At 46.9% G+C, this 57,671-nt stretch carries 52 protein-coding genes (1 of these 52 running past the window's edge); 4 read left to right on the top strand and 48 right to left on the bottom strand.

What is annotated here, in order from left to right:
* From VK958_RS12375 to epsL, 8 genes are all read right to left on the bottom strand, one after another.
* Window positions 1–961: the 5' portion of an O-antigen ligase family protein gene (locus tag VK958_RS12375; protein WP_325241784.1), read on the bottom strand. 296 nt of this gene lie to the left of the window's left edge; the window shows 961 of its 1,257 coding nt (coding positions 1–961); the start codon lies at window positions 959–961; its stop codon lies off the left edge, out of view.
* Between the two features lie 201 nt (window positions 962–1,162).
* Window positions 1,163–2,014 carry a glycosyltransferase family A protein gene (locus tag VK958_RS12370; RefSeq protein ID WP_325241782.1) on the bottom strand — a complete coding sequence of 284 codons (852 nt, stop codon included), beginning with the start codon at window positions 2,012–2,014 and terminating at the stop codon, window positions 1,163–1,165.
* 45 nt (window positions 2,015–2,059) lie between these two features.
* On the bottom strand, window positions 2,060–2,779 hold the full coding sequence (locus VK958_RS12365) for an exosortase C-terminal domain/associated protein EpsI (RefSeq protein ID WP_325241780.1): 720 nt from the start codon (window positions 2,777–2,779) through the stop codon (window positions 2,060–2,062).
* 13 nt (window positions 2,780–2,792) lie between these two features.
* Complete coding sequence (gene xrtB / locus VK958_RS12360) at window positions 2,793–3,689, bottom strand: exosortase B (protein WP_325241778.1); 897 nt, start codon at window positions 3,687–3,689, stop codon at window positions 2,793–2,795.
* A complete protein-coding gene (gene epsG / locus VK958_RS12355; protein ID WP_325241776.1) occupies window positions 3,690–4,559 on the bottom strand; it encodes a chain length determinant protein tyrosine kinase EpsG in 870 nt (289 codons plus the stop codon).
* Between the two features lie 42 nt (window positions 4,560–4,601).
* Window positions 4,602–5,951, bottom strand: a complete 1,350-nt coding sequence (epsF, locus tag VK958_RS12350) for a chain length determinant protein EpsF (RefSeq protein WP_325241774.1) — start codon at window positions 5,949–5,951, stop codon at window positions 4,602–4,604.
* 15 nt (window positions 5,952–5,966) lie between these two features.
* On the bottom strand, window positions 5,967–6,995 hold the full coding sequence (locus VK958_RS12345; RefSeq protein WP_325241772.1) for an SLBB domain-containing protein: 1,029 nt from the start codon (window positions 6,993–6,995) through the stop codon (window positions 5,967–5,969).
* Between the two features lie 396 nt (window positions 6,996–7,391).
* Window positions 7,392–8,591: an XrtB/PEP-CTERM-associated polysaccharide biosynthesis outer membrane protein EpsL gene (gene epsL / locus VK958_RS12340; protein ID WP_325241770.1), complete on the bottom strand. Its 1,200-nt coding sequence runs from the start codon at window positions 8,589–8,591 to the stop codon at window positions 7,392–7,394.
* A gap of 254 nt (window positions 8,592–8,845) precedes the next feature.
* Between epsL and VK958_RS12335 the strand changes: the two genes are divergently transcribed.
* Window positions 8,846–10,252: an undecaprenyl-phosphate glucose phosphotransferase gene (locus VK958_RS12335; RefSeq protein WP_325241768.1), complete on the top strand. Its 1,407-nt coding sequence runs from the start codon at window positions 8,846–8,848 to the stop codon at window positions 10,250–10,252.
* A 44-nt stretch (window positions 10,253–10,296) separates the two neighbouring features.
* Here VK958_RS12335 and miaA read toward each other — a convergent pair whose 3' ends face one another.
* The 8 genes from miaA to VK958_RS12295 all read right to left on the bottom strand — a co-directional run bounded on the left by miaA (window position 10,297) and on the right by VK958_RS12295 (window position 17,761).
* Window positions 10,297–11,253, bottom strand: coding sequence for a tRNA (adenosine(37)-N6)-dimethylallyltransferase MiaA (gene miaA, locus VK958_RS12330; protein ID WP_325241766.1), 957 nt, complete (start codon window positions 11,251–11,253; stop codon window positions 10,297–10,299).
* A gap of 51 nt (window positions 11,254–11,304) precedes the next feature.
* Window positions 11,305–11,679: a 4a-hydroxytetrahydrobiopterin dehydratase gene (locus VK958_RS12325; RefSeq protein WP_325241764.1), complete on the bottom strand. Its 375-nt coding sequence runs from the start codon at window positions 11,677–11,679 to the stop codon at window positions 11,305–11,307.
* 107 nt (window positions 11,680–11,786) lie between these two features.
* Complete coding sequence (locus VK958_RS12320; RefSeq protein WP_325241762.1) at window positions 11,787–12,626, bottom strand: triphosphoribosyl-dephospho-CoA synthase; 840 nt, start codon at window positions 12,624–12,626, stop codon at window positions 11,787–11,789.
* Window positions 12,627–12,657: 31 nt separating this feature from the next.
* On the bottom strand, window positions 12,658–13,554 hold the full coding sequence (locus VK958_RS12315; protein WP_325241760.1) for an ATP-grasp domain-containing protein: 897 nt from the start codon (window positions 13,552–13,554) through the stop codon (window positions 12,658–12,660).
* Between the two features lie 140 nt (window positions 13,555–13,694).
* Window positions 13,695–14,669 carry a methenyltetrahydromethanopterin cyclohydrolase gene (gene mch / locus VK958_RS12310; RefSeq protein ID WP_325241758.1) on the bottom strand — a complete coding sequence of 325 codons (975 nt, stop codon included), beginning with the start codon at window positions 14,667–14,669 and terminating at the stop codon, window positions 13,695–13,697.
* Complete coding sequence (locus VK958_RS12305) at window positions 14,635–15,693, bottom strand: ATP-grasp domain-containing protein (RefSeq protein WP_325241756.1); 1,059 nt, start codon at window positions 15,691–15,693, stop codon at window positions 14,635–14,637. The genes mch and VK958_RS12305 overlap by 35 nt, the downstream gene beginning before the upstream one ends.
* Window positions 15,694–15,746: 53 nt before the next feature.
* Window positions 15,747–16,640, bottom strand: a complete 894-nt coding sequence (locus VK958_RS12300) for an NAD(P)-dependent methylenetetrahydromethanopterin dehydrogenase (RefSeq protein ID WP_325241754.1) — start codon at window positions 16,638–16,640, stop codon at window positions 15,747–15,749.
* Window positions 16,641–16,786: 146 nt separating this feature from the next.
* Entirely contained in the window at window positions 16,787–17,761 is a 975-nt protein-coding gene (locus tag VK958_RS12295) for a beta-ribofuranosylaminobenzene 5'-phosphate synthase family protein (protein WP_325241752.1), read from the bottom strand.
* 218 nt (window positions 17,762–17,979) lie between these two features.
* Here VK958_RS12295 and ppsA point away from each other — a divergent pair, with 218 nt between their 5' ends.
* Both ppsA and VK958_RS12285 read left to right on the top strand, forming a co-directional pair.
* A complete protein-coding gene (ppsA, locus tag VK958_RS12290; RefSeq protein WP_325241750.1) occupies window positions 17,980–20,352 on the top strand; it encodes a phosphoenolpyruvate synthase in 2,373 nt (790 codons plus the stop codon).
* A 29-nt stretch (window positions 20,353–20,381) separates the two neighbouring features.
* Window positions 20,382–21,185 (top strand): pyruvate, water dikinase regulatory protein, encoded by an 804-nt coding sequence (locus VK958_RS12285; RefSeq protein WP_325241748.1) that lies wholly within the window; start codon window positions 20,382–20,384, stop codon window positions 21,183–21,185.
* Between the two features lie 60 nt (window positions 21,186–21,245).
* On the opposite strand, the gene VK958_RS12280 is transcribed toward VK958_RS12285, so the two are convergent.
* From VK958_RS12280 to leuC, 29 genes are all read right to left on the bottom strand, one after another.
* Window positions 21,246–21,941: a hypothetical protein gene (locus VK958_RS12280; protein ID WP_325241747.1), complete on the bottom strand. Its 696-nt coding sequence runs from the start codon at window positions 21,939–21,941 to the stop codon at window positions 21,246–21,248.
* A gap of 138 nt (window positions 21,942–22,079) precedes the next feature.
* A complete protein-coding gene (locus VK958_RS12275; RefSeq protein ID WP_325241894.1) occupies window positions 22,080–23,285 on the bottom strand; it encodes a multidrug effflux MFS transporter in 1,206 nt (401 codons plus the stop codon).
* An 84-nt stretch (window positions 23,286–23,369) separates the two neighbouring features.
* The gene (gene pqqE / locus VK958_RS12270; RefSeq protein WP_325241745.1) at window positions 23,370–24,551 is read right to left on the bottom strand and encodes a pyrroloquinoline quinone biosynthesis protein PqqE; all 1,182 of its coding nucleotides are present in this window, start codon (window positions 24,549–24,551) and stop codon (window positions 23,370–23,372) included.
* Window positions 24,552–24,568: 17 nt separating this feature from the next.
* On the bottom strand, window positions 24,569–24,853 hold the full coding sequence (gene pqqD / locus VK958_RS12265; RefSeq protein WP_325241743.1) for a pyrroloquinoline quinone biosynthesis peptide chaperone PqqD: 285 nt from the start codon (window positions 24,851–24,853) through the stop codon (window positions 24,569–24,571).
* Window positions 24,854–24,888: 35 nt separating this feature from the next.
* A complete protein-coding gene (gene pqqC / locus VK958_RS12260; RefSeq protein WP_325241741.1) occupies window positions 24,889–25,653 on the bottom strand; it encodes a pyrroloquinoline-quinone synthase PqqC in 765 nt (254 codons plus the stop codon).
* A 9-nt stretch (window positions 25,654–25,662) separates the two neighbouring features.
* The gene (pqqB, locus tag VK958_RS12255; protein ID WP_325241739.1) at window positions 25,663–26,604 is read right to left on the bottom strand and encodes a pyrroloquinoline quinone biosynthesis protein PqqB; all 942 of its coding nucleotides are present in this window, start codon (window positions 26,602–26,604) and stop codon (window positions 25,663–25,665) included.
* Window positions 26,605–26,872: 268 nt separating this feature from the next.
* A complete protein-coding gene (locus tag VK958_RS12250) occupies window positions 26,873–27,955 on the bottom strand; it encodes a 3-deoxy-7-phosphoheptulonate synthase (RefSeq protein ID WP_325241737.1) in 1,083 nt (360 codons plus the stop codon).
* Window positions 27,952–29,073 (bottom strand): histidinol-phosphate transaminase, encoded by a 1,122-nt coding sequence (hisC, locus tag VK958_RS12245; protein WP_325241735.1) that lies wholly within the window; start codon window positions 29,071–29,073, stop codon window positions 27,952–27,954. Before hisC ends, VK958_RS12250 begins: the two co-directional genes overlap by 4 nt.
* Before the next feature lie 12 nt (window positions 29,074–29,085).
* Window positions 29,086–30,168, bottom strand: a complete 1,083-nt coding sequence (gene pheA / locus VK958_RS12240; protein ID WP_325241733.1) for a prephenate dehydratase — start codon at window positions 30,166–30,168, stop codon at window positions 29,086–29,088.
* Window positions 30,169–30,191: 23 nt separating this feature from the next.
* Window positions 30,192–31,271 (bottom strand): 3-phosphoserine/phosphohydroxythreonine transaminase, encoded by a 1,080-nt coding sequence (gene serC, locus VK958_RS12235; RefSeq protein ID WP_325241731.1) that lies wholly within the window; start codon window positions 31,269–31,271, stop codon window positions 30,192–30,194.
* 8 nt (window positions 31,272–31,279) lie between these two features.
* Window positions 31,280–33,850, bottom strand: a complete 2,571-nt coding sequence (gene gyrA, locus VK958_RS12230; RefSeq protein WP_325241729.1) for a DNA gyrase subunit A — start codon at window positions 33,848–33,850, stop codon at window positions 31,280–31,282.
* Between the two features lie 242 nt (window positions 33,851–34,092).
* Window positions 34,093–35,283, bottom strand: a complete 1,191-nt coding sequence (locus VK958_RS12225) for an O-succinylhomoserine sulfhydrylase (protein ID WP_325241727.1) — start codon at window positions 35,281–35,283, stop codon at window positions 34,093–34,095.
* A gap of 227 nt (window positions 35,284–35,510) precedes the next feature.
* Window positions 35,511–37,046 (bottom strand): amidophosphoribosyltransferase, encoded by a 1,536-nt coding sequence (gene purF, locus VK958_RS12220; RefSeq protein WP_325241725.1) that lies wholly within the window; start codon window positions 37,044–37,046, stop codon window positions 35,511–35,513.
* Window positions 37,047–37,077: 31 nt separating this feature from the next.
* Window positions 37,078–37,596 (bottom strand): CvpA family protein, encoded by a 519-nt coding sequence (locus VK958_RS12215; RefSeq protein WP_325241723.1) that lies wholly within the window; start codon window positions 37,594–37,596, stop codon window positions 37,078–37,080.
* Window positions 37,597–37,604: 8 nt separating this feature from the next.
* Window positions 37,605–38,291 carry an SPOR domain-containing protein gene (locus VK958_RS12210; RefSeq protein WP_325241721.1) on the bottom strand — a complete coding sequence of 229 codons (687 nt, stop codon included), beginning with the start codon at window positions 38,289–38,291 and terminating at the stop codon, window positions 37,605–37,607.
* A 53-nt stretch (window positions 38,292–38,344) separates the two neighbouring features.
* Entirely contained in the window at window positions 38,345–39,646 is a 1,302-nt protein-coding gene (gene folC, locus VK958_RS12205) for a bifunctional tetrahydrofolate synthase/dihydrofolate synthase (RefSeq protein ID WP_325241719.1), read from the bottom strand.
* Complete coding sequence (accD, locus tag VK958_RS12200; protein ID WP_325241717.1) at window positions 39,646–40,509, bottom strand: acetyl-CoA carboxylase, carboxyltransferase subunit beta; 864 nt, start codon at window positions 40,507–40,509, stop codon at window positions 39,646–39,648. The genes folC and accD overlap by 1 nt, the downstream gene beginning before the upstream one ends.
* Before the next feature lie 30 nt (window positions 40,510–40,539).
* Complete coding sequence (trpA, locus tag VK958_RS12195; RefSeq protein WP_325241715.1) at window positions 40,540–41,340, bottom strand: tryptophan synthase subunit alpha; 801 nt, start codon at window positions 41,338–41,340, stop codon at window positions 40,540–40,542.
* A 66-nt stretch (window positions 41,341–41,406) separates the two neighbouring features.
* Window positions 41,407–42,609, bottom strand: a complete 1,203-nt coding sequence (gene trpB, locus VK958_RS12190; protein WP_325241713.1) for a tryptophan synthase subunit beta — start codon at window positions 42,607–42,609, stop codon at window positions 41,407–41,409.
* A 50-nt stretch (window positions 42,610–42,659) separates the two neighbouring features.
* A complete protein-coding gene (locus tag VK958_RS12185; protein WP_325241711.1) occupies window positions 42,660–43,298 on the bottom strand; it encodes a phosphoribosylanthranilate isomerase in 639 nt (212 codons plus the stop codon).
* Window positions 43,299–43,315: 17 nt separating this feature from the next.
* The gene (gene truA / locus VK958_RS12180; RefSeq protein WP_325241709.1) at window positions 43,316–44,089 is read right to left on the bottom strand and encodes a tRNA pseudouridine(38-40) synthase TruA; all 774 of its coding nucleotides are present in this window, start codon (window positions 44,087–44,089) and stop codon (window positions 43,316–43,318) included.
* A gap of 144 nt (window positions 44,090–44,233) precedes the next feature.
* Entirely contained in the window at window positions 44,234–47,113 is a 2,880-nt protein-coding gene (locus VK958_RS12175; protein ID WP_325241707.1) for a FimV/HubP family polar landmark protein, read from the bottom strand.
* 275 nt (window positions 47,114–47,388) lie between these two features.
* Entirely contained in the window at window positions 47,389–48,501 is a 1,113-nt protein-coding gene (asd, locus tag VK958_RS12170) for an aspartate-semialdehyde dehydrogenase (protein WP_325241705.1), read from the bottom strand.
* Between the two features lie 41 nt (window positions 48,502–48,542).
* Window positions 48,543–48,665: an entericidin A/B family lipoprotein gene (locus tag VK958_RS12165; RefSeq protein ID WP_325241703.1), complete on the bottom strand. Its 123-nt coding sequence runs from the start codon at window positions 48,663–48,665 to the stop codon at window positions 48,543–48,545.
* 19 nt (window positions 48,666–48,684) lie between these two features.
* Window positions 48,685–49,179, bottom strand: a complete 495-nt coding sequence (locus tag VK958_RS12160; RefSeq protein ID WP_325241701.1) for a YajQ family cyclic di-GMP-binding protein — start codon at window positions 49,177–49,179, stop codon at window positions 48,685–48,687.
* A 122-nt stretch (window positions 49,180–49,301) separates the two neighbouring features.
* Window positions 49,302–49,613, bottom strand: a complete 312-nt coding sequence (gene ppnP / locus VK958_RS12155) for a pyrimidine/purine nucleoside phosphorylase (RefSeq protein ID WP_325241699.1) — start codon at window positions 49,611–49,613, stop codon at window positions 49,302–49,304.
* 104 nt (window positions 49,614–49,717) lie between these two features.
* Window positions 49,718–50,788 carry a 3-isopropylmalate dehydrogenase gene (gene leuB, locus VK958_RS12150; RefSeq protein WP_325241697.1) on the bottom strand — a complete coding sequence of 357 codons (1,071 nt, stop codon included), beginning with the start codon at window positions 50,786–50,788 and terminating at the stop codon, window positions 49,718–49,720.
* Window positions 50,789–50,911: 123 nt separating this feature from the next.
* A complete protein-coding gene (leuD, locus tag VK958_RS12145) occupies window positions 50,912–51,550 on the bottom strand; it encodes a 3-isopropylmalate dehydratase small subunit (protein ID WP_325241695.1) in 639 nt (212 codons plus the stop codon).
* A gap of 13 nt (window positions 51,551–51,563) precedes the next feature.
* Window positions 51,564–52,970 carry a 3-isopropylmalate dehydratase large subunit gene (gene leuC, locus VK958_RS12140; protein WP_325241693.1) on the bottom strand — a complete coding sequence of 469 codons (1,407 nt, stop codon included), beginning with the start codon at window positions 52,968–52,970 and terminating at the stop codon, window positions 51,564–51,566.
* 133 nt (window positions 52,971–53,103) lie between these two features.
* On the opposite strand from leuC, the gene VK958_RS12135 reads away from it, so the two are divergent.
* A complete protein-coding gene (locus VK958_RS12135; RefSeq protein WP_325241691.1) occupies window positions 53,104–53,895 on the top strand; it encodes a helix-turn-helix transcriptional regulator in 792 nt (263 codons plus the stop codon).
* On the opposite strand, the gene cimA is transcribed toward VK958_RS12135, so the two are convergent.
* The 3 genes from cimA to argF form a co-directional block, all read right to left on the bottom strand.
* On the bottom strand, window positions 53,875–55,476 hold the full coding sequence (gene cimA, locus VK958_RS12130) for a citramalate synthase (RefSeq protein ID WP_325241689.1): 1,602 nt from the start codon (window positions 55,474–55,476) through the stop codon (window positions 53,875–53,877). The two genes, VK958_RS12135 and cimA, sit on opposite strands and share 21 nt — an antisense overlap.
* Window positions 55,477–55,512: 36 nt before the next feature.
* Window positions 55,513–56,736, bottom strand: coding sequence for an argininosuccinate synthase (locus VK958_RS12125; RefSeq protein ID WP_325241687.1), 1,224 nt, complete (start codon window positions 56,734–56,736; stop codon window positions 55,513–55,515).
* A gap of 170 nt (window positions 56,737–56,906) precedes the next feature.
* On the bottom strand, window positions 56,907–57,671 hold a 765-nt coding region (argF, locus tag VK958_RS12120; protein WP_325241685.1), incomplete at its 5' end, for an ornithine carbamoyltransferase.

The raw sequence follows: 57,671 nt of genomic DNA, 5'->3' as shown, positions 1-57,671 counted from the left end.
CTTTTTGGAAAGCATTAGCCATGGCAAAGTCCATTGAGTGGTGGATAAAAGCAGCTAATCCATATCCACCAATATAATGAGATGGTTTCATCCAACTGATGCTGTCATGCCATATTTTCAGACGCCATGCATATGAGTTTAACCGGCCATAACCAGTCGCACCGAAGTCGGAACCTTGCGTAAGATCTAAGAGTCTTTCCTGGATATCTGGATGTAATAGTGCGAGAAGCGGAGCCAAGAAAACAAAAATCAGAAACTTCCTCTCGAGAAAGAAACCATAGGTCAAGAATAACAAGAAGCATGCCGCCCATGCAGACCTAGTTTTTGTCATTACCAAAAGTCCGATCATTACGATTATATAAAGCGGTAAAGTTTTTCGAATGATACTTCCGGTATCTAGAATTTTAGATTTATATAGATAAAAACAAATAGTAATCATCAAAACCATATAAGGCGCAAATGGATTTGGATGGGGGAAAGTACTTTGGAGCCTATACCCCTCACCAACACTGTATCTGAGTCCGCCGCCGCCCAATATTAGTGAGATTAAACCATATACAACCGGGATCAAAGATGAAAACGCAATTACTTTAATCCACTTTTTAAAATCATTCTCGGTATTAACTGAATACACACCTATCAAGAACAATGCTGCGTACGAGCAGATTGTCATTAGATTTTTGAGCCCCATGGAAAAAACTGGGGTATAAAAAATTGATATGAAACATAATAGTATAAAAATTAACCAAGCTTTCTTAATACCATCGGTATCGGCTTTCGATTGATGATTGCCTTCAAAATAAACAAGTATTGCAATAACAATCATTAATACATTTAATATCCCACCCAGTCCGATACTTCCTATCTTAATTGACTCAAAAGCTACATCAAGAGATGGTCTTAATACCATCACCATCAAAAGGAAAAGAGTTCTGCTAAAGAAGAAGATCAAACCGATCAAGAGTGCTGCTGGGAGTGCTACTAGATAGATATAATGCTTGCCGACCATACTAACGAGGGCAAATGTAACAAGCCCAAAAAAGAAAGCAGATAGAATTGCTATCAAAAAAAGAAATATGATGGATTTATTCTGAGTTAGCTTGGACACTTTGGTACGCCATAATTAAGCAAGGGAAAAATAAGATCAAATGAGAGAACAATATTACTTTAACCTGAAAGTCGCCGCTATAAGTACGATTAAGCCTTTTAGCCAGAAGCCATTTTTTATAAAACTAACCCAGTCCGAAATATCCGGACGAACATTGTAATATCTAGAAAACATTTGCAATTGCAGCATTTGACTCTGGCGCTTAGAGTCTGCACAGTGCTTGAAAGTAAACCGTTGATAAGCTGTTTTCAGTTTATTTCTTGCTTTAATTGAAATCCTATCAGTTCTCGGCGTATCGTCCATAATTTGAGTTGGAATATCAAGTAAGGATGCTTTGCCAAATAATTTCAATACTCGATAAAAGAACTCCATGTCCTGCCATGCTGGCATTTCCTCATCAAACAGCCCAGCTTCCAGGAATACTGATTTAGGCGCAAAAATTTGATTCCCAATGTGGTTAAATTCAAAAATCTGCTCGTGCCCTACATGTCCAAGCTTTTTGGATTGGTTAATCTCGACGCCATCTCTATAAATCAAGTCTGGGGTATATAAGCATGATGGGTGGATGTTATGGTTTTTTAAAAATGTCCAATAATCTACAAACAACTCCAGTCTATTGGGCAAAAACTCATCGTCATCATCCAAACCAGTAATAAATTCACCACTTGAGCTTTTAATTGCCAAGTTTCTTGCTGCGGGCGCGCCTTCAGATTTAGCTTTGATAAAGAATTTCAACCTGCTGTCACTTGCTGATTTTTGCTTTAAATAAGCTTCTGTATCGTCAGTTGAACCATCGCTTACGACAATTACTTCCAAGTCTTGATAAGTTTGATTCAGTACCGAATCCAATGCTCTGGCAAGTGCGTCTTTACGATTTTTTGTAGGTATATATACAGTGACTCTCATACATTATCTTTATGCTTTAAGTGAGATATCAATTTAAAAATTCATTTAAATTGCTACAGGCACCAATAGTTTTCGGCTATTGCCTCTGACCGATTCAATTAAATCATTCAGGAATTTTTCATGTAATTTGAAAAGTGACTCTGAGCCAACATCGCTTTGAGTTACAGATGAAACTCTGACTAGCATGCCATCATCAAATCGTTGCTTGAGCAATCCATCTTTGATAATTTTTAAACGCATTTGCAGACCAGATAAAAAAGTACCATCACCAACTCGTATCCAATAACTTACAGCCTCTAAATGAGATGAACTGGCGTAAAGTTGATTCTTGCCTATAATTGAAGATTCATTTGCAGCAATACGGAAAGTAGCTAATTGCGACTTGAGTAATTGAAAGCCTTGGGCCGGATAGCAAATATCTGGCTGGTGTACTTTAACATCTTGACGTTGCTCTTTCGCATAAGCTAGAGCTAACATAACCTTAGCGCCTTCCTTATTCACATAAGTACGCATTAATACATCATCATAAATCTGATTCTGCACATTATTATCACTGACCAAACTCACTTGCTGAACTTGTTGAGGGACTGTTTTCCAATCACCAAATTCTGTAGGTATATTATTTTCCAGATCACTTGCATAGGTAGCATAGTTCGTAACCGGCTTCATCCCAATTGCAATAATCAAAACACATATACTCAGGACTAATAAAACGATAGCCGGACGCATCTGAACATTAGGCAATTTATGAATCATGTCTTTCATCTTAAAACCTGTATTAGTCCTGGCTCAGCAATGGTTTAATCTTAAAATGCTCAGCGAGCTTTTGAATGAGTGTATCTATTACAATAATGAGTACAAGCGCCGTCATAAACAAAATCATTCCTGAGAAGTTATGCAGGAACCCCTGCCCTGCCTCATCACCAAAATGATAGGTAATGAGAGCGAGTGTACAAACACGTAGTACGTTTGAAGTAAAGGAGATGGGTACGATCAGGATAGCAAGTAATACGTTACGCCAAAATGCCTGATGATTAATCACATTTATGTAGAGTAAGCCGATAGCTTCAAGCGTAAACAAAGAGTTTAAGCCAGCACATGCATCTGCCACCAATAATTTATATTGCCCAATTTGAATAATCACCCCAGAACGAGCAATCGGGTAATCGAGCGCATATAACAAGTGCTCTGATGCAAATGAAACTGCGATTTTCATTGGCTGCGTGATCGCATCAATGATTGAAGCAGGCCAAGGCATTAGAAATACAAAGAAAAATAAGGCAAACCAGTATTTAAGAACCGTTTTAACACCGAAAACAATACAAATCAAACCGCAGAGAATAGCTACTAGTGATATTACAGAAAAAATATAAACACTTTGCGAGTAACCAACCAGGTAAATTAAAGCCCCGCATATAATAAAAGACCAGCCTATTAAAGGTGCCGGTCTGATGACGGGCCGCTTTTCTAAAATTTGATTTGTTTTAAAGTAAAAAAACCAGATTGCAATCCCTAAAACAATGGGACCATGAGATTGCGTATCGCTATTCCATACATTGACAAAAAGATCATAAAAGACTGGAACAAACAACACCAACACTGAGAGCAATAGTGCTAAATATCCCAAAATCTTTTGCTGCGGCTGTGATCCCATAAAAAAAGCTTGCGAACTCATCTAAGCGACCATATTCAGTGCAATTTGAACCTCGATACCGAGAGCACGGCATGCTTCGATAGCTGCTTGTGTATCTTTAAGCGCCGTTTTATGTTGCTCAGTTGCAATCAAAACTCCACCAATCTTCTTGGCCAATATCTGGGCATCTGAAGACTGTAAAATTGGTGAGGTATTCACAATAATCACATCATATTGTTCAGAAAACGCTGCCAGTAATTGATCAAACGCTTCTTTATTCAAAAGCTCTTGCGGATTCGGTGGAGTAGTGCCTGCAGTTAATACACTCAGATTCAAGAGGGATGGGATTCTGACCAGGACATCCATCGAAGCCCTGCCAACCAAAATGTCGGACAATCCAGAATTATTATTTAATCTAAAAATTTTATGCAACGATGGTTCACGCAAGTTGGCATCTATCAATAAGGTACGTTCCCCAAGTTGCGAGAAAACCACTGCCAGGTTTGCTGCAAGGCTGTCGTTACCATCCATTTCTTTTGAGGAAGAAATGGCGATTGCTTTATGACCACGCTCAAACCAGCGCAACATTAACTGTGTGCGTAAAGACCTTAGGGACTCTACCTGTTTTGAAAATGGATCAAAAGCTGCCACAAGGCTACTGCTGAATGAGGCTTTGTCAGGCGTAAGATAAGGATAATCGAACTGATATGACAATGCCTTATTGATATCTTCCATTGTGACAAAACCCAAGGCTAAAGCAGCCTCGCCAAAGCGCATGGATTTTTCTTTTTGAAATTTCAAGATACGCTCAGCATCTTTGTCAGTGATTTTCCCCATATCAAGCAATAAATGACCAATGCTTGAGGAGATAGTTTTAACCGGAGCTTTAGTGTCAGTTTCTATAATGTTCATACTTAATGGCTCTTACTTCATAATGTAAAAAGAGAAAAACACTTAGGCTTTAATGACGCTGTATTCATAAACTGGAATTTCTGCTAAACCGACAATGTCATCTTTACTCCGAACTCGTCGGTCGATAAACTCTGCAATCAGAGCAAAAAAGCAACCCAGCATTATTCCAATGATCAGTGAAAATGGCGCTATTAAAATCAATCTTGGATTGCTTGGAGATGTAGGAGGTGTCGCCGCTTCCAGAATTGAAATATCTGCTTGGTTTGATTGCCCCTCTAATGCTGTTTGACTGAATCTGTTATTCACAGATGCCAATGCGTTTTGTGCGATTTCGATATCTTTCTCTAGAATCATTAACTCGGAGCGGGATCTATTTAATTCTAGAACTTTTTGTTTTTGCTTCTCGAGTTGGGATCTTACATCGCCCAACCTTTGTGAATTTATGCTTGCACTGTTACTTAAACTCACTACCGTTCGATCAATCTCCGTTTGCAACTGACTTCTTAATTTAGAAACTTCAGCATCTGTTGAAATATATTGAGGATGGTTTTTGCTATAACGTTGACCTAATTCTGCTAATTTTGATTCTGCGCTTACTAGGCTCATGCGTAAATTCTGAATCACAGGATTTTGCGCCACATCAGGCGAATCACTGGTATTTTTCGCTGCGTCATTCCTTCTAGAATTAGCATCGATAGACTGAGATTGCATCATGCCATATTGAGATGATAAATCTCTTAGCTTGGATCCTTCAACATCGTAAGCTTCTTGAATACTTGTTAAACCATGATCTTGTTGATACTGAGAAAGTTTCTCTTGTGATTTTTGTAGATTTTCACGCAATACTTTAGTTTGCTCAGAAAGATATTGAGATGCCTTTAACGCAGGATCCATTTTTAATTTAAGCGTAAGCGTGATGTATGAGTCTGCAAATGCATTCGCCATAGTTGCAGCAAATGACGGCTCAATACCTTTGTAACCAATCAGGATAACACTGCTTTCCCTAGAGGGTGTAACGCTTAAGTTGTTCAATAATCTTTCAGCCAACCACTGATCGATATCAACACTATTATTTTTTATGGACTTTTCAAAATCTTCTCTGATCGAGGGAATTTCAGAGAGTTTTAATTTTTTAACTACATCAATCCCTACACTTTTACTCTGAATGATATCAGCCTGAGTACCAAGAAAGCCTGGCATCAATTGTGCGGGTATCGTAGTTCCGGTAACGGGATCGACCCCTTTGTAATTTAAAAGCACTTTAGTCGTTGCAAGATAATTCTTTGGCCACAGCATGCTCACGATAACAGCTGTAAGCATGGTCAAAATTGCGACGATAAAGATAATTTTCTTTCGTGCTGTAAGGATGATAAAAAATTGTGAGAAATTCATGACTTAACCTAAAATTTAAAGCAAACTTTCTTCAATGAATAAGACATCCTCATCCATCAAAGTACCTGTTAGCTCTGGAGTTTGTTTTACCAACTTGCCATCCGCGTCTTTCCGATGCAACTTAACGGAACGTTGAGTACCACGTATTGTGATTCCCCCTGCTTTCGCAATTGCTTGCATGACAGTCATATTCTTATCTATCTTATACATCCCTGGACGCTGCACCTCACCATAAATGTAAACCTGTGGTGCTTTAGGAATATAAATCACATCTCCTGGGACCAGATCTTTATTGAATTCAGCTGCTGGGGAACGGAAAAGCTCATCAATATTGATTTCTTTAGTATCTGGCGAGCCAGAGCGCGAAGTAGTAAAAAACAGAGATTCACCCGCCGCTTCATTAGCGCCACCTGCAAGCGCAACAAAATCACTTATCTTGCGTGTCCCACCTTGAATACCATATTTTCCAGGGCGTTGCACCTGTCCTGTAACTGCCACATCTCGAACACTGATATATACAGTTTCATCACCAATTAAACGAATATCTTGCGCACTCAAATTACGACGTTCAATAACTTCATTTAAGTCATACTCGCTTCGTTTGTCATTGCGAACCACTGTAATTATTTCTGAGGCATCTGCAGTCAACCCACCTGCTTCCGCAATAATATCTTTAACATCACTTGGATGTGTGACAGGGTAGCGCCCAGGTTTAAGGACGCCGCCTAGGACTGAAACCATTTTGCTCTTGAATTCCAGAATTAATACTGAAACTTGAGGGTTTGCAATAAAACCTCCGCGTTTAAGCTGTTCGGCAATCCGTTTTTCAGCCTGCATAGGAGTTAATCCGCCTACCGTAACTTCACCAATAAGCGGTAATGTAATCAATCCATCCTCAGCAACCCTTATCTCTCGTGTTAAGTCAGCATCTCCATAGACTATAATCCGTACAGAGTCTCCTGCTCCTAATGTATAGTCAGCATGAGCTAGCGCACTAAATAGAATGATAAAGCTAGTCAATAAATATTTTATATAACGGGACATACTTTGTTCTCTTCTGTAAATTTTTAAAAATAAAACTATTTAAGCTGGCTATATGCAAGACTAACATGGTTTGAAGTTCCGACAATAGCTCCTTCGAGCACCAAGCTGAATAATAAAATATTTGCACTACAGGCTTTATGGATGTATTTTAAATTTCTTTTGTGACAAAAGCTTTTATATCTGGTTCAAACAGCATTCTTTCGAGTCAGCTTTACTTTATCTCTTCAATAGGTTTGTCCAAATCTTCATCAAAACATTTAATAAAGAAACTTTCGATTTTTTGGAGTGATGAATTCAGAAATACTTGAATTGTAGTTATTTTTTAAGGCATACAATGCATTAAAGTGATTATATTCAAATAATCTAAATCGTTCTTTGCAGCTAAATAATAATTAGTTAAATCTTAAGTTCTAAATTTATTGTGGTAAGAGTATCGTCATAATCGAATCGAGCTACTGTAGAGTCACGATATGATTTGACACTTCTCAGCGACAACCCAACATTCTTAGTAGGATTCCAGTTAATATTTACGCCGTAAGAGTGTTCTTTATCTTTTCTACCACTAGTATCAAAACGTTCTCTTCCTTCAAAATCACGTTCTGAATAACGCAAATTTAAGCCAGCCTCTATTTTTGAAGTAAGATCATAGGTTACGCGAGTAGTGAATGTATCTGAGATTGAATATGTTGAATTACTGGTTTCAAATGGAGATGCAGAGCGTGACAAGACAAAGTTGCTTTTAAGTTTACCGGTTAAAATTAAATTGTAATTTACATTCCCTACAAAAGCCTTGTAATCACGCACAGAAAAATTGTCATACTCTTTAGTAATATGTCCCACTTTTGCGCTCAAACTACTTTTTCCTTCTTCGGGTATGTATAAATCTATCTCATATTCATTTTCTTTATAGCCATTATCAAATGCATTCACAGGATCCAGTGGCCGCTGACTCAAACCACCACTTCTATTGTGAGCCAAAAATTTCAGGTATGCGCCTGAAGAAAAATCGTAACTAACCCCGTAGTCTACGCCTTTGGCATCAAAGTCTGTAATAGCTGTAAACGTCTGACTATTTTCCAACTTATTCTGACTCACTCCCAATATTAAACCCCAAACCTTATGCGGCGAATATTTTGCAGTAAACTCATTAGTAATAAATGTTCGTACATTTTGTTGGGTGCTAAGAAAATCGCCAAAGTTATTCATACTTTCAGTCTGGCGAGAACTTAAGGTACCAGTCAAACTAGGGGTTAGAGTCCATAAGTAAGCAGCACTATAATTTTTACCAACAAAGTCCAGATACTCATTTTCACGATATTTATTATCGATTACCCAAACATCCAAAATCACTCTTTGTAAAGAATAAGATTTATCAAACTTAACTCCTATGGTCGAGTGAGTAATTTGCTCTGAAGTCTCATTATTAGCCCTCCTGAACAGATTATCATCATAGGCCCTATCAATAGAAGCTCGGAATTGCAATGTGTCTAACTCATCTGCCCAGACGATAATTGATGACAAATTTAAGGAGAAGCAGCCCAACAAAAGCTGATGTTTGAAAGATATTAACTGTTTACGATTATGCTTAAAAGGCATGAAGCCACCCTGATTTATAAATCTTTTGCTTTATTCTACTATTATAAAGTGAATAACAGCGGACTTAATTAACTGCTATCTTGGAACAAGCATTTATAAACATGTAATGTTGCAGGAATAGCAGGAATTTTTTTGACAGATTATCATGTTAGCGTCCGTCTTGCATCTACCCGAATAGGGCATCAGTTAAACAAAAATTGCTGTAAACATAACGGATGCGTTAAACTCTGCCTGAAGAAATATACAAGAAATTTATGGCTACTAAAAAACCTCCTATCAGAACGCTTTCAGGCCTTTCCGCTAGTGCCAATAGTCCGTTGTACCTTTTAGAATCCATTGTCGAACCATTGGTGATGGTTTTTGTGCTGTGGGGTCTTTTCATCTACACCGAAAACCAAATCCCGATGTCGATATTTATCGTATCGATTGTATTGTTTTCGATTACTTTCCCTAGCGGCGCCAAAATTCGCAAGTCATTTTTTTCCATGTGCAGGGATGTCATCGCACAATGGCTATTAATCGCTTTTTTTGTTTTAATTTTTGCTTATGTCACCAGATACATCACCCTCTATAGTGAGCAGATGATTCTAGCGTGGTTGATTATCACGCCGCTTGCTCAAATTGCCGCATTACAACTATTAAAATTGGCAAGTCCCAAGTTGATTGAATGGCAAGGCCCGCCGCAAAATACATTGATTGTTGGCTTGAATGAACAAGGTATTTTATTAGCCGATAATCTAAAAGAAGATTATTACCAGCGTATTAATGTGCTCGGTTTTTTTGAAGACCGTTCGCCGGCGCGCCTCGATCAGGAGTCTGATTATGCTGTTCTTGGTAGCTTGAACGAATTAAGCACTTATCTGCGCCTGCATACCGTTCATAAGTTGTATATTGCTTTACCTATGTCCAGTCATCCGCGTATTTTGAAAATGCTGGATGACCTTAAAGACACCACCACTTCAATTTATTTTGTACCAGACATTTTTGTGACCGACCTGATCCAAGGCCGCGTTTCTGAAGTCAATGGGATTCCTGTGGTTTCAGTATGTGATACCCCATTTACCGGGATGGATGGTTTCACCAAGCGCACGGCTGATGTGTTGTTTTCTTTATTCGTGCTGATTCTGATTTCACCCATTTTGCTGATCATTGCCATTGGCATCAAACTTACCTCCCCTGGCGCTGTGATTTTCAAGCAGCGTCGATATGGTCTTGATGGACAGGAAATTCTGGTCTATAAATTCCGCTCCATGACTGTGACCGAAGATGGTGGCAAGGTAACCCAGGCCACAAAGAATGACCAGCGCATCACGCCATTGGGTGCTTTCTTGCGTAAAACATCATTGGATGAATTGCCGCAGTTCATCAATGTATTGCAAGGTCGTATGAGTGTCGTTGGCCCTCGTCCTCATGCGGTTGCACATAATGAGGAGTACCGTAAACTGATTAAAGGTTATATGGTTCGTCACAAGGTTAAGCCGGGTATCACCGGTTGGGCGCAGGTGAACGGTTTTCGTGGTGAAACGGACACACTGGAAAAAATGGAGCAGCGTGTGCATTATGATCTGGAATATCTACGCAACTGGAGCCCGCGCCTGGATATGCTGATTGTTGCTAAAACCGTATGGTTAACCGCTGTTGGCCAAGATAGCGCTTATTAATTTGGATACACGCTTTAAATCAAAGCCGGAAATTTCCGGCTTTGCTATTTTTTAGTATGCTGACGAATCAATGCCAATACTGAATTTAACCAGTCAACTTTCAAGCAATCAACTATTTCTATATCACCCATCCCCCGCAACCAGGTTAACTGGCGTTTAGCCAATTGCCGTGTAGCGAAAACTCCTTGATCCCTTAGCGTTTCTAAATCAATTTCACCATTCAAGTAGGCTAATGCCTGCCTGTAACCTACGCAACGCATGCTTGGACTTTCAGCTTTCAGCTGTGGATACTGCCTGAGCAGACTTTGCACTTCCTCGACAAAACCTTGTTTAAGCATAAGCTGAAAACGTTCTGCAATTCGCTGATGCAAAACAGCACGGTCACTAGGCACGAGGCCAATCTTGAGAATGTTAAATGGAAGCTCAGGTTTGCTCGATTGCGCGCGTAACGCACTCATTGTCTGACCGCTAATACGATAGACTTCCAAAGCCCGCTCAATCCTTTGAGAGTCAGTAGATTGTATTTTGGCGGCGACTGGCGGATCAATGCTTGCCAGTTGCGCATGCATTGCTGGCCAACCTACCCGCTCTGCCTCTTTTTCGATTTCTGACCGCACATTCTGGTCAGCCTCGGGTAGTTCACTTAAGCCGTGCTGCAAGGCATTAAAGTACAGCATGGTGCCCCCTACCAACACGGGGATACGTCCCTTCGCGGTGGCTTCCTGCATGAGCGAAAGTGCATCTTTAACAAACTGTGCCGCAGAATACTGTTCTAGCGGAGTAATCAAGTCTATTAAATGATGTGGGGCCTGACGTATTGTTTCGGCATCAGGCTTGGCAGTACCGATATCCATGCCGCGATATACCAGAGCAGAGTCCACACTGATGATTTCTACAGGTAGTTGTTGGTATAAGGCAATGGTGGCTGCTGTTTTGCCGCTTGCAGTCGGCCCCATCAGGAAAATGGCAGAGGGCAGGCCAGTTTTAACAGGTGAAGACATACAACTTCATCATGACAATCAATAACTTAATAACCGCTCTAGGAAAGCTGCTTATTTATCGTATTTTACATAACTGAAGCGCAAGTCATCTTGCGGGGTACCCTCAAGCGCTGAACCGGCTTGCGATTGCGGTTGCCATTGAATCACCTCTTCAATTTTACGTGCCAGTTCAATATCTTTCATGGTGATGCCTTTGGCACTATGGGTGCAAAGCTTCACAATCACAAACGCGTAAGAAACAGTCAAATCCGGATGGTGCCAGGCGGCTTCTGCCAAATGCCCGACAGTGTTCACCACCATGAGCGTACCCTTCCAGCTATTGGTTTTGTATTTGCGGCGGATCCAGCCTTCTTCATAAAACCAGTGCGGCAATGATTCAGCAAAATATTGCTGGATTTCCTGCTCGGTTAACACCTGTTCAGTCATAGCGTTCTCCTTTGGATGGATATTATTTAAACTGGCAGTATACCTGAGCCATCGCAGTCATTTGCATGAATATCCATCACAGGAGACCACTAGAATCGTCTAGGTAACTAGGCTGCGCTGAGCATTGCCAGCATGGCTGTAATCACGGTGAGGTCGGCACTGGTGCCAGGATTTAACCGCTCTTGTTTCAGTGATTGATCCCACTGAAGTAACGTCGCCATGTAATGTTTTGGATTTTCGAGTGCCATAAATGCCTGTGCATGTTCACAAGCTGATTGTTGCACCTTTAATGCGACTGTCTCGCCGTATTTACGCTTGATATGGCTATCCGGCGCTGACGATAGCCAGTACAGATAGACTGCGGTGAGCGCCCAGGCCGGGCGTTCCCACCGCTCGATATAGGTTTTATATAACGGTACCGCTTGAAAAATCAGTTGCTGGTAACTCTCGACATACTGGCGTGCCACCATATCGTGTGTACTTGCCAGACGCATGGCTTCAAACAGGGTAATCAGGGGTTGTTGTGATACATCGTGCTCATTGCGCTGCCCCATGCCTGCAGGATTCACCAGGCGGATGCCTGCATAGGCCCACTCTGCGTCTTCAAGTGTCGTTTCACTGAGCACTTGCTTTAATCCGGCCGTTAAAGATAAATGCGGGTATTGCAGGTCAGCCTGCACAATAGGTGCGGCGAGTAAAATAATACCGAGGTTAGTATTGCAGGCGACTTTGGCATAGGTGGCCTCTAATGCCGCCAGGATACGCTGACCCAACTTGCGATCTCCATATTGCGCATCGTCACACAGGATCGGCGCTGACACGGTGGCGCTATCGATAAAGTGTTGCACCTGCATGCCATGACCATCGGCGAAGATATGCACATTGCCTGGCTTGAGCGCTTCCAGCTCTGCCAGGCAGGCTTTTAAATAAGCTTCCTGTACTTTCATGGGCAAGCGCGGCATGTTTTAATCAGTATCATTATTTGTCGGCAAAACGCAATAAGTCTGCTACTAATATATCCGCAATATTGATACTGGTAATGGTTTGCAGGCCGCGCCAGGCGGGAATACTATTGACTTCAATGACCCACAGTTTTCCGTGTTTATCTCGCATGACATCCACACCGGCGTAATTGATACCAATGGCTGCAGCTGCCGCCACGCCGATATCAGCCACATCGATTTCATCACAGGCGCTGCACCTGGCCCCGCGCGCGACATTATGCAGCCAGTTATCGCCTTGCCGCTTCATGACAGCCACCGGCTCGCCATTGACAACGAAAACACGGTAATCATGCTGATAAGCGCCGCAATCAATTTTTTCTTGCAAGTAATAAACGCCATCGACAAACATATCCTGCGGCAAGGCAAACTGCTGCTCGTGCTCAATTAAACGCACGCCTTTGCCTTGTGACCCAAACAATGGCTTGATGACCAGCGTTTTACCCGCATCCAGCTTTTGCTGCATCAACGGATGTGCTACCTGCCGATACTCGCACACCCAGGTATTGGGCGTGGCAATGTCATGCTCAGCTAGCAATTGCGAGGTCAGGCTTTTATCCACAGTCGTTTCAATGGCACGCGCATGGTTGTAGATGGTCATCCCTTGCCGTTGCAGGGTATGCAAGATATTCATACGGGTGATGATTTGCTGCGTAGAGCCGGCGGCAACCCCACGTACAAATGCAATCGGTGAGGATTGAGCCAGGCCGGGAATATGCACCTGCACATTCTGATCTTCGATACTGACATGGCAACTATCAAGGGAAACCATATGCGCTTGCCAGCCCTGACGGGCAAAAGCGTGTGCTAGCGCTTGCCCATGCCAGCCGCCCGCCTGGGCGACTTCATCAGTAAAGATCGGGACAACTTTCATGCAATCTGGGAAAAGACTGAGCGTATGAATAGGGATGCGGCAAGGTTCTTAAACTTTAATTACTAAGTGCAACTATTAAGTTTGCGTACCTAGCCTTCATCACCCTGCCACTTGCATATCTATATTATTAGTATGGATAATTATCCACCAAAAGACTGGTTGAGTAGTGCTTCATTGAACTGTCCGGCAAAGAAAGTCCGGCCTGATTTCAGATTAGTCACACTGACTTTGGCCGGTGAAAACAGCATAGGGTCAATCTGGTAGAAATCCATATTCACGGCTTTAAACACTTCAGCAAAAGGACGTCCATAATCTTTTGAAGCCGAAGAAGGTAATTGTTGCGCCAGTTGTTCAGCGGCAGCATCTTCAGCGTTCACAAATAACTGGACGAAGCCCCCGAACAAAATCGCATCATTGGTGCGCCCCATGCCGGTCATAAAATCTGGTGATGGCGCTGGCACCGGCGCAACACCATAGCCATCGACAATCGCATTCAGATCAAAATGCAGGGTATGGCATTTATGCAAGGCGACTTCAAGCACGCGGGCGGTGACTTGCAAAGAACCAGCAATACTGCGTGTAGGGGTAAGGATGAACGTTAGCTTATTGGCTGGCAGGCCAGTGTCCCTGGCAACTTTCTCAATCACTTCCACTGGCGGGACTTTATCGGTTTCCAGCACCAATACCGATTGCTCACCTTTATCGCTGTAGTTGATATCCTTAAAAACCTCTTCGCGCTGTGCAATGGCGCGCGCTGGCCCGCTACCGAGTGAGAAAAATTTCTCATGCGACAATGCCCAACCGGCATATTGACTACCTAAACAGGCGATCACTGGTTGCCTGGCTGTAACCACGACACTCAACGGCCAGTTGGCGAATTGCGGTACTTGCTGCAGTGTGACGCTCCCCAGGCCACCCATACAGATCTCGGAGATGATACGGCCTGCTTCCAGGCCACCAGGCGATTGAATACCAGCATCAATGATGGTTGCACCACTTTCATGCGTAGTCACCAGGCAGCCCAACGCGGCTGCATTGGCAATCAGGTGTGCGACCAGTGGTGCACTGTATTGCTGTACGCTAATGGATGTTGAATTCGATGTGTTCACAGACATAAGTACCCCATAGTTTCTCTAATTGTGTTTTTTTATCTTGCAACATGTGTTGTACAGCATCCCTTGAGCTTGCTTCTGCATATAGGCTACATACTGGCTGGCCTCCAGCAATTGTGCCATTAACAGGCCGGTCTTCCAACCATGCCGGGAGCTCAGACGGGTTTATTTCTATCGTTTGCTTTGCATACACAATGCAATGACTGGCATGGATTGCGTATGGATGTAATTCGGGAATCCCTTTCCCCTGGCAACTGGCAAGATGCGCCTGTATCAACGGTGACTCCGCATACAACCGCATACTGGCACTTAGCCTGGGGTTGATTTCCAGTACATGCAGACGGCCTTTTTGCCAGATCGCATCTAAGCTATTAATGCCAATCAGGCCGGAGTCTGGTACGACAGCATCCAGCAATTCCTGCATGGCATGCGTTAATTTCGCATCATGTAAACGCGAAACCCCTGCATACGTATAAATTCCCGGCCGTTGTTTCAGGGCATGCACACCAATCAACATGCTTGAATTTTTATTTGCCACAAACAACGCACCTACAGGCTGACCAGCCAAAAATGCTTGCCAGTAACCATCCCCAATAGAATTGATACCTGAAGTTTTGTTCCAATCACGCACATGCGCCCCACCGCTTTGCCCGGCAGTCTTGTACAACCAGCGTCCTTGCTGCGGAGGTTGTGACTGCACATGTGGCGTCATGACGTGATGGCGAGCACAATGCGTGTTTAACCAAAATGGATTTTTTACTTGTTCAATCACTGCAGGCGCATTGCCTGACAATGTATAGCGCTGGCAGAGGCTTGCATAACTTTCGAGATCTGCCTCCAGGCCAGAGCCTATCAGCAAACAATCCGGTTGCCAGCTATCCAGCTTATCTATCAATGCTTTTAAATCAGCAGCACTAAGTTGCTCACATAGTGCAGGTAATCGCCATACCTCATCTGCAGCAGCCACCGTATCAACGTCTGCAAAAGCATCGATCGCTAAGACTTCAAAACCTTCGCGTTTCGCCATTTCCGAATATATACGCGCGCTTTGCGAAACAATTGCCAACCTCAAAAATGCAATTACTCTACGTGGGCGCAGGCATACTCATACGCCTGGTGGTAATCAATGTGCATAGGGGATTCACTTTGCAGCATTTGTTCCAGCAACTTGTTTTGGGTCACATACTTCAGTTGACCAATCGCCAGCGCGCCAAAACCGGCCACTTGGGTACCCTCGATCAGGCCACCATTAGAGAAAGTATCTACACCTTCAATGCCTGACGGCGGTACCGCATTCACATCAGCCACCACTTTTAATGATTTGGAATGTGCAAACTGGCGCGTTTCCAGTACACGTATACCCGCTGGCGTGGCACATAAAGCCACTGTCGCCTCGTTTAAAATCGCAATTTTGGCTTCATCCGAACTGCCATCCACCACTTGCAGACGCACATCGTAACTACTGGATAACTTGTCTACATAGGCCTGCATACTGTCTACGCCAGCGTGAGCCACCATTAAAACGGTAGAACCCTGGCGGGCGGCTATCAGTGCAGCAGTAGAACCCACGGTGCCGCTTGCACCAAAAATAGCGATTTTCTCTTTGCCTAAACCACTACCGGTTTTTTGCAAATAGAAATCGACTTTTGCCAACATCGCTGCAGCCGTGGTAAAAGCGCCGGAAGGGTCAGAAAAGGTATGACATTCAAAAGGTTTAAACATGGCACTGCGTGCCTGTTTCTGCATTTCAAGTGCAACCTGGATATCGCGGCCACCAAAAAACAAAGCCTGCTGTTTAAGGCCACTGGGACTACGTGAAAAAATCGCATCCTGGGTTAGGGCTACAATTTCATTCAAAGTCACATCTGAATAGGAAATAATTTTTTCATAGCCTGCATCAAATGCCATATTCACATCGAATGGGCTGGCATTTTTCGCGGCTGTGAACAAATGCATAATACTGGTTTTTTTCATTATTCCCCCTGTGGAATCCATTTACTAAATAGTATTACGTAGCAATATACACAATGATGCACATGTTCAAAATCAAAAGCAGACCTTAAAAACAGACACTTTTCCCGAATATGTTATTTAAGGTTAATAATCACTTAAAGCTTATTCTATATTTTTGCTTCAATCCGCGCTGGATTATTGATGGCAGCGGTCACAATAAATGATAAATGCGGATCTGTCGCATATCGCTGTAACAATGCTGCCTGTATCTGCATAGCTTCCTCTTTTGAAGGCAGCAAGACGAAGCCGGTAGGCCCCCAGGATGTCTGCCCTACGCCATGAAAACCCTGCTGCTTAAAGCCATTTAAAATATTCGCGACTGACTGGCTCGCATAAGGCCCGCCTTGCGCAGGCGCAAAATAATCGGCGTTATAACGTTGCAGCGCACCTACAAACGCACTAAAAGCCTGGAAATCCCGTTCGGCTAATGCCGGTAATCCTTGCATCAATAATTGATGCTGAATATCTTTTGTGGCTGCTGGTGTTTGTGGTGGCAACGCTTTGAAAGCAGTTTTTTCACCGTTACCATGCAAGCCATCACGGCTTTGATCAACAATCAATAAAAAATGCCATTCAGCAGGAAATGCATGGCGTGCCAGCAACGGCGGAACGATGGTTTCCGGGCCGCGACCACCATCGACTACTAATCCACCATGGTCAAAGGTAGCGATGCCTATCCCTGAGCGCCCCCCACGATGATGAATGGCAGCAATATTGGCGCTGTATATTGGCTGATTCAGAAGTGTATTCACTCCTGTACCAATCGCTAGCGCCATTTGCGTACCGGAACCAAGGCCACTGTGTCGGGGAATAGCCTGGTGAATATTTAAATCAAGCTGATCATCCTGGTTATCTGCAGCAACAGATTTCAAATGCTGTTGCAAAATATTGACTGCCCATGGATCAATATCACTTTGTTGGGATTGTCTTGAAATGGTGAGCGCGGTTTGGTAAGCATCAATGGCCACCCCTACGCTACCAAAACGGCGCTGGACTTGACCACTTAAATCAAAAAAGCCAAGATGTAATCGACCATAGGTAGTCACGCTGACCGCGCGGATCGGAGAGTTCGCTGCATTCATAACGGCAAATTATACTGATGCTGAAAAATATAGGTTGTCAGAGCGAAGCTGACGTGACATTAAAACATGATTTTGGCATAATGCTTGGATAAAAGTAATTCCTTGAAACAGGTTGTGCTCAAGAGTAAACCTCACTTTATCGAATTCGATCCATTGCTCTCGGTGAGTTATTTCATCGGCGATAGATATCATCTGATTTAAAACAATTAAGGGTTTATATGGTAAGTCATGTTATTCCATTCGAGAATCTCAGAAATAGCGATGTGCCGTCAGTCGGTGGCAAGAATGCTTCTTTGGGTGAAATGATTTCTCAGCTAAGTGCCAAGGGTGTACGCGTGCCGACAGGCTTTGCAACAACGGCTGATGCATACCGTGAATTTTTATCTCAGAACGGCTTAGATAAAAAAATCAATGACTTGCTCGATAAACTAAATGCTGATGATACGCAAGCATTAGCAAAATGCGGCAGCCAGATCCGCCAGTGGATCATGGAAGCGGAGTTTCCTCCGGCACTGCATTCCGCAATCGCTGAAAATTACGAAACCCTCATTAAAAAATCAGCGACTGGAACCACCTTCGCCGTGCGTTCATCCGCAACTGCTGAAGATTTGCCTGATGCTTCTTTCGCAGGTCAACAAGAAAGCTTTTTGAATATCCATGGCCTGGAGAATATCACCCACGCCATTAAAGAAGTATTCGCGTCACTATATAATGACCGCGCGATTTCATACCGCGTACATAAAGGCTTCGTACATGCAGATGTTGCGCTGTCAGCTGGCGTACAGCAGATGGTGCGTTCAGATATTGGCTGTGCTGGCGTCATGTTTACCATTGATACAGAATCCGGTCATAAAGATGTTGCGTTCATCACGGCTTCCTACGGCCTGGGCGAAACAGTGGTGCAAGGTGCGGTCAACCCTGACGAATTCTACGTACACAAGCCGTTGCTCAACCAGGGAAAACCGGCGATTGTACGTCGCACCATGGGTTCAAAATTGATCAAAATGGTGTTTTCTGACGCGACCCAGGCTGGTAAATCTACCAATACGGTGCCAGTCGACGCAGCTGAGTCTAATCGCTATTCTCTGAATGATGCGGATATCTTGGAATTAGCAGGTTATGCGATCACCATTGAACAGCATTACGGCTGCCCAATGGACATCGAGTGGGGTAAAAACGGTTTGGATAACAAACTGTATATCCTGCAAGCCCGTCCGGAAACCGTGAAATCCCAGGAAGCAGCCAAGAATGTTACTGAAACATTCAAACTGCAAAAACATGCTTCAGTGCCAGTGGTTGCCGGTCGTGCCGTGACACAAAAAGTGGGCGTTGGCCCAGTGCGTATCGTACTGGATCCAGCCGACATGCATGAAGTACAACCGGGTGACGTATTAGTTGCCGACATGACAGACCCTAACTGGGAGCCTGTCATGAAACGTGCCAGTGCATTGGTCACCAACCGGGGTGGTCGTACCTGCCACGCAGCGATTATTGCGCGTGAATTAGGTATCCCTGCAATCGTCGGCTCAGTCAACGCCACTGACCTGCTGCGTGATGGTGAAATCGTGACGGTGTCGTGTGCAGAAGGTGAAACAGGATTTGTGTATCACGGCGCATTGGATTTTGAAGTAAACACCCAAGCAAACAACGCATTATCCAAACCACCATGCAAAATCATGATGAATGTGGGTAATCCGGATATGGCATTTACGTTTGCGCAAACGCCAAATGATGGCGTTGGCCTGGCGCGTCTGGAATTCGTGATCAACAATATGGTCGGTATTCATCCTAAAGCGATCCTGAACTTCGAAGCCATGCCAAAAGCTATCCAGACCACGATCCAGAATCGTGCGCGTGGATATGCCAGCCCGAAACAGTTCTATATTGATAAAGTGGCAGAGGGTGTAGCTACGATTGCTGCTGCCTTCTATCCAAAACCAGTGATTGTTCGCACTTCGGACTTCAAGTCTAACGAATACAAGAAACTGGTTGGCGGCGATATTTACGAGCCAGATGAAGAAAACCCGATGATCGGCTTCCGTGGTGCGGCACGTTACATGGCTGAAGACTTTAAAGAGTGTTTCGCCATGGAATGTCAGGCCATGAAAAAAGTCCGCGACGAAATGGGACTGGTTAACGTGGAATTGATGATTCCTTTCGTACGTACACTAGAAGAAGCACGTGCCGTGACTGAAATCATGGAAGCCAATGGCCTCAAACGCGGCGAGAATGGTTTGCGCCTGATTATGATGTGCGAAATTCCAGCCAATGCCCTGCTGGCTGAACAGTTCCTTGAATACTTCGATGGATTCTCTATCGGTTCCAATGACCTGACACAGCTGACACTTGGTATGGACCGGGACTCAGGCATCCTGGCAGATGGTTTTGATGAACGCAATGATGCAGTGAAAGTGTTACTGAAGATGGCGATCAATACCTGTAACCGTTTAGGTAAATATGTCGGCATCTGCGGCCAAGGCCCATCTGACCACGAAGATTTTGCCGAATGGCTGGTAGCCGAAGGCATTCAATCTGTATCCCTTAACCCGGATACTGTGGTTGCAACATGGCAGCGTTTGACTAAAAAATAATTTTATAGTGACACACTTAAGGCAATCGCATGAATTACCGTTCTGTTTTTATTATTTCTGATGGTACGGGAATTACTGCGGGGGCCTTAAGCAAGCTGCTGGAGCACTTTCCCAATACTAAATTCACTACCACCCGCCTGCCTTTCACCGATAATGATGAAAAGGTACAGGCTGGTTTCGAGCATATCCAGAAGGTAGCAGATCAGGATGGTATCCGGCCGATTGTAATTATGTCAGTCGGTAACGGGGAGCATAGAAATCGTCTGAAACAGGCCAATGCCTACTTTATTGATCTGTTCCACCGCTTTATCTACCCTCTTGGTTCCGAGCTTAACCAGGAGCCACTCACAGGTGCCAGCATTGCCTACAGCTCCATGGGTAATAGCTACCACGAGCGTATGGAAGCGATTAACTTCACCCTGAACCATGATGATGGCATGACCAATACCGGCTTGGATGAAGCTGAAGTGATTCTGATTGGTGTGTCACGCTGTGGTAAAACGCCAACCAGCATTTATCTGGCCATGCAATTTGGTATCAAAGCCGCCAATTACCCATTGATCCCGGAAGATTTCGAACGTGGCTCGTTTCCTGCCGCGGTAGAAAAGAATATAGACAAGATCTTCGGGCTGACCATCAAGCCAGAACGCCTGCATTCGGTACGTAGTGAGCGTCGCCCTGACAGCTTTTATGCTTCGCTGGATAACTGCCGCAAAGAGATTGAAAAGGCAGAGGACATGATGCGTCGCTACAACATCACCTGGGCTGACTCTACCAGCCGTTCGATTGAAGAGCTTTCTGCGCTGATTCTGCAAAAAATACGCCAGCGCTAAGGCTGGCGTTTTGACTAATCCTTAAACTAATTCACTGAATTTAGCTTTCAGATGCACTGACTAAGCAGCCATGGCCATTTCTTGCGTCTTAGGTCTAGGCTTCACGGGCACTTGCGTCTGTTGTGGTTTCAACATATCGCCACGCCAGAAATAGTAAAATTCACGCGCTACACTTAAAAAAGTATGCTGGTTACCCAGCGCATTGAATAATGGCAAGTTTCTATCCACCATCAGGCGATAGCTATGCGATTGTTTGTGTGGAACAGTGCGTAGCGTGAGCAACAGGCATTTTGCCATACGCATGCGTTCTTTAAAGGCTGCGGGGTCAAACCCTTTGTCTTGTGAGTCTGTGAGGAAAGCTTCCAATATATGCTTCTCAATACTGGACATCAAAGTCTTGTCCAAATCATACCAATGCTTGAACAATTCATCTTGCGTCGCCGTCGCTACTGGCACATTGCCGTTGAATACTTTAGCCTGGCTCATCGCAGCAATTGCCTTGATATCACGTACCCAGAATGAGAAAAAGTCACGGATGACAGGTAACACCATTGGAATCTCTGCGGTGTCGATACTCGCAATAAAACGGTCGACCGCGTGACGGTAATCAGTGCCTGTACAGGGAGTATCTTTTAAAAACGCGCTTAAACGGATGATGGTGAATTCACGCTGAATTAATACGCGCTGGCTCACGCCCTGGCCGGTAAGCAGTTTTACATAAGCCTTTTGTGCCTCTTCTTCTCTGGATATTTCCATTGTGACTCCCATCTGCTTTACTGATTATTACTGCCGTATGGTCAGCTATTTATAATCCATCATAAAACAGGCTGCCACATTTCAAATAAGCGATTAAATCAGTGAATGCCCCATATCTTTCAGTTTCACTGTGCCAGGTTAATTGCCGCTTGGCGCCAACTGGCGACGCACAATCAATAGTGAAATGGCACTAAGCAAGGTCATGCACAACATAGTTGCTGCCAGTTTTAGCGGTGAATCCCACATCAGCGGGACAATCAACGCGGAGCTAATGGTAGAACAGAGCATTTGCATAAATGCCTGCGCTGAGGCAGCAGTACCGCGCACTTTCGGGAAACAATCCAGCGCAGCAATCGAAAGCACCGGCATCGCGGCAGCCATGCCTATGTTAAACAGCGCGATAGGCAGAATGGCCAGCCACCAAACATGGTGAATCGCATGCATGGCCCATAGTTGTACAGCGACATTGCCGCTGGCGATAAGTACCATCCACATAAATGACCAGCGCAGCAAATTGGCTGGGGATATTTTTCCTGCGGAATGCCGGGAAATCCAGGAACCCAGCATCATACCGGTGACTGTAGGGATAAAGAGGAACCCAAACTGCTGGCTGCTTAAATGCAGGTGTTCGACCAGGAAAACCGGACTGGCCAGCACATAAATAAAAAAAGCAGAAAAATTAAGTCCAAGGCAGGTGATCAGCACAACAAACATACGATTTTTCAGCATGATCATGTAAGTGTCTTTAATGCCGGTGAAGGAAAGTGGCACCCGTTTGTCTGCAGTCATGGTTTCTGGTAGATAGCGGGTGGCAGCCCATAACGCGATGGCAGCATACAGCGCCAGGAATACAAAAATCGCCTGCCAGTGTATCCCAAGCAAAATGCCTCCCAGTATCGGTGCGACCGCCGGTGCGATGCCGAATAGCAATTGCACGGTGGCCATGACCTTTTGTGCTTGAGCACCGGAAAAAAGATCGCGCACCATTGCACGCGCAACCGTATTACCAGCCCCACCGCTCACCCCTTGCAGGGCGCGGAACAACCATAGTGTTTGTATGTTCGGTGCAAAAGCACAGCCGATACTGGCTATTACAAAAACAGCCAGGCCCCATTTGATGGTTTTGATCCGTCCTATCGCATCTGAAATCGCACCATGAAATAAGGTCATCAACGCATAAGGTAATAAATAAAAAGTCAGGCTTTGCTGGATCGCCAGGCCATCGGTACCGAACTCGGCAGCCATTATGTGAAAAGCGGGCAGATAGGTATCAATCGCAAATGGAGCAAGTGCCGCCAGTGTGGCAAGTACCAGCACCAGGACGGAAGAGCGTGAGATCAAAATAGGTGGCTTTCTTAAAAAGAATACAGGTGCCGTGTGGCACCTGTAGATGATAAATCATATTGCAGGAACTTGCTCGATGCCGCGTTAGGGCAAAGCGTGGAACTGTTCAATTCTTTCCTTATCGCCTTCCACATATTTTTTGGAGTTTTTGTCGGTGCGGAAAATGATCGGCTGCTCACGGACCAGCGGATTTTGCGAGCTTAACAATGCTTCATCGATTAGATGACGGTTAGGTGATTTGGTACATACCGGGTCAGCCATTTCCGCATCGCCACTAAGTATATAGGACTGGCATCGGCAACCACCCAAATCATTATCCTGCTCATCGCAGCTACGGCATGGCTCTTTCATCCAGTCCTTACCACGATACTTTGTAAATGCTGGCGACTCTTTCCAGGCCCATTCCAGGCCGTTTTCACGCACATTGGGAAATTCCATCCCTGGTAATACGCGGGCAGAATGACATGGCAGGACATCGCCATTGGCAGTGACAATCATAAAGACCTCGCCCCAGCCGTTCATGCATTTTTTCGGCCGGTCGGCAAAATAATCCGGCACCACAAAAAACACTTTCATTTTGTTACCGACGCGCTCCCTGAAAGCATTGGTCGCAGCTTCAGCGTTGTTTAACTGTTCGCGTGTTGGCATCAATTGGTCACGGTTAACCAGGCTCCAACCATAGTATTGGGTATTGGCAAGCTCAACATAGTCGGCACCTAGCGCTTCTGCCATTTCCAGGATTTTACCTACCTGGTCAATGTTGTAGCGGTGGATCACCACATTCAGCACCATTGGATAACCATGTGCCTTGATCATGGCCGCGACTTTTTTCTTCAACTCGAAAGTACGGGTGTCAGTGATAAAGTTGCTGATGTCTTCAGTCACATCATGCATGGAGAGCTGAATGTGATCCAGGCCGCCCTCTTTAAATGCCTGGATGCGTTTTTCAGTCAGGCCGACACCTGAAGTGATCAGGTTGCTGTAATAACCAAGTTTATGAGCTTCGGCGACGATTTCTTCAATATCATCACGCAACAAAGGCTCACCACCCGAAATCCCTAACTGGATCGCACCCATTTTACGCGCATCGCGTAAGGCACTGATCCATTGTTCGGTACTTAATTCATTTTTGGTGTGTTTGTCATAATCAGTCGGGTTGTAGCAAAAAGCACAATGCAGCGGGCAACGGTAGGTCACCTCTGCCAACAGCCATAGCGGCTGTTTATGCGTAACATTTGCTGCAACTCCATTATTCAATTGTGCCATGATGCTCTCCTTGCGGATCAATTCACCCTGCGTAACCAGGCTTTGCCTACAGCCAGGTCAAACATGCCGAGAATATCGGCTTCAATACCTTCTGCATCCGGAAACGCAGCTTTTAATTCGGTAACAATGTCGCCTACACTTGCTTTTCCATCCAAGCGCTTCAAAATTTCTCCGGCACCACCATGCAATTTCACCATGCCTTCCGGAAACAGGATGACGTAGCTCTGCTGGGCTTCTTCCCACTGAAAGCGGTGGTGTAATGCAATCGCATAAATATCTGTATGTTGAATATTGTTTTCCATCTGTCTACTTTCAAATGCTCAAGCCAATCCAGTACTTAGTTTTCAATCTTGATCACCGGCTGGCGTACATAATCGCGACCTTCGGTTTTAATGTCAGTTGAAGCGAGCATAATTGAATCCGCAATCACCCAGAGTACATTGAGCTTGAATTGCAGGATATCCAGCGCTTTTAATTGCATGTCGCGCGAGGTACTGAAATAGTCTAAGGTCACACCCAAACCTTGTTCTACATCGCGGCGAGCTTCGGTCAGGCGCTTTTTAAAGTACATCAGGCCTTCTTCTTTCACCCACGGATACATGCTCGGCCAGGAACTGATACGTTGCTGATGAATATGCGGCGCAAACAACTCGGTCAGGCTTGAGCAGACACTTTCTTGCCATGAGCGCTGTTTGGCGAAATTGATGTAAGCATCCACCGCGAAACGCACACCTGGTGAGACTAATTCAAGACTGGTTACTTGCTCCCGCGTCAATCCCACAGCTTCGCCCAGTTTGATCCATGCTTCAATACCGCCAATCTGGTCATCCACACCATCATGGTCCGTAATGCGGACTATCCATTGCTTGCGCACTTCCTTGTCAGGACAGTTGGATAAGATGGCCGCATCCTTCATCGGGATCGCAATCTGGTAATAAAAACGGTTGGCCACCCAGCATTGCAACTGCTCTTTAGTCAGCTTGCCTTCATACATCATCACATGGAATGGATGATAGATATGGTAACCCTGTCCTTTTTCACGTAGCCTGGCTTCGAACTCTTCCCGTGTCCATGGCAATTGTGCCTGAGTCACTGCATTCATGATGCTCTCCTAAAGAATGATATCCATACCGTCATACGCCACCTCGATCTTGTGATCGTTAAGGATGGCGCGCTCGGCAGAATCTTCCCTTAAAATCGGGTTGGTATTATTGATATGGATCAGCACTTTGCGTACTGGTTTATCTGAACCGAACTTGTCGAGCTCTTCAATCATGCCACCGGGGCCCGATTGTGGATTATGGCCTATGCTACGCGCGGTTTTAGTCATTAACCCCATATCAAGCATTTCGGTATTGGTCCAGAAAGTACCATCTACCATGATGCAATCCGCCTGGTTCATCAATGCCGGTAAATGTGGCTCGATCTCACCTAAACCAGGTGAATACCAGCATTTCTTGCCAGTGCTGATTTCTTCGATCAAGACACCGATAGTGTCGCCAGGATGCGGATCATTGCGATGCGGTGAATAAGGCGGCGCAGCGCTTTTTAATGCCACTGCGGTAAACCGCAAATTCGGCACGCCTGGTATCTCAAAACTGTTAGCTTGGCTGATATCATTCGCATCAATCGGTATTTCATGATGATTAACACCGCAGTAATGGCCAAGAATATTCAGAATCTGGTTACCACTGGTCAAGTCTTCATACACCATTTTGGTACAGTATATTTCACGCTTGACTTGGCCTTCACGCAGCATGAACAGGCCAGTGGTGTGGTCAATCTGGGCGTCGATTAAAATAATGGCCTGGATACCGCTATCACGGATGGCACGGCCTGGCTGTAAAGGTGGGAACTCCTGGATTTGCTGCAAGATATCCGGTGAAGTATTGAACAACACCCAATCGACGCCATTACTTGACACACAAATAGAAGACTGTGTACGACGCGTGGCTTTAATCGTGCCTTTGCGCAAGCCATCACAGTTTTCACAGTTACAGTTCCATTGCGGGAAACCCCCGCCAGCACCAGCACCCAACACGTGTATATACATAAATCGCTTCTTGTTTTAATCATTTTTGAGGTAACGAAAGCCATCATACAATAATTCACTCACCATCGTAGATAACTCTTCGTGCGGCAATGAGCAATGACTCTTGCCTGTAAAGTATGACTCGCATCATACGCATGCGTTGCAAGTTCACCCTGCTACTGACAATGATTCCCTGCTCATGATTTTCATGAGCACAGTCATAGCGCGCTATAAAATAAAAAAACCGCATTGAATAATGCGGTTTTTAATTTGCGCAGGACTAACTGGATTAGTCTTCTTCAGCCAATTTTTCGCGTCTGAACTTGACTGCAATCGCCAATTTTTCGAGTACAGCTACCGAGTCCTCCCAACCCAGACAGGCATCGGTAATGGATTGTCCATAATTCAACGTGCACCCTGGAGAGTGATCCTGACGGCCTTCGTTAAGATGCGACTCCAGCATCACACCAATAATACGACTGTCCCCACCGGCAATCTGGCCAGAGATATCATCAACTACTGCAATCTGATTTTTGTACTGCTTTTGGCTATTGCCATGACTACAATCCACCATCAACACAGGTGCGAGGCCAGCATCAGCTAATTGATCACAGACTTCACCAATACTCTGGGCATCGAAATTCGGTAATTTGCCGCCACGTAAAATGACATGGCAATCCTCATTACCTTTGGTCGCAAAAATTCCTGACTCGCCCTCTTTGGTCACAGACAAGAAATGATGCGGGCTTGCAGCTGTTTTAATCGCGTCGATCGCTACTTTAGCGCCACCATCAGTACCATTCTTGAATCCGACCGGGCAGGATAGACCTGAAGCCAGTTCGCGGTGAATCTGGGATTCTGTTGTGCGTGCGCCAATGGCCCCCCAACTGACTAAATCGGCAGTGTATTGGGGCGACACCACATCCAGGAATTCAGTCGCAGCCGGCATGCCGATTTCATTCACTTCCAGCAAAAAGCGACGTGCTTTTTCCAACCCTAAGTTAATGTCATAAGTGCCATCCAGGTGCGGATCATTGATCAACCCTTTCCAGCCGACAGTGGTTCGCGGTTTTTCAAAATATACCCGCATTACAATTACTAGCTCATTGCCAAGTCTCTTACGCACTTCAAGCAGGCGTTTTGCGTATTCCATGCCGGCATCCGTGTCATGAATCGAACACGGCCCGACAATCACCACCAGGCGGTCATCGCCTTGATGCAGAATATGATGAATCGCCGTACGCGTTTGCAGGATATTCTGGGTAGTGGTATTGCTTTCCTGTAGGCGTGACAATAGCTCCGCCGGTTTAACCAGAGGTTTAACTTCGAGCACCCGAACATCGTCGGTGGCTAATTTTTCATAGGTATTCATGACTTCAAAATCTGTTCCAGCACTTCCAGGAAACGTGCATTTTCACTATACAAACCAATACTCACGCGCAAATAATCCGGCATTTCATAATTGGCTACCGGCCGCACAATCACGCCTTGTTTCAACAAAGCCTGATTGACTGCGCTCGCATTGGTCACCTTAAAACTGACAAAGTTGCCAAAAGAAGGAATAAACTCCAGGCCTAGTTTTGTTAGGCCTTGTGTCACTTGCGTCATGCCGGCCTGATTGGCCGCATAACTACGCGCGACAAAGTCTTCATCCTGCAAAGACACAGTGGCGGCCACTTGGGCCAGGCTGTTTACATTAAACGGTTGGCGTACGCGATTCATCAGGTCAGCCAAGCTTGCATGCATAAGCCCAAAACCCACCCGCAAGCCTGCCAGGCCATAAGCCTTCGAGAACGTGCGTGAAATAATCAGGTTTTCAAATGCCGCCAGCCAATCAATCGCTTCAGACTTATCGGCAGCCGACAGATATTCGTCGTAAGCTTCATCGAGTACAACCACAATATTTTTCGGTACTGTTTGCAGAAAGTCTTTTAATACAGCTTTGGAAATCAATGTGCCGGTCGGATTATTCGGGTTGGCGACAAAAATCAGTTTGGTTTTTGGTGTAATGGCTTTTGAAAAGCCAACTAAATCGTGACCAAAATCCACTGCAGGGACTATTACTCCAGTTGCACCGGCCGCTTGCGTCACCAGTGGATACACAGCAAAGGCATGCTGCGAATAAATCACCTCATCACCGGCGGTTAGAAATGCACGTGCTGCCAACTCCAGTATGTCATTAGATCCGTTACCAAATACAATCTGATCCGGTTTTACTTGATATTTGTGGCTCACCGCATCACGTAAAGCAAAACTATTACCGTCAGGATAACGCGCGATTTCGTAAATGGCCTCTTCAAGCGCCATTTGCGCTTTAGGGCTCATGCCTAGCGGGTTTTCGTTTGAGGCCAGTTTCACGATATCCGCTTCATTTAATCCCATTTCGCGAGCAAGCTCACTGATAGGCTTTCCACCTTGATAAGGGGCAATCGCACGGATATTGGCTGGCGCCAATGCTGACAAATAAGAAAGCTTTGAAGAATCAGACATATTTTTAACAGTTTAAATAATCGCGGTTGGGTATGAACCCAACACTTTGAGGAATGTGGCGCGTTCAGTTAATTCTTTCAGTGCCGCTTGCACAGAAGGCGCCTGCTGATGCCCTTCGATATCGACAAAAAATACGTAATTCCATAAATTCTGGCGTGAAGGCCGGGACTCAAGCTTGGTCATACTGACCCCATGCCGTGACAATGGCTCCAGCAACTGCAAAACTGCGCCTGGTTTATTGTGTGCACTCATCACCAGGGATGTCTTGTCTTGACCTGATGGCGCAACGCTATGATTACCTATCACAAGGAAACGCGTAGTGTTTTTTGGGTCATCTTCAATATTTTCAGCAAGGATATGCAAATCAAATAGCTCAGCCGCCCGCTTGCTCGCAATCGCAGCAGCAAACGTACCTTGCGTCGCAACCAGTTCATGAATCATCTGCGCTGCGCGGGCATTGCTGGTCACCGCTTCACGCTCTACGCTGGGCAGCACCTTATTCAACCACTCATGGCATTGCGATAAGGATTGCGCATGCGAGAACACATGCGAGATTTGTGAAATATCCTGTTGGGCTGACAGCAGGCAGTGATGCACGGGCAGAGTGACTTCACCAACGACTTGTAATGCACTCGCCAGCAGTAAATCCAGTGTGATACCAACCGCACCCTCGGTTGAGTTCTCTACCGGCACAATCCCGTAATCTGCCTGGCCAGCTTCCACCGTGCGGAAAACTTCATCTATGCTGGCGCAAACGACTGCCTGGCGCCCTTCTCCAAACTGCTTGAGGGCAGCCTCTTCACTGTATGTGCCTAAAGGGCCTAAAAAAGCGATTGATAATTCTTTTTCCAGCGCACGGCAATTAGACATCACGGCACGGAAAATATAGCTGACGGCTTCAGGTGACAACGGCCCTTGATTCTCGGCTTGCAAACGGCGTATGACTTGCGCCTCGCGCTCCGGGCGGTAAATCACACCATCATCTTTTAAATGCCCGATTTCACGCGCCAAAGCTGCACGCTCGTTCACCAATGCCAATAACTGGGCATCGATAGCGTCAATTTTATCTCTAAATTGTTTTAATAAATCAGACATTTAAGAATTATACTTAATGTAAATTAGGAATTATTTTTTTCGAATTCCTGCATAAAAGCAACTAATGCTTTCACACCTTCTATCGGCATGGCATTGTAAATACTGGCACGCATACCGCCAACTGAACGGTGACCTTTTAATTGCAGCAAACCACGCACATCCGCTTCCTTCAGGAAAGAATCATTCAAGCTTTCATCGCGTAAACGGAACGGAATATTCATACGTGAACGGTACGCAGGCTCAATCGGATTGTAGTAAAACTCAGTTTGATCGACGTAGTCGTACAACAAGTTTGCTTTGGTAATATTCACTTTTTCAATCGCCTCAACGCCACCTTGTGCCAGTAACCACTCAAATACGAGGCCGGCGATGTAAATACTATACGTCGGCGGCGTATTGATCATGCTCTGGTTTTCAGCCTGGGTTTTCCAGTGGAATACGGCAGGCGTCAACGGTGAAGCTTGTTCGAGTAAGTCTTCGCGCACAATCACCAGGCATAAACCCGCGGGGCCGATATTCTTTTGTGCGCCACCATAAATCACGCCATATTTTGATACATCAATCGGGCGCGAAAGAATATGCGAAGACATATCAGCGACGATAGGCACGCCGTTTGTCTCAGGCACATCCACAAACTCAACACCATTAATCGTCTCATTGGTGCAGTAATGCACGTAGGCAGCCTCTTTATTCAGCTGCCACTTTGAAAATGACGGCACATGCGTGAAGTTATCTGCTTCTGCGGTGGCTGCAATATTGATCTGCCCATAGACTTTGGCATCTTGCACACTGCGCTTGCTCCAGGAGCCTGTGACCACATAATCCGCCGATTTTCCATTCAGCAAATTCATCGGGATGATGGCATTTTCACCAATAGCGCCGCCTTGCAAAAACAGCACCTTGTAATTGGACGGAATAGCCAGCAACTGTCGAAAATCGGCTTCGGTTTTCTCCAGGATACTGGTGAATTCCTTACCGCGGTGTGACATTTCCATCACACTCATGCCACTGCCATGCCAATCAAGCATTTCAGCTTGCGCGCGCTCCAGAACGGGTTTTGGTAAAACTGCCGGACCTGCTGAAAAATTAAAAATCTGTGTCATGAATCCAACTATTCTTCGCTATCGTTCTCGTCTTCATCAGTTTCAACGATCTTTTCAAGACCGGACAACTTCTCGCCTTCACCGAGGTTAATCAGTGTCACGCCTTGTGCAGCGCGACCCATATCACGAATTTCTTTCACGCGGGTACGGATCAATACACCACCGGTAGTAATCAGCATGATTTCGTCATCTGCTGTCACTAATCTCGCTGCAACCGCCAGGCCGTTACGTTCGCTGATTGCAATCGCCTTCACACCTTGCGTACCGCGACCGGAGTGACGGAATTCAGACAACACAGTACGTTTACCATACCCATTTTCGGTGGCAACCAATACTGATTGCTGATCATTTTCTGCAATTAGTAATGAAAGCACTTGCTGTTTGGCAGCCAGTTTCATACCGCGCACACCACGCGTTGCACGGCCCATGGGGCGAACATCATCTTCAGTAAACCAAACCGCTTTACCGCCGTTGGAAACCAGCACAATATCATTCTTACCATTGGTGACTTCAGCACCAATCAGGTAATCATTGTCATCGAGGTTGATCGCGATAATGCCGGATTTACGCGGGTTGGAGAATTCAGTAAGCGCTGTTTTCTTCACCGTACCCATGGATGTCGCCATAAACACGAAGTGGTTTTCGTCGAATTCTTTCACTGGCAGGATGGCGTTGATTTTTTCGCCCTCTTCCAGTGGGAACAGGTTCACAATCGGCTTGCCACGGCTGATGCGGCTGCCTTGCGGCACTTCGTACACTTTCAGCCAGTACACACGGCCGCGGCTACTGAAGCACAAGATGTAATCGTGCGTGTTTGCCACGAACATCTTGTCGATAAAGTCATCTTCCTTGGTTGCTGCTGCCTGCTTGCCACGGCCACCACGACGTTGGGCACGGTATTCATCCAGCGGCTGTGATTTGACATAGCCAGTATGCGACAGGGTCACCACCACATCTTGTGGTGTGATCAGGTCTTCCAGCGACAAGTCCTGCGTATTATGCTCTATCTCGGATCTGCGTTTGTCGCCGAACTGTCGCTGAATCTCGTTCAGCTCTTCCACAATAATGGCAGTGACGCGCTCAGGTTTCGCCAGAATATCCAGCAAATCGGCAATGATATCCATCACTTCTTTGTATTCCGTAACGATCTTGTCTTGTTCCAGGCCAGTCAGGCGTTGCAAGCGCATCTGCAGGATTTCCTGCGCCTGCACATCTGACAAACGATAGCCCTGTGGCGTCAGACCAAAGTCAACCGACAGGCCTTCCGGACGTGATGCTTCCATGGCGGCGCGCTTGAGCATGTCTTCAACTACAGTAGAATGCCAGTCACGTGCCATCAATTCTTTTTTCGCTTCAGGTGGCGTTGGTGCAGCTTTGATGATAGCAATCATCTCGTCCACATTAGCCAGAGCGACCGCCAGACCTTCGAGCACATGACCGCGGTCGCGCGCTTTACGCAGTTCAAATACCGTACGCCGCGTGACAACTTCGCGACGGTGACGCAGGAAAGCTTCCAACATTTGCTTGAGGTTAAGCAAACGTGGCTGGCCATCCATCAAGGCCACCATGTTCATACCGAAGGTATCTTGTAACTGGGTTTGCTTGTAAAGATTATTCAGAATAACTTCTGGCACTTCGCCACGCTTAAGCTCGATGACCACGCGCATACCGGACTTATCCGACTCATCGCGCAAGTCAGAAATACCTTCAATTTTCTTCTCGTTGACCAGCTCGGCGATTTTTTCAATCAGGGTTTTCTTATTCACCTGATATGGCAGCTCATCAATAATGATGGACTGGCGCCCGCCTTTATCCAGGTCTTCAAAGTGGGTACGGCCCCGCATCACCACACGGCCACGGCCGGTACGATAACCCTCTTTGACACCGACTGTGCCGTAAATAATACCTGCGGTTGGGAAATCCGGCGCAGGAATATACTCAATCAGTTCATCAATGGTGATTTCCGGGTTTTTCAGTAATGCGAAACAGCCGTTGAGCACTTCATTCAGGTTATGTGGCGGAATGTTCGTCGCCATGCCCACCGCAATCCCCGAGCTGCCGTTGATCAGCAGGTTAGGAATACGGGTTGGCATGATCAACGGCTCTTGTTCGCTGCCGTCATAGTTAGGGCCGAAATCGACAGTTTCTTTCTCGATATCTGCCAGTAGTTCGTGCGCAATCTTGGACATACGGATTTCCGTATACCGCATGGCCGCTGCGTTATCACCATCCACAGAACCAAAGTTACCCTGGCCATCAACCAGCATGTAGCGCAATGAGAAATGCTGCGCCATACGCACAATGGTGTCATACACTGCTGTATCACCGTGCGGGTGGTACTTACCGATCACATCACCGACAATACGGGCGGACTTTTTGTATGGTTTGTTATAGTCATTAGACAGCTCGTGCATGGCGAACAATACACGTCTGTGTACTGGTTTGAGACCATCACGCACATCTGGTAAAGCACGACCAACAATTACGCTCATGGCGTAATCAAGGTAACTACGGCGCATCTCGTCTTCGAGGCTGATAGGCAGAGTTTCTTTAGCAAACTGATCGGGAGACTGACTCATTCTTGACCCATTTTATAGTTAAAAATTATCTCGCGATTTTAGCATATTTAGCAGACTCTGGCTGTTAAAAACGGGGCTAAAATGGCGTGGATCAGGCTTGTAGAAGTGAAAATTAGATTTAAAAGCAGAAATGAAATAGATGAGTTTTATCTGTCAGGGTATCGATGATTAAAAACTGCGCATAACAAAAACGGTTTATCGCATCACCAGTGGCTGATACGATAAACCGTTAGTTATAAAGTCTAGAGTAACTGTGATAACAACTGCAAGTCAGCTTTTAAATCTTCCACATGCTCCAGCCCTACTGCAATACGCACCAGGTTATCTTTGATGCCAGCCTCTGCCCTGGCCTCCGCTGTCACACGGCTATGCGTAGTGGTTGCCGGGTGAGTGATGGTCGATTTCGCATCTCCCAGATTGGCCGTAATTGAAATTAGCTTGGTGGCATCAATTAACTCCCAGGCCGATTCTTGAGCGCTTTGTCCCGAGCGTGGTTTAACCTCAAAAGTAACGATGCCGCCACCCAGTCTTTGCTGCTGTTGTGCCAACGCATATTGTGGATGCGATGGTAAACCAGGGTAATACACGCGCGCTACCCTCGGCTGTTGCTCCAGCCACTGCGCAATTGCCAGTGCACGCTGCGCGTGTGCTTCCATACGGATCTGCAATGTTTCCATGCCTTTGACAAACACCCAGGCATTGAATGCACTCATGGTGACGCCTGCTGTACGCAAGAATCCATAGACCGGCTCCATCAATGTCTTATTGCCTAGCACAGCACCACCTAATACCCTGCCTTGGCCGTCGATATATTTAGTCGCAGAGTGAATCACAATATCGGCACCCAGTTTCAATGGCTGCTGCAAAGCCGGCGTGCAGAAACAATTATCAATTGCCAGGTAAGCACCTCCGGCATGTGCGACTTCAGCCAGCTTTGCGATATCACCTACTTCGGTCAGCGGATTAGACGGCGTTTCGGCAAAAAACAATTTGGTATTCGGTTTAACCGCTGCTTTCCATGCATCCACATCGGTCAGTGACACCAATGTCACTTCTAAGCCCCAACGCTTGAGAATATTGGAGAATAATTGCACCGTAGTGCCGAACACACTGCGAGATGCTACGACGTGGTCGCCGGCACTACAAATTCCCATGATACAGGCCAGAATTGCCGCCATCCCGCTGGCGGTCGCCACGCATTGCTCGGCGCCCTCCAAAGCGGCTAATTTATCTTGAAACATAGTCACGGTCGGGTTAGTAAAGCGTGAGTAAATGTTGCCAGGTTCAGTGCCGCCAAATCTTGCCGCTGCCTGGGCTGCATTTTTAAAGCGGAAACTGGAGTTCAGGAACAGAGCTTCAGAATTTTCACCAAACTCGGTTGTCAACGTGCCAGCACGTACTGCCAGCGTTTCCAAATGGTATTGATCACTCATTTTGTTTTAATCTTCCAACTATCTTTAATCTTTAACGACACATTTAACTTTGACAATGCATGCAGACAATAAAAAACCCGCTTCAGCATTGCGCTAAAACGGGTTTTTGGGCTCTCGCTTTAGCAGGATTTATAATGCGCTCGCAAGCTGAGTTCGGCTTCGTTTAAAGTTCGCCACTCAAATCAGCGCAATTTCATTAGACGCCTTCTAATGGAGCCTGTCAAGAGTTAATCCACCCCTACCAGATCTGTTGATAACAAATTCAAATCCAGCTGCGTGGTTGAATTCGGAGGCGGTTGTTTTTTGTTGAAATCGCTACGCGCCGCCTCAATACGATTCAGGTAAGCCGCATCGATATCACCGGTCACGTACTTGCCATCAAAACAGCTACAATCGAACTCTGTCAGGTGCGGGTTAGACTTGGTAATGCTTTCTCTCAAGGCATCCAGGTCTTGGTAAATCAATGCATCGGCACCAATTTCAGCACAAATTTCTTCATCGGTACGGTCAGTCGCTAACAACTCGTCACGGCTAGGCATATCAATGCCGTACACGTTAGGGTAACGTACCGGTGGTGCGGCAGAAGCGAAATACACTTTGTTAGCGCCGGCATCGCGCGCCATTTGCACGATCTGCTGTGACGTTGTGCCACGCACAATAGAATCATCAACCAGCAGGACGTTTTTACCTTTGAACTCAATGCCGATCGGGTTCAGTTTCTGGCGGACTGATTTTTTACGTAATGCCTGGCCTGGCATAATAAACGTACGGCCGATATAACGGTTTTTGATAAACCCTTCACGGTAATCCAGGCCCAGTGAAATCCCTAATTGCAAGGCACTCGGGCGGCTGGTATCAGGGATAGGAATCACGACATCAATCTGCTTGTCGGCCCATTCGCGCTTGATTTTTTCGCCTAGCAAAGTACCCATATCCAGGCGGGTCTGGTAAACAGAAACACCATCAATCACTGAGTCTGGGCGCGCTAGGTAAACATATTCAAAAATACAGGAAGTCAGTTTAGGATTTTGCGCACATTGACGGCTGAACAAATTGCCATCCATATCGATAAATACTGCCTCGCCTGGCTCAACATCACGTAACAGGGTAAAGCCCAGCACATCCAGCGCAACACTTTCAGAAGCCACGATATATTCAGTGCCTTTGCTGGTTTCCTGCTTGCCTATCACTAACGGGCGGATACCATGTGGGTCACGGAAAGCAAGCAAACCGAAATTCGCAATCATGGCGACTACGGCATAAGCGCCTTTACAGCGCCTGTGTACACCAGAAACCGCATCAAATACCATGTCGCTGTTCAACAAGGCATTTTTGGAAGTGCCTTCGATCTCGTGCGCCAATACATTCAATAACACTTCCGAGTCGGAGCTGGTATTGATATGACGCAGGTCTTGCCTGAACATTTCAGACTTCAGTTGCTCAGAATTGGTCAGGTTGCCATTGTGTCCAAGCACAATGCCGAAAGGTGAGTTGACATAAAACGGCTGTGCTTCAGCTGCACTGGAGGATCCAGCAGTTGGATAGCGGACATGCGCAATACCGACGTTACCAGCTAAATTGCGCATGTGGCGGGTATGAAATACATCTTTTACCAGCCCGTTATTTTTATGCATATGGAAGGTGTTACCATCGCAAGTCACGATCCCTGCAGCGTCTTGACCGCGATGCTGTAGCACCAGCAACCCGTCATACAACAACTGGTTCACCGGGTTTTTACCTACAATACCGATAATTCCACACATAGCGACATCCTATCCAAGACTAGATTACAAATTAAATGAGAGACTCATCTGCCTGCTGATGTTCCAAATGCACATGTTCAGCAATACTAGATGGTATCCATGGCAGCAAATTCAAGACCAGCACTTCAACGGGAGCACTCAACATGGCGTTGGTCCAGCGTGCATCTTTGGGTATATCGGTCATCGCAGCCAGCATCGCCAGTATGCAGACGATTAATACGCCTTTAACTGCACCGGCAAGGCCGCCCAGCACGCGATTGAGGCCACCCAAACCCACTGCTTTGATCAGTGTGGTCAGTAATAAAGCTAGCAAGGTACATAAAAACAGCACTGATAAAAATACTAGCAAGAATGCAGCAATCGCTTTCACCGCTTCACCAGGCACTTGCTCCGGGATATAGCTGATGACCTCGCTGTTAAATTTGTTGGCCAGATAAAATGCCAGTACCCAGCCAATCACCGAGAACAGTTCACGGATGGCACCTCGCATTAAACCAACCAGGATGGAAAAGCCAATAATACCTAGTACAAAATAATCAAATATGGTCATTGCCTGATTCAGGATTTCGCCACAATTCCGCTAAAACCGGCAGCTTCAAGTTTTTTCAGCGCTGCTGCCGCTTCATTACGTGTCGCATACGTGCGCGACCGCAACCGCAACTTATTACCAGCGGCATCGACTTTATCAGTCGCCGCTTCAAACCCGGCCTGTTTCAATTTGCCTTGCAAGTTTTCCAGGTTACTCGGGTCAGAAAATACACCAAACTGCACATAGAATTTACCTGGTACTTTATCGGAAGCATTAGACTCTTCTTTAGGTTTCGCCGCCGCAACTTTGGGTTCAACTTTGGGTTCAACTTTGGGTTCAACTACTGGAACAGCTTTACCGGTTGACGGTTCAGGCGCAACCTCTGCTTTAGTCGCTTTGTTTTGCGCTATAGGTGCAACAGGCACTTCTTCGATATGTGCTGCGGGTGTTTCCGCGGTTGGAGTTGTGTTAGCTGAGGCATTTGCAGCAGGTGCAGCCTCTACCTCAAGCTCAACATCCTCATCCGGCAATTCAAGTATTGGTTCGCGGTTGGCTTGTTGGTTGACGACGGTAATTTCAACTTCGTCATGTGCGGGTTCGACGACCCTGTCTTTCAGTACAAAAGGCAATACAATCAACATTAAAATAACCAGGGTGATTGCACCCACCAGCCGCCTGCGGGCTGTTTTCTTCAGGATCAGTTCTTTGTCTGTCAAACTATCTCTTGCCATGTTGTCTTAAATTCTCACTCAGATCATTTCATATCAAGCTAGCGAGTAGCTATTGATGAAATCCATTGCTCAGGTGTTATTTCCAGGATGGCAGCCACGGTGAAGAATGAGCCGAACACAATAATTTTATCATTTTTTACCGCTTTTTTATAACAGCTTCTTAATGCTGCTGGCAGGTCAGGATGTGTATGCAATCGCTGCTCAGAAACCTTGTGGCTTAGGCACTGGCGCAGGTAATCAACGCTGGCAGCACGTGGATGCTGGATCGGTGCGACTTCCCATTCATCAATGACATCATGCAGGATATCGACCACGCCAGCGATATCCTTATCTGACAACATCGAAAATACCGCAAATACCTTACAACCTTTTTCACTCAATTGCTGCAGATTACTACGCAAGGCACGCGCAGCATGCGGGTTATGTGCTACATCCAGAATCACGTCAGGGGAACGCTGCCAGTATTGAAACCTTCCAACGACTTCTGTGGAAGTCAACCCTTGCCTCAAATCATCGTCAGTCACAGGTAATTGCGGTTGCAGTGCGCGTACCGCATAAATCACATTGGCGGCATTTTGCCACTGGTAATCTCCAAACAATTGTAATGGATCAATCGCCAAGGAACCTTCCGCGTCACTGTATTCCGCATCCGCCATGTCCATGCGGTAATCCACACCATAGCGTTTTAATGGCACGCCCAGAGACCCGGCATAACTGAGGAGGGATAGCGGAGGATGCGCATCGCCACAAATCGCAATCTGTTCCTTACGATAAATGCCTGCCTTTTCATGACCGATCAATTCACGGGTATCCCCCAAAAACTCCATATGATCCAGGTCGACATTGGTCACGATAGCGCAATCGGCATCAACGATATTAACGGCATCCAGCCTGCCACCAAGCCCTACTTCGAGAATTACAATATCCAGAGGCTGTTGTTCAAACGCCCACAATGCAGCCAGGGTGCCCATTTCAAAATAAGTCAAGGCGATATCTTCGCGCGCTATTTCTACCGCTTTGAATGCTGCGCATAAAACATCATCAGCGATCAGTGCGCCACTTAACCGGACGCGCTCTTGATATTGCACCAGATGCGGCGAGGTATAACACCCGACACGATAGCCAGCTGTGGCATAAATGCCCTCCAGCATCGCACATGTCGACCCTTTTCCGTTGGTACCACCTACGGTGATCACGGTAAAGGGGAATTCCAGCTGCAGTCTCGAAGCTACGGCTTGTACCCGAGACAATCCCATTTCAATGGATTTGGGATGTAGTGACTCTATGTAGCTAAGCCAAGCCTCGACTGTGACAGGAAGCCCGGGCAAATGAGACGACATCAGGCCACTTTAGCAATATTCATAAAACCAGCCAGCAACTGGCTTAATTTCGCACGCATTTCCCGGCGGTCAATAATCATGTCAATCGCGCCATGGGTTAACAGGAACTCTGCGCGCTGGAAGCCTTCAGGTAAAGTCTCCCGCACTGTTTGCTCAATGACACGTGGACCAGCAAACCCGATCAGTGCATTTGGCTCAGCCACAATCACATCCCCCAACATGGCAAAGCTGGCAGATACACCCCCCATGGTCGGATCAGTTAAAACTGATATATAGGGCAAACCTGCTTCAGAAAGTTTAGTCAGTGCCGCACTGGTTTTAGCCATCTGCATTAATGACAGCAAGCCCTCCTGCATACGCGCGCCGCCACTGGCAGAGACGCAGATAAAGGCACATTTGTTTTCAATAGCCGCCTGAACGCCGCGTACAAAGCGTTCGCCGACGACAGAACCCATGGAACCACCCATAAATTTAAACTCAAATGCAGCCACCACCACTGGTACACGTTCGACGGTACCGCGCATCACAATCAACGCATCTTTTTCTTTTACCTCGCGCTGCGCTGTGCGCATACGTTCTACATACGTCTTGCTATCCTTGAATTTAAGGGCATCAACTGGAGTGACATCAGCACCGATTTCAACCCGGTTCTCAGCATCAAGAAAGACATTCAAACGCGCGCGTGCACCTAACCTGTGATGATGCGCACATTGCGGACACACTTCGAGATTGGCGTCCAGATCAGTACGGTACAGCACGGTCTGGCAGGCATCACATTTATGCCAAAGCCCTTCAGGCATATTCCGGCGCTCACCGCTCACCGCACGTTTGATTTTTTGAGGAATTTTGTCTAACCAGCTCATAGCATCTCCTGCTCAAATAATGAGATGACCCTAAACGGAGTCAATCGCAGTACGTAATTCTTTCATCAAGGCCTGAACATTTTGAATCAGATTATTTTCATCTGACTGCTCGATTGCCAGCACCATACGGCTACCCACTACCACCGCATCTGCAATCGCCGCCACTTCGCGCGCGGTCTCTGCGTCTTTCACGCCAAAGCCAACACCTACCGGAAGGTCTGTACTGTTGCGGATTTCAGTCACACGTCTTTTTACTTCAACAATGTCAAGGTTGCCGGCACCGGTGACGCCTTTAAGCGACACGTAATACAGGAAACCTGTAGCCTGTTTTACAATCAGTTCTGTGCGAGATGGCTCTGTCGTCGGAGACAGCAGAAAAATACTGTCAATACCCGCTGTTGCCAGTTGCTTATTGAAGCTTTCACATTCCTCAGGGGGGTAATCGACAGTCAATACGCCATCGACGCCGGCGTCTTTGGCCAAGGCCACGAACTGTTCCGTGCCCATTGCCTCTATCGGGTTAGCATAGCCCATCAACACAATTGGTGTTGTCTGATTAGTGTCGCGGAATTTTTTTACCATTGCCAGCACTTTGCGCAAGCCCATCTTATGCATCAAAGCACGTTCACTTGCACGTTGGATCACCGGGCCATCCGCCATCGGGTCAGAAAAAGGCACACCCAGTTCAATCACATCTGCTCCGGAAGCGACTAGAGCATGCAATAAGGGTACTGTTTGGTCTGGATGGGGGTCCCCAGCGGTAAAGTAAGGAATCAGCGCTTTTTTACCTTGCGCTTTTAATTCAGCAAAAACGGATTGAATGCGTGACATAGCAAAGAATTCTTTTTCTCAATGTATCGGGCTATTTATATAGTCTGGACTAGCTAACTGACGACATCACAGCGTGATGTTAGAAAGCTTAGCTACGGTATTAATGTCTTTGTCACCGCGTCCTGAAAGATTCACCAGGACCGCTTGGTCAGGTGACATCGTTCTAGCCAGCTTTTCCGCATAAGCCAATGCATGACTCGATTCCATCGCAGGAATGATACCCTCTGTACGACAGAGTTGGTGAAAGCCATTCATGGCTTCGTCATCCGTGATCGCGACATACTCGGCGCGCTTGATATCTTTTAACCACGCATGCTCCGGACCGACTCCTGGATAATCCAGGCCAGCGGAGATGGAGTGTGTTTCAACAATATTGCCGTCTTCATCCTGCATCAGGTAGGTTCGGTTACCATGCAACACACCTATCGGGCTGTTAGCGGTTAAAGGTGCGGCGTGCTGGCCAGTTTCAAGGCCATGCCCGGCGGCTTCCACGCCAATCAGGCGTACATTGTGCTGGTCGATATAAGGATAAAAAATACCCATCGCATTGGAGCCTCCACCAACACAGGCAACCACTGCATCAGGTTGGCGACCTATCATTTCCTGCATTTGTTGTTTGGCTTCAATACCAATCACCGCCTGAAAATCGCGCACCATCATTGGGTAAGGATGCGGGCCTGCAACCGTGCCAATGATGTAAAAAGTATTGGAGATATTGGTCACCCAATCACGCATGGCTTCATTCAATGCGTCTTTCAGTGTTTTAGAGCCGCTTTCTACCGGGATGACAGTCGCACCCAGCAGCTTCATACGAAACACATTCGGCGCCTGGCGTTTCACATCTTCTGCGCCCATATACACGACACACTCAAGGCCTAAACGTGCAGCGATGGTTGCAGTTGCCACGCCATGCTGTCCTGCACCGGTTTCAGCGATTACACGCGGTTTGCCCATGCGTTTGGCTAGCAACGCCTGACCAATGGTATTATTGATTTTGTGCGCGCCGGTATGGTTTAAATCTTCGCGCTTAAGGTAGATCTGTGCGCCACCAATTTTATCGGAAAGCCGTTTCGCGTGGTAAATCGGGCTCGGGCGACCGACGAAATGTTTGAGATCGTAAGCAAACTCGGCTAAAAACTCCGGGTCGTGACGATATTTTTCATACATCACCCGCAGCTCTTCAAGGGCTTCCACCAAAGTTTCCGCGACAAAAACTCCTCCAAATGGGCCAAAATGGCCATGCTTATCTGGCATGTCATACACTTGCATGCGTTACTCCGTATATCATTCCGTTATTCAAACCGCCCCGCACGCCAACATCAACCTGCATTGCGACTTGCATCATATTGAGTTACCTGCTGCATAAATGCGGCTATCTTTTCTGGGGATTTAATCCCTTTTTGCGCCTCAACCCCACCGCTTACATCCACAGCATAAGGCTGGACTTGCTGTAATGCCTGAGTGATATTATCCGGGTACAATCCACCTGCCAGAATCAATGGTTTTTTCATTCCAGCCGGAATCAATGCCCAGTCAAATGTCTGGCCTGTCCCTCCGACAGCTTTTTCTGAAAAAGTATCCAGCAACAAGGCGGAAGCCGACACAAAATCAAGCTCGCATTGTACCAAACTTACATCCGGTTTGACGCGGATTGCTTTGTAATATGGCAGATTAAATTTCTCGCAATAGTCTGCCACCTCATCCCCATGAAACTGCAGACAATCCAGGAAAGTGGCATCGATCACACGGTTGACCTCGTCGGCTGATGCATTTACAAACAAACCAACCTTGCTGATGTAAGGCGGCAAAGTTTTAACGATAGCCTGCACCTGCGTTGCAGTCACTGCACGCGGGCTTGGGGCATAAAACACAAAGCCAAGTGCATCGGCACCTGCATCAATTGCCGCCCATGCATCTTCCTGACGGGTGATACCGCAAATTTTGACTCTGGTTCGCATGTTACTGATGACCTTATTTAATCCCACTTTGTTTCACAGGGCGGCAACTGCCAATGCGCATCATAAGTCACGCCCGTAAAGTACAAGCCATCCGGCATAAACGTAGGTGGTGAAAGCGTTCTATTTTTAAGTTGAAGCAGTTCAGCAAAAGCTGCGACAGTCAGTTTACCTTGGCCCACATAGATTAATGCACCCACCACATTACGTATCTGATGTTGCAGGAAAGCATTCGCCTGAAAACTGAAAACTATATTTTTGCCTTGCTGGATTAGTTCGGCACGGTACATGGTGCGTATGGGAGAACTTGCCTGGCACTCGCTGGCTCGAAAAGCGCTGAAATCATGTTCGCCCAGCAACAATTCGGCAGCAAGTTGCATTGGTACGATATTCAACGGTCTATGGTACCAGCCTACCCGGCCGTATTGGCTCGCTGGAGCCACCGCATGGTTATAAAGCACATATTGGTAACTGCGCGCCTTCGCGCTAAATCTGGCATGAAAATCGTCAGCAACTTCACGCGCCCACAAGACACGTACCCATGATGGCAAGTTTGCGTTAGTACCCCGCACCCAGGCACTTTGGGGTCGTTGTACCGTGGTTTCAAAATGGGCAACCTGCATCAATGCATGCACACCGGCATCGGTCCGGCCAGCTGCATGCAGCCTTACGGGTTCACCACCCACGATTGCAATGGCATGCTCAATCGCATCCTGTACACCACGGCCATTAGGCTGGCTTTGCCATCCCTGAAAATAAGCACCATGATATTCAATGCCAATCGCAATTTTCATGGCGCATAGTATAAGGGCTGTCAGGCATAACGCCTAATAACGACATCCGTTAAATCTACATTTTTTGTTAAACGATTGCTATACATCCGTTTAATTAAAGCCTAGTCATCCACCAAAGAACAAGGCCGGAAAACCGGCCTTGTTTTATGCAACTTTCGCAAGCAACTCACTCGCACGTAGCCGCTGGCGTTCACCGCCTTCGGTAAGCACTTCCTCAATCAACTCTTTGGCACCTATCATATCTTCCATGTCAATATAAGCCTGGATCAAATCCAGCTTGGTATTAACCTCTTCCGGCTCGCCATCGAACTCAGCCAGGCTTTCCTCAGGTTTTTCTGCCACATCCAGTGAGATTTCCGGGAAAGCGGCCTCTGTACCGAGGGTATCGGCAGGCACACGACTGAGTACTTCTTCATCAGAATTGTCCAATCTGATATCTTCGATATCAAGTGCATCACCCTCTTCAACAGTCTGGCTGTTTGTCATGTCATTTGGCCCGCCAAGCTCAAGCGAAAGTTCTGGCAAAGACTCAAACACAGCGTCATCGGTTGAAAGGGTCTGCTCACCTGTCGCCTGTGTCGTGGCCGGATCAGTGTTGGCTGAGCTTGTTGACTCATCATCAAGATTCAGGGATGGCAAGTCGAGCGCTCTCGGCGTAAGCTCTGCATCAATCACGACATCTGACTCTGGGGTCTGATCGAATGAATCTTTTGCAAAATCGGGTTCAGTTTCCAGTGATGGCTTCTCTTCTTCTTTTGACTGGTTTCTTTCTTCGTTAGCCAGGATATCTTTTTGCTGAACTGGCTCAATCACTTGCTGTTCGGACGGTATTTGTGACAATTCAGGCAAAGCACTTACCGGTTCGGCATCTGTAGTAGCAAAGTCTGTTTGCAACTCTGCAAATTTTTCCCGCTCACTGTCAACAAGTGAGGCAGTAGCAAGCGAGGCGGCAGTCAATGCGTTTTCGGTAGTTGACCGTTCAGGTAAAACCTCTACACCTGCTTTATCAGTATCACTTTTCTCCGAAGTACCAGAGGAATCAAACTCAAGTGCTGGCGCTTCAAAATTGAAGTGGTAGCCCTGATCTGCATTATCTTCAGCTACCGCCGTTTCGGTGCTGGTATTATCAAGCGCCGGCATTTGGTAAAGTGAATTTTCCGGATCCAGCTTTTGACCCATCGCCACTACTTTAGACCACGTCTGGTCACCAGGGCCGACATTGGCATAAATCTCCCCGGCCAATGATTCAAACGCACCCTTGTTAGCTGTGCTTTGGTAAATTTCAAGCAATTTCAACTTGAGTTCCTGGCGTTCCGGGTCTTTTTGAATCGCATCCTTGAGAATCTCTTCTGCCTGGGCATCGCGTCCGTAAGCCATGTAGACTTCAGCTTCAGCAATAGGGTCAACATCATGCGAGTCAATCATGCCGCCTACGCCGCTCTGGGAAAAGTCGGTCAAGAAAGACGTGTCGCCAGATGCAGCCTGCGTATCACCAAACACGGTGTTATTCTGCATCTCAGTAGCTGGTGAAGTCAGGATTGCATCTTCAAACGTATCAATTTCTTTTTTGCGACGAATACGGATGAGCGCCCAGATACAAATCAGGATAGGCAACGCAATCAAAGCCCATGGCAATACAGGACTGATATTCTTCAGGCGTTGCAGCAACACTTGCATAAATGAAGGTTGCTCAGGCTGAGCTCCAGTATCCTCTACCGGTGTTTCTGGCAACGCTGGTGCGAGCTCTGCCGGTGGCTTTGCCTGCTCCTCAAGACTAGGGACAGGCTTGTTCTCGGGCACCGCTGCTGGTGCTTCTGCAACCTTGTCCGAAGTTTCCGGAGTTTTGGATTCAGGAGCCGTGGCTTGCGCAGCGTTTTTCTCTGCCTGCGCCATGGCGTTATTTTTCATCTCCACCAGTTTTTTCATGTCGGCGACTTGTTTTTCAAGCGCTGCGGCACGGGATTGCTCTTCTTTAATAGCGTTTTCTTTTGCGGTGGCGTCTTCTTTAGCCGCATTTTCCGAAGCCTTGGCTGCGGCTTTATCGGTCTGCGTACCAGACTTTTCATCGCCAGCTGATAATTTCAGTACATCTTTGCCAGTTGGTGCCTGTGGAACAGGCTTGTCCTTTACGCTACCAATTTTGCCAGCGGATTGCTGGGTGTTACCGCCGGTTTCACTGGCGGCAGATTTTTCCACTACGTTTGATAAGGCATTTTTATAGGCCTGCCAGTTTGTATTATGTTCGGCCACCAGGTTCTTAGCTTGCTGGTTACTGATGGCGTTTAAAGCGGCTTGATCCGGCATGCGGATAATCTTGCCGACCTTTAAACGATTCATGTTTTTACCATCAAACGCATCCTGGTTCGATCGATAAAGCGCTGCCAGCATTTGTTCTACACTGACATTATCCGGTTTCATTTGCCTTGCTATCGCATAAAGGGTGTCACCACGATCAGTGGTAAGCGGTTCAGGCGTCTCAATACTATCGGCGGAAGGCTCTGGCTTAGGCGTCGGCTTGGGAGCCGTCGAACGATTAGGTGCTGATCTTTTTGAAGCAGGTTTGTTGGCGACTGGCTGTTCAATATCATCGATAACTGGCGTTTCCGCGCCAGGCGTTTCAACAGCTTGAGACTGGCCGGTCACAGGCAACCCAGACGACTCCGACACATAGTTTGAATTGAACCCCGGCGGATCCAGCAACAATGTGTACTCTTTGACCAGTCGCCCGGTTGGCCAGTCTACCTGTATAAGCATATCCAGGAAGGCTTCAGTGATGGGCTGTGAACTGGTGAGTTTCAGGATCGGCTGACCTTTGCTATTGTTGCCAACCTCAATCTGGATATATGGGTAAGAAGCAGGTTTTTCCAGCATCTGATCCTGATATACCTGATCAGCGGCCAACGCGGCCTGGATAGTGTTTAACTCACCTGGCGCAACCGCCAGCAATTCGATTTCCGCATTCAGCGGCTCCCCCAGTTTTGAACTGGAGGTCATGGTTCCCAGACCTGCAGCATGCACAACCATTGCTGCGCTTAGGCTCAATCCCAAACTTAATGTAAAGGCTAATTTTTTTAATTTAAATTTAGGCACCGTTTAACCCTTGTCATTCATGGCGATTGTCAACATAGCATCAATCAGTAAGCCACGCAAGCACACCAATTGCCCCGCTGCGCGCCGCAAACTTACCTTGCTCGGACTCTATCATCCATTAAACCTGAATGCATGCAAAACAAAAGCCCGAAAAGACCACGATTTCATTAACAAATCATGGCTTTACGGGCTGCAATTTAATCAATTACTTAAGCTTCAACCAGAATACGTAACATTCGACGCAGTGGTTCCGCAGCCCCCCAGAGCAACTGGTCGCCAACGGTAAAAGCTGACAGGTATTCGCCGCCCATCGCCAGCTTGCGCAAGCGGCCTACCGGGGTCGTTAAAGTACCAGTCACGGCTGCAGGGGTTAATTCACGCATACTTAATTCGCGCTCATTAGGAATCACTCTGGCCCACTGGTTAGCTTCTGCGAGCATCTGGTTGATTTCGTCCAGGGGAACATCTTTGCGCAACTTCAGGGTCAGGGCTTGTGAATGGCAACGCATTGCGCCAATACGCACGCATAGACCATCAATCACAATCGGGTCGGCTTCACGGCCCAGAATCTTATTGGTCTCTACGCCACCCTTCCACTCTTCCTTACTTTGGCCGTTACCCAGGTCTTTATCAATCCATGGGATCAGGCTACCAGCCAAAGGTACGCCAAAATTAGAGATAGGTAAATCAGCGCTACGAATAGTGTCAGCGACAGTTTTATCAATCTCGAGAATCGCTGAAGCAGGATCGGCCAACAGATTCGACGCTGACGCATGAATCACGCCCATCTGGGAAATCAACTCGCGCATGTTTTGCGCACCGGCACCTGAAGCTGCCTGGTAAGTCATGGAAGTGGCCCATTCCACTAAGTCAGCTTTAAATAAACCGTTCAAAGCCATCAGCATCAGGGAAACCGTACAGTTACCACCAATCCAGTTTTTTCCGCCATTGGTCAATGCGTCCTTGATCAGATGCATATTGACCGGGTCGAGGATCACCACAGCCTCTTTTTCCATGCGCAAAGTAGAGGCGGCATCAATCCAGTGGCCATTCCAGCCACTGCTGCGCAACTGCGGAAAAATCTCGCTGGTGTAATCACCGCCCTGGCAAGACACAATCGCATCCATCTTGCGCAGCTCAGCAATACTCTTGGCATCTTTTAAAGCAGGCGAATCCTTGCCTACCTTCGGCGCCTCACCACCCGTTTGTGATGTGGTAAAAAACTGTGGCTCGATATCTGCGAAATCGTTCTCTTGCATCATGCGTTGCATGAGCACAGAACCCACCATACCGCGCCAGCCTACAAACCCTACTTTTAACATGCTATCTCGTTATTCCCGCCGGCCAACCCGGCATCAAAACATTATTCGGAGGATTTTTTCTGCACGGCTTCACCAGCCTTTTCCATATCCTTGCCTACCCCGTTCATTGTGTTGCAACCTGCCAATACAATCGCTACCAATACCATCATCATCAACTTTGACATTTGTTTTCTCCTTAAAAAATTAATCTCTGAAATTACCAAACTTCAACGGAAAATCCGTGACATTCTTTTTAACATACGCAATGGCTTCCTGCAATAAATCGCGTTTGGCACCATTGACCCGCACTGTATCGCCCTGAATAGTGGCTTGCACCTTCATTCCACTGTCTTTGATCAGCTTGGTGATTTTCTTGGCCAGGTCGCTATCGATACCATCTTGCACGCGCAGATCCTGTTTCACCTTATTACCTGAGACTTTTTGTACATCCTTGTGTTCCAGACGCTTCGAAGACTCCGGTTCTTTTTTTTCCATCGCTGGAAGTAAAATATCCTTTATCTGATCCAGTTGAAAATCATTGTCACCAAACAAGGTAATGACTTTGTCTTTTTCGTTAAACTCAACTTTGGCCGATGTACCTTTGAAATCGTAACGATTAGTGATCTGTTTAATTGAAGCATCAATCGAGTTTTTTAAGTTGACCATATCAACTTCAGAAGTAATATCAAAACTTGGCATCTACTTTCTCTCCTACTCCAACTAGAAATTGCGCAGCTTAAGCAGGGCATGCAAGCGCAGGCAGTACATATGAGTACGACAAGCTTGCATAACGCCGCTCAAGCAAGCAAGTTCGGTTGGCTTTACTCGAAATGGCAGACGTAGTCTACTGTTTCAGTGACCTCGATGTCAAAAGACGAATTACCCGGCACAGTGAATTTCTCACCCGCTTTATAAGTGTTCCAGTTATCTTCATCTTTCAAGCGCACGTTACATACACCGTCATTGATCTCCATCAATTCTGGCGAGCCGGTATTAAAGGTCAATGTGCTGGGGAAAATCACACCCACGGTACATCGCGTGCCATTAGGGAACAGCACGGTGTGACTCACACACTTGCCATCAAAATAAACATTTGCTTTCTTTTTAACGCTGACATGATCAAATTGTGCCATTTTTAAATTCCTGATTAATTTCAATGTGTCGCCAATAAAAGCGCGACTATATCACACCTGAAATCAGAGCGAGCGCGATGCAATGCAAGGCGCGCGCAGCCTGTTTACATCGCAGCCACGATCTGGTCACCCATTTCAGAACAGGAAACACGCTTGGTGCCCTCTTCATAGATGTCACCGGTACGGTAGCCTGCTGCCAATACTTTCTTCACTGCGTTTTCAATGCGGGTCGCCGCAGCTTCGTTATCAAAGCTGTACCGCAACATCATGGCGGCAGACAAAATAGTCGCAATCGGGTTCGCCAGGTTTTTACCAGCGATATCCGGCGCAGAACCGTGTGATGGCTCGTACAAGCCCTGCTTGCTCTCATTCAGCGAAGCAGACGCCAGCATGCCAATCGAACCGGTCAACATGGAAGCTTCATCAGACAAGATATCGCCGAAGATATTGCCCGTCACCATCACATCAAACTGTTTAGGATTGCGGATCAACTGCATGGCTGCATTATCCACGTACATATGGCTCAATTCCACTTCCGGATACTCTTTCGCGACATCAATCACGATTTCTTTCCAGAACTCAGTAGTTTCCAGTACATTGGCTTTATCCACTGAACACAGTTTTTTGCCACGTTTCATGGCGATGTCAAAAGCCACGTGTGCAATACGGCGTACTTCAGGCTCGCTGTAGATCATGGTGTTGAAACCTTCACGCACGCCTTCTTCATTAGTGCGAATGCCACGTGGCTGGCCGAAATAGACATCACCGGTCAGTTCACGCACGATCATGATATCCAGGCCGGCAACTACTTCCGGTTTTAATGTTGATGCATTGGCCAGCTCAGGAAATAACACGGCCGGACGCAAATTGGCAAACAATCCCAAATCTTTACGGATAGCCAGCAGGCCACGCTCAGGACGCAATGGGCGATCCAGCGTGTCATATTGCGGACCACCAACAGCTCCCAGCAACACAGCATCCGCGGCCCTACAGATTTTTTGTGTAAATTCAGGATACGGGTGACCGTACTGGTCATAAGCCTGACCGCCCAACGGCGCTTCGGTAAAGGTCATGTCCAGACCATCTTTTTTCAATACTTCCAGCACGCGCAATGCTTGTGCAACGATTTCAGGACCGATGCCGTCACCGGGTAAAACTGCAATATTTAATGCCATAGGGGTTATCCTAATTAGTAATTTTAATGATGTGAGAAGCCATCAGAATCCTCATTAAGGATATGAAGATTTCTCGCACTCAAATAAAACGGTTGTAAATACGCCAATCAGTTGCGTAAGGTTTTATGCAAACAACCAAGGTTGTGACAGCTTATGTTTCTCTTCAAACGCCTTGATCTCATCCGCATGCTGCAAGGTCAGGCCGATCTCGTCCAAGCCATTAAGCAGGTTGTGCTTGCGGGTTGGGGTAATTTCAAAGCTGAATGAATGACCAGAAGGCGTAGTCACCGTTTGTGAAACCAGATCGACGTCCAGCGAGTAACCCTCATTTGCCTGGCACTCCTTGAACAGGATATCCACTTGTTCGGCAGATGCCACGATCGGCAAAATACCGTTCTTGTAGCAGTTATTAAAGAAAATATCGGCAAAGCTAGGCGCAATCAGCACGCGAAAGCCCTGATCCTCTATCGCCCATGGCGCGTGCTCACGTGAAGAGCCACAGCCGAAGTTATCGCGTGCCAGCAACACTTGCGCACCTTGATAGCGAGGCTGGTTAAGAACAAAGTCCTTATTCAAAGGACGCGTGCTGCAATCCATACCTGGCTCACCATAGTTGGTATAGCGCCACTCATCGAACAGGTACGGGCCAAAGCCTGAACGTTTAATCGACTTCAGGAATTGCTTGGGAATAATCGCATCGGTATCGACGTTAGCGCGATCCAGAGGACAAACCAGACCATTAATAGTGGTAAATGCTTTCATACGGTGTTCTCCTTTATACGCTGCGCACGTCAACGAAATGACCGGCGATCGCAGCGGCGGCGGCCATTTCCGGGCTGACCAGATGCGTACGTCCACCAGGGCCCTGACGGCCTTCGAAATTACGGTTAGAGGTTGAAGCACAACGCTCACCTGGCTCCAGACGGTCAGCATTCATCGCCAGGCACATGGAACAGCCTGGTTCGCGCCATTCAAAACCTGCATCAATAAATACTTTATCCAGACCTTCAGCCTCGGCTTGGCGTTTCACCTGGCCGGAACCAGGCACAACCATCGCCAGTTTGATATTGCCGGCGACTTTTTTGCCTTTGGCAACGCCTGCTGCTGCACGCAGATCTTCTATACGTGAGTTGGTACAGGAACCAATAAATATCTTATCCAGCTGAATTTTATCAAGCGGTGTATTGGCATCCAGGCCCATGTACTTCAACGCATTTTCAATGCTGGTGCGTTTGGTGGCATCGCTTTCCTGTTGCGGATCCGGTACAGTCGATCCGATCGGGAGTACTTGCTCAGGCGAAGTACCCCACGTCACTTGTGGCGCGATTTCAGCACCTTTCAGTTCAACCATTGCATCATATTGTGCATCTGCATCAGACTGCAGGGTTTTCCAGTAGGCCACAGCTTTGGCCCAGTTTTCACCTTTTGGCGCGTGCAGACGGCCCTCAAGATAAGCAGCGGTTTTCTCATCCGGCGCGACGATACCGGCACGTGCACCGGCTTCGATCGCCATATTACACAGCGTCATGCGGCCTTCCATGGATAGGCTGCGAATGACTTCACCGCCAAACTCAATGGCATAACCAGTGCCGCCGGCGGTACCTATCTTGCCGATGATCGCCAGCGCGACGTCTTTAGCCGTAACGCCTTTGCCGAGTTGACCATCCACTTTCACCAGCATGCGTTTGGACTTTTTAGCTACCAGTGTTTGCGTGGCCATCACATGCTCGACTTCGGAAGTGCCGATACCATGTGCCAATGCACCAAATGCGCCATGCGTAGAAGTATGGCTATCGCCACAGACCACTGTCATGCCAGGCAGGGTCGTACCGTTCTCAGGCCCGATCACATGGATAATGCCTTGATCCTTGTTTTTGAAAGGAAAATACACCAGGGCACCAAATTCCTTGATGTTGCTATCCAATGTCTCCACCTGCAGGCGCGAGATTGGGTCTTCAATGCCTTTATCCCAGTCTTTGGTAGGCGTGTTGTGGTCAGGGTTGGCCACAATGGAGGAGTTGCGCCACGGTTTACGGCCAGCGATACGCAGCCCTTCAAAGGCTTGCGGGCTCGTCACTTCATGCACCAGATGGCGATCAATATAAATCAGACAGGTGCCGTCTGATTCCTCACGTACCACATGTGAATCCCATAATTTGTCGTACAGCGTTTTGCCTGCCATGACCATTCCTTTCAAATACCTACGTATCAAATCATACTAAATTGATAAAACACGCGCAGAATACCTAAATTTTAATACCCTTACAAGAAGATGATTTATACTAGTATTGACACTAATAGGATAATAAAATCAAATGGATACGAGACGACAGGAACTGGCTGAATTTCTGCAAGCGATGCGCCAACGTGGTAGCCCCGAAGAATTCGGGTTTCCCACTGGTTCCCGCCGCCGCACCCGGGGCTTACGCCGTGAAGAAGTCGCGCAATTAGCCGGCATCAGTGCCACCTGGTATACCTGGATAGAGCAGGCACGCGAAATCAATGTATCGTCAGAAGCCCTGGATAGACTAGCGACGGCTTTAAAACTCAGCAAAACCGAGCGCAGCTATTTATTTGATATGGCTGACCGGCGTGATCCGCAGGCGCATCAAAGCGAAGTGGATACTGCGCCAGAAACATTAGTGAGTATCTTGAGCCAGATACAAGTGCCCGCCTACATCATGGGCCGCACCTGGGATATTCTTGCCTGGAATGAGTCTGCTACCAACCTGTTTACTGGATTGCTGGATATCGCCTGGCCTGAAAACCAGCACCCAAATCTGCTCCGCTTTGTATTTTCAAACCCTGCTGCAAAGCAATTTGTCGTCAATTGGGAAATGCGCAGCCGTCGTTTGGTAGCTGAATTCAGGGCCGATTGCAGATCGCGCCTGGAAGAGCCTGAAGTGAAACTATTAGTCGATGAATTGAGCACCAGCAGCCCTGAATTTGACCGATTCTGGAAGCAGCACGATGTGCTGGAAAGGCAAGGCGGACAGCGTGAGTTTCAACACCCTCAATCTGGCTTGATTCGATTTCAGCAGGTCACTTTACGCTTAGTCGAACAGGAACAGCTGAAACTGGTGCTGTTACAGCCTGGGCTGCAATAACCCCGATAATTTTTGCGCTTTTAAAAGCTTGTATTCAATGGCATCTTTCAATGCCAGCCAGGAGGCTTCAATAATGTCAGACGATACGCCTATGGTGGTCCAGTTTGTTTGCTGGTCAGTCGATTCAATCATGACCCGCACCTTGGCAGCCGTCGCCTGGTTTGAATCCAGCACCCTGACCTTGTAATCAACCAGTTTGATGTCTTTGATGATGGGATAAAAAGGTTCTAAAGCTTTACGCATCGCCTTGTCCAGGGCATACACGGGGCCGTCTCCATAGGCGGTCACTTCAGATTCCTGGTTATTCACGTAGAGACTGATCGTGACCGAAGAGTTGATGCCATTCACTGATGGTTCATGAATGTAGACGCTATATTGTTTCAAACGGAAGAAAGGCTGAAACTTGCCAAGCAGCTTTTGCATCAGTAAATCAAATGAGCTTTCCGCACTTTCGAACTGGTAGCCCTCATGTTCCAGTGCCTTCAGATGTTCAAGAATCTGGATGGCGGCGTCAGACTCCTTGGTCAACGTAGGATCTATCTGTTGCAGTTTATTCAGAATCGCCCCCCGCCCAGCTACCTCAGACACCAGAATCTGTCGTTCATTGCCGACCACATTCGGGCTGATATGCTCGTAGGACTTGGGATTTTTATTGACTGCATCAATGTGCATGCCGCCTTTATGCGCAAACGCATCGTGGCCGACATAGGGCGCTTTATCATTGAAAGTGACGTTAGCCACTTCGCTGACAAATCGCGCAGCAGCAGTCAGTTCAGCCAGTTGCGCAGAAGAAATGCATTCCAGGCCTAGTTTTAATTGGACGTTAGGGATGATAGACACCAGGTTCGCATTGCCGCAACGCTCACCTATACCATTGATGGTGCCTTGCACCTGCACCGCGCCTGCCTGCACTGCAGCGACGGAGTTCGCCACTGCCATTTCGCAATCATTATGGCAATGAATACCGATTTCTAATGATGGATAACGCGTGACGACAGCCTGCGTGATTTCGAAAATCTCATTGGGAAAGGTACCGCCATTGGTATCGCACAAAGCCAGCACATCAGCACCAGCATCCGCTGCGGCTTGCAAAGTGTTCAAGGCATATTCGGCATTGGCTTTGTAGCCATCATAGAAATGCTCGGCATCAAACACGACATGTTTGCCTTTTGATTTCAGAAAGGCGATCGTATCGCCTATCATCGCCAGGTTTTCTTCCAGCGTAGTGCGCAGGATGTCGGTAACCTGATAATTCCAACTCTTGCCAAAAATAGCGACCGCCTGGGTATTGGCTGATAACAAAGACTGCAGGTTTTTATCTTCGGCCGCTGTAATGCCTATGCGGCGTGTGCTGCCGAAAGCAATGATCTTGGCGTGTTGTAAATTTAGCTCGCCGACACGCGCGAAAAACTCTAAATCTTTTGGGTTGGAACCTGGGTTGCCGGCTTCTATGTAGCCTATGCCTAACTGGTCCAGGCGTTGCACGATTTTGAGTTTATCCTCGACTGAAAACGAAACACCCTGCGCTTGGGCTCCATCGCGCAGGGTTGAATCATAAGCAATCACACGTTGCCTGGACATAAGGGTTATTTGTTAGCGGTCATTTTTTGCGCTGGGTTATTTTTTTCGTAATTGCAAATTCCCTGCAATACGCATACGCAAAGCATTCAGCTTGATAAAGCCGCCGGCATCTTTCTGGTCGTAAGCGCCTTTGTCATCTTCAAAAGTCGCGATGGTAGAGTCGAACAATGAATCCGTTTTACTGTCACGGCCTACCACAATCACATTGCCTTTATACAGCTTCACGCGCACCCAGCCATTGACTGTCGCTTGCGTGTGGTCGATCAATGTTTGTAGCGCGAGGCGCTCAGGGCTCCACCAGTAGCCGTTGTAGATCAGGCTGGCGTAGCGTGGCATCAGGTCATCTTTGAGATGCGCTACTTCGCGGTCGAGCGTAATGCTTTCAATCGCACGGTGCGCTTTCAGGATGATGGTACCACCAGGGGTTTCGTAGCAGCCACGCGATTTCATACCAACATAGCGGTTTTCAACCAGGTCCAGACGGCCAATCCCGTGTTTGCCGCCAATGCGGTTTAATTCGGCCAGGATTTCATGTGCTTTTAAAGTTTTGCCATTTAAAGCAACGATGTCGCCGTTCTTGAATTCGATATCAAGGTACTCTGCAGCATCCGGCGCTTTTTCCGGGGACACTGTCCAGCGCCACATATCTTCTTCAGCTTCCGCAGCCGGGTCTTCCAGATGGCGGCCTTCATAAGAAATGTGCAGCAGGTTGGCATCCATGGAGTATGGGCTACCTCCCTGCTTGTGCTTCATTTCAACCGGGATGCTGTGCTTCTCGGCATAGGCCAGCAGTTTTTCACGTGACAGCAAATCCCATTCACGCCAAGGGGCGATGATCTGGATGTTCGGGTTAAGCGCATAAGCACCCAGTTCGAAACGTACCTGGTCGTTGCCTTTACCGGTCGCACCATGCGAAATCGCATCTGCTTTGGTTTCATTGGCGATTTCAATCAGGCGCTTGGCAATCAATGGACGTGCGATAGACGTGCCAAGCAGGTATTCGCCTTCATACACAGTATTGGCACGGAACATCGGAAACACGAAGTCACGCACAAACTCTTCACGCAGGTCATCAATATAGATTTCCTTGACGCCAAACTTTTGCGCTTTCTCGCGCGCTGGTTCCAGCTCCTCACCCTGACCCAGGTCAGCGGTAAATGTCACCACTTCACATTGATAGGTGTCTTGCAACCACTTCAAGATCACGGAAGTATCCAACCCGCCGGAGTAGGCCAGCACCGCTTTTTTAATATCGCTCATTTAAATAAATCCCAAACTGAAATCATCAGGCTTGTTTAATCAAGCCACTTTTCCTAATAATAAATATTCCATCAACGCTTTTTGAGTATGCAGCCTGTTTTGGCTACGGCCGCTATGCTTAACCCGAAGGTTAGCCAGCGCCGAAACTGCTTGCACATTGAAGCTTACGCTTAAAGAACTTTTCCTAGCAGAAGGTACTCCATGAGTGCCTTCTGCGTGTGCAACCGGTTTTCAGCTTCATCCCACACCACGCTTTGAGAACCATCAATCACTTCTGCAGCAACCTCTTCGCCACGATGGGCTGGCAGGCAGTGCATAAATACAGCATCCGGTTTTGCTACGCGCATCATATCGGTATCCACTTGCCAGTCAGCAAAGTCTTTACGGCGCTCTTCATTTTCAGCTTCAAAACCCATACTGGTCCAGACATCGGTGGTCACCAGATCGGCATCACGCGCAGCTTCCATAGGATCAGCGAAAGACTCGAAGTGGTCAGTACCATACAGGTTGGCACGTTCAAACTCGACTTCGTATCCCGGCGGCGTTGACACATGTACGTTGAAATCCAGTACTTCAGCCGCTTGTAGCCAGGTATTACAGACATTGTTACTGTCACCGATCCAGGTCACTGTTTTACCCTGGATAGGCCCACGGTGCTCAATGAATGTAAAAATATCTGCCAGTATCTGGCAAGGATGATATTCATTGGTCAGGCCATTGATGACTGGTACGCGGGAGTTCTGGGCAAAACGCTCAATAATGCTCTGCTCAAAGGTACGGATCATCACAATATCGCTCATGCGCGAAATCACTTGAGCTGCATCTTCCACCGGCTCGCCACGGCCCAATTGGGAATCACGTGTATTCAGGTAAATGGCTGAACCGCCCAGTTGCTGCATACCGGCTTCGAACGACAAACGCGTACGCGTGCTGGC

The sequence above is a fragment of the Methylophilus sp. genome (genome assembly GCF_035460085.1).
Taxonomy (GTDB): Bacteria; Pseudomonadota; Gammaproteobacteria; order Burkholderiales; family Methylophilaceae; genus Methylophilus.
Note: the sequence above shows the minus strand (reverse complement) of the source record. Positions and strands in the feature narration are given on the sequence as shown.

Coding starts and splice junctions, on each gene's coding strand:
- ppnP (WP_325241699.1), bottom strand. CDS start 49,613: ATGGCACAATTTGATCATGTCAGCGTTAAAAAGAAAGCAAATGTTTAT.
- VK958_RS12365 (WP_325241780.1), bottom strand. CDS start 2,779: ATGAAAGACATGATTCATAAATTGCCTAATGTTCAGATGCGTCCGGCT.
- pqqE (WP_325241745.1), bottom strand. CDS start 24,551: ATGGCACAATTGAATAATGGAGTTGCAGCAAATGTTACGCATAAACAG.
- VK958_RS12215 (WP_325241723.1), bottom strand. CDS start 37,596: ATGACCATATTTGATTATTTTGTACTAGGTATTATTGGCTTTTCCATC.
- VK958_RS12345 (WP_325241772.1), bottom strand. CDS start 6,995: ATGTCCCGTTATATAAAATATTTATTGACTAGCTTTATCATTCTATTT.
- gyrA (WP_325241729.1), bottom strand. CDS start 33,850: ATGAGTCAGTCTCCCGATCAGTTTGCTAAAGAAACTCTGCCTATCAGC.
- VK958_RS12175 (WP_325241707.1), bottom strand. CDS start 47,113: ATGGTTGTGCATGCTGCAGGTCTGGGAACCATGACCTCCAGTTCAAAA.
- leuC (WP_325241693.1), bottom strand. CDS start 52,970: ATGGCAGGCAAAACGCTGTACGACAAATTATGGGATTCACATGTGGTA.
- VK958_RS12325 (WP_325241764.1), bottom strand. CDS start 11,679: ATGACTGAACAGGTGTTAACCGAGCAGGAAATCCAGCAATATTTTGCT.
- leuB (WP_325241697.1), bottom strand. CDS start 50,788: ATGGCATTAAATATTGCAGTTTTACCCGGTGACGGCATCGGTCCTGAA.
- VK958_RS12165 (WP_325241703.1), bottom strand. CDS start 48,665: ATGTCAAAGTTGATGATGATGGTATTGGTAGCGATTGTATTGGCAGGT.
- VK958_RS12285 (WP_325241748.1), top strand. CDS start 20,382: ATGAATTACCGTTCTGTTTTTATTATTTCTGATGGTACGGGAATTACT.
- VK958_RS12185 (WP_325241711.1), bottom strand. CDS start 43,298: ATGCGAACCAGAGTCAAAATTTGCGGTATCACCCGTCAGGAAGATGCA.
- VK958_RS12315 (WP_325241760.1), bottom strand. CDS start 13,554: ATGAAAGTTGTCCCGATCTTTACTGATGAAGTCGCCCAGGCGGGCGGC.
- folC (WP_325241719.1), bottom strand. CDS start 39,646: ATGTCGTCTCATTTGCCCGGGCTTCCTGTCACAGTCGAGGCTTGGCTT.
- serC (WP_325241731.1), bottom strand. CDS start 31,271: ATGACACAGATTTTTAATTTTTCAGCAGGTCCGGCAGTTTTACCAAAA.
- pqqC (WP_325241741.1), bottom strand. CDS start 25,653: ATGAATGCAGTGACTCAGGCACAATTGCCATGGACACGGGAAGAGTTC.
- VK958_RS12125 (WP_325241687.1), bottom strand. CDS start 56,736: ATGAGCGATATTAAAAAAGCGGTGCTGGCCTACTCCGGCGGGTTGGAT.
- VK958_RS12225 (WP_325241727.1), bottom strand. CDS start 35,283: ATGAGTGATCAATACCATTTGGAAACGCTGGCAGTACGTGCTGGCACG.
- VK958_RS12300 (WP_325241754.1), bottom strand. CDS start 16,640: ATGAAAAAAACCAGTATTATGCATTTGTTCACAGCCGCGAAAAATGCC.
- leuD (WP_325241695.1), bottom strand. CDS start 51,550: ATGAAAGCATTTACCACTATTAATGGTCTGGTTTGTCCTCTGGATCGC.
- pqqD (WP_325241743.1), bottom strand. CDS start 24,853: ATGGAAAACAATATTCAACATACAGATATTTATGCGATTGCATTACAC.
- asd (WP_325241705.1), bottom strand. CDS start 48,501: ATGTTAAAAGTAGGGTTTGTAGGCTGGCGCGGTATGGTGGGTTCTGTG.
- mch (WP_325241758.1), bottom strand. CDS start 14,669: ATGTCTGTGAACACATCGAATTCAACATCCATTAGCGTACAGCAATAC.
- VK958_RS12335 (WP_325241768.1), top strand. CDS start 8,846: ATGGCTACTAAAAAACCTCCTATCAGAACGCTTTCAGGCCTTTCCGCT.
- epsL (WP_325241770.1), bottom strand. CDS start 8,591: ATGCCTTTTAAGCATAATCGTAAACAGTTAATATCTTTCAAACATCAG.
- miaA (WP_325241766.1), bottom strand. CDS start 11,253: ATGTCTTCACCTGTTAAAACTGGCCTGCCCTCTGCCATTTTCCTGATG.
- VK958_RS12295 (WP_325241752.1), bottom strand. CDS start 17,761: ATGAATGCAGCGAACTCTCCGATCCGCGCGGTCAGCGTGACTACCTAT.
- cimA (WP_325241689.1), bottom strand. CDS start 55,476: ATGTCCAGGCAACGTGTGATTGCTTATGATTCAACCCTGCGCGATGGA.
- trpA (WP_325241715.1), bottom strand. CDS start 41,340: ATGTCACGCATTCAATCCGTTTTTGCTGAATTAAAAGCGCAAGGTAAA.
- pheA (WP_325241733.1), bottom strand. CDS start 30,168: ATGTCTGATTTATTAAAACAATTTAGAGATAAAATTGACGCTATCGAT.
- VK958_RS12305 (WP_325241756.1), bottom strand. CDS start 15,693: ATGGCGAAACGCGAAGGTTTTGAAGTCTTAGCGATCGATGCTTTTGCA.
- VK958_RS12320 (WP_325241762.1), bottom strand. CDS start 12,626: ATGAAAGTACAGGAAGCTTATTTAAAAGCCTGCCTGGCAGAGCTGGAA.
- truA (WP_325241709.1), bottom strand. CDS start 44,089: ATGAAAATTGCGATTGGCATTGAATATCATGGTGCTTATTTTCAGGGA.
- xrtB (WP_325241778.1), bottom strand. CDS start 3,689: ATGAGTTCGCAAGCTTTTTTTATGGGATCACAGCCGCAGCAAAAGATT.
- ppsA (WP_325241750.1), top strand. CDS start 17,980: ATGGTAAGTCATGTTATTCCATTCGAGAATCTCAGAAATAGCGATGTG.
- hisC (WP_325241735.1), bottom strand. CDS start 29,073: ATGTCTGATTCTTCAAAGCTTTCTTATTTGTCAGCATTGGCGCCAGCC.
- VK958_RS12370 (WP_325241782.1), bottom strand. CDS start 2,014: ATGAGAGTCACTGTATATATACCTACAAAAAATCGTAAAGACGCACTT.
- epsG (WP_325241776.1), bottom strand. CDS start 4,559: ATGAACATTATAGAAACTGACACTAAAGCTCCGGTTAAAACTATCTCC.
- VK958_RS12135 (WP_325241691.1), top strand. CDS start 53,104: ATGGATACGAGACGACAGGAACTGGCTGAATTTCTGCAAGCGATGCGC.
- VK958_RS12280 (WP_325241747.1), bottom strand. CDS start 21,941: ATGGAAATATCCAGAGAAGAAGAGGCACAAAAGGCTTATGTAAAACTG.
- VK958_RS12160 (WP_325241701.1), bottom strand. CDS start 49,179: ATGCCAAGTTTTGATATTACTTCTGAAGTTGATATGGTCAACTTAAAA.
- pqqB (WP_325241739.1), bottom strand. CDS start 26,604: ATGTATATACACGTGTTGGGTGCTGGTGCTGGCGGGGGTTTCCCGCAA.
- VK958_RS12250 (WP_325241737.1), bottom strand. CDS start 27,955: ATGAATACCTATGAAAAATTAGCCACCGACGATGTTCGGGTGCTCGAA.
- trpB (WP_325241713.1), bottom strand. CDS start 42,609: ATGCAAGTGTATGACATGCCAGATAAGCATGGCCATTTTGGCCCATTT.
- purF (WP_325241725.1), bottom strand. CDS start 37,046: ATGTGTGGAATTATCGGTATTGTAGGTAAAAACCCGGTGAACCAGTTG.
- epsF (WP_325241774.1), bottom strand. CDS start 5,951: ATGAATTTCTCACAATTTTTTATCATCCTTACAGCACGAAAGAAAATT.
- accD (WP_325241717.1), bottom strand. CDS start 40,509: ATGAGCTGGTTAGACAAAATTCCTCAAAAAATCAAACGTGCGGTGAGC.